This window comes from bacterium, assembly GCA_035691305.1.
Classification (GTDB): Bacteria; Sysuimicrobiota; Sysuimicrobiia; order Sysuimicrobiales; family Segetimicrobiaceae; genus DASSJF01.
Genome location: DASSJF010000014.1, coordinates 1 through 57,357, shown reverse-complemented (window position 1 = coordinate 57,357; position 57,357 = coordinate 1). Strand labels below are relative to the sequence as shown.

Annotated in this window: 52 protein-coding genes; 40 read left to right on the top strand and 12 right to left on the bottom strand. The window is 69.0% G+C overall.

The window, feature by feature from the left end; all coding sequences use genetic code 11:
• Both VFL28_02900 and lipA read left to right on the top strand, forming a co-directional pair.
• Nucleotides 1-756, top strand: a 756-nt coding sequence (locus VFL28_02900; protein HET7263591.1) for a dihydrolipoamide acetyltransferase family protein, incomplete at its 5' end; no start/stop codon positions are given.
• Nucleotides 757-760: 4 nt separating this feature from the next.
• Entirely contained in the window at nt 761-1,696 is a 936-nt protein-coding gene (gene lipA, locus VFL28_02895; GenBank protein HET7263590.1) for a lipoyl synthase, read from the top strand.
• A 25-nt stretch (nt 1,697-1,721) separates the two neighbouring features.
• Here lipA and VFL28_02890 read toward each other — a convergent pair whose 3' ends face one another.
• Nucleotides 1,722-2,741, bottom strand: a complete 1,020-nt coding sequence (locus VFL28_02890) for an NAD(P)/FAD-dependent oxidoreductase (protein HET7263589.1) — start codon at nt 2,739-2,741, stop codon at nt 1,722-1,724.
• Between the two features lie 304 nt (nt 2,742-3,045).
• Here VFL28_02890 and moeB point away from each other — a divergent pair, with 304 nt between their 5' ends.
• Nucleotides 3,046-4,203, top strand: coding sequence for a molybdopterin-synthase adenylyltransferase MoeB (moeB, locus tag VFL28_02885; protein ID HET7263588.1), 1,158 nt, complete (start codon nt 3,046-3,048; stop codon nt 4,201-4,203).
• A 194-nt stretch (nt 4,204-4,397) separates the two neighbouring features.
• On the opposite strand, the gene dxs is transcribed toward moeB, so the two are convergent.
• Together dxs and VFL28_02875 are read right to left on the bottom strand one after the other, a co-directional pair.
• Nucleotides 4,398-6,305 (bottom strand): 1-deoxy-D-xylulose-5-phosphate synthase, encoded by a 1,908-nt coding sequence (dxs, locus tag VFL28_02880; GenBank protein ID HET7263587.1) that lies wholly within the window; start codon nt 6,303-6,305, stop codon nt 4,398-4,400.
• A gap of 4 nt (nt 6,306-6,309) precedes the next feature.
• On the bottom strand, nt 6,310-6,582 hold the full coding sequence (locus VFL28_02875; GenBank protein ID HET7263586.1) for a DUF3303 family protein: 273 nt from the start codon (nt 6,580-6,582) through the stop codon (nt 6,310-6,312).
• Nucleotides 6,583-6,872: 290 nt separating this feature from the next.
• Here VFL28_02875 and VFL28_02870 point away from each other — a divergent pair, with 290 nt between their 5' ends.
• The 14 genes from VFL28_02870 (at nt 6,873) to VFL28_02805 (ending at nt 19,541) form a co-directional block, all read left to right on the top strand.
• On the top strand, nt 6,873-7,682 hold the full coding sequence (locus VFL28_02870) for an FkbM family methyltransferase (GenBank protein ID HET7263585.1): 810 nt from the start codon (nt 6,873-6,875) through the stop codon (nt 7,680-7,682).
• 146 nt (nt 7,683-7,828) lie between these two features.
• Nucleotides 7,829-8,206 carry an iron-sulfur cluster insertion protein ErpA gene (gene erpA, locus VFL28_02865; protein ID HET7263584.1) on the top strand — a complete coding sequence of 126 codons (378 nt, stop codon included), beginning with the start codon at nt 7,829-7,831 and terminating at the stop codon, nt 8,204-8,206.
• Nucleotides 8,206-8,466, top strand: coding sequence for a NifU family protein (locus tag VFL28_02860; protein HET7263583.1), 261 nt, complete (start codon nt 8,206-8,208; stop codon nt 8,464-8,466). Before erpA ends, VFL28_02860 begins: the two co-directional genes overlap by 1 nt.
• Nucleotides 8,467-8,622: 156 nt before the next feature.
• Complete coding sequence (locus tag VFL28_02855; GenBank protein ID HET7263582.1) at nt 8,623-9,801, top strand: acyl-CoA dehydrogenase family protein; 1,179 nt, start codon at nt 8,623-8,625, stop codon at nt 9,799-9,801.
• Nucleotides 9,802-9,831: 30 nt separating this feature from the next.
• Nucleotides 9,832-10,821, top strand: a complete 990-nt coding sequence (locus VFL28_02850; GenBank protein ID HET7263581.1) for a methylcobamide--CoM methyltransferase — start codon at nt 9,832-9,834, stop codon at nt 10,819-10,821.
• Nucleotides 10,818-11,819: a methionine synthase gene (locus tag VFL28_02845; GenBank protein ID HET7263580.1), complete on the top strand. Its 1,002-nt coding sequence runs from the start codon at nt 10,818-10,820 to the stop codon at nt 11,817-11,819. Before VFL28_02850 ends, VFL28_02845 begins: the two co-directional genes overlap by 4 nt.
• A 68-nt stretch (nt 11,820-11,887) precedes the next feature.
• Nucleotides 11,888-12,781: a hypothetical protein gene (locus VFL28_02840; protein HET7263579.1), complete on the top strand. Its 894-nt coding sequence runs from the start codon at nt 11,888-11,890 to the stop codon at nt 12,779-12,781.
• Nucleotides 12,782-13,015: 234 nt separating this feature from the next.
• Complete coding sequence (locus VFL28_02835) at nt 13,016-14,095, top strand: Mrp/NBP35 family ATP-binding protein (GenBank protein ID HET7263578.1); 1,080 nt, start codon at nt 13,016-13,018, stop codon at nt 14,093-14,095.
• Nucleotides 14,092-14,910 (top strand): DUF169 domain-containing protein, encoded by an 819-nt coding sequence (locus VFL28_02830; protein HET7263577.1) that lies wholly within the window; start codon nt 14,092-14,094, stop codon nt 14,908-14,910. Before VFL28_02835 ends, VFL28_02830 begins: the two co-directional genes overlap by 4 nt.
• An 81-nt stretch (nt 14,911-14,991) precedes the next feature.
• Nucleotides 14,992-16,758, top strand: coding sequence for a 2-oxoacid:acceptor oxidoreductase subunit alpha (locus VFL28_02825; protein ID HET7263576.1), 1,767 nt, complete (start codon nt 14,992-14,994; stop codon nt 16,756-16,758).
• Nucleotides 16,751-17,620 (top strand): 2-oxoacid:ferredoxin oxidoreductase subunit beta, encoded by an 870-nt coding sequence (locus VFL28_02820; GenBank protein HET7263575.1) that lies wholly within the window; start codon nt 16,751-16,753, stop codon nt 17,618-17,620. Before VFL28_02825 ends, VFL28_02820 begins: the two co-directional genes overlap by 8 nt.
• Before the next feature lie 13 nt (nt 17,621-17,633).
• On the top strand, nt 17,634-18,227 hold the full coding sequence (locus tag VFL28_02815) for a Fur family transcriptional regulator (GenBank protein ID HET7263574.1): 594 nt from the start codon (nt 17,634-17,636) through the stop codon (nt 18,225-18,227).
• On the top strand, nt 18,224-19,108 hold the full coding sequence (locus tag VFL28_02810; GenBank protein ID HET7263573.1) for an LptA/OstA family protein: 885 nt from the start codon (nt 18,224-18,226) through the stop codon (nt 19,106-19,108). Before VFL28_02815 ends, VFL28_02810 begins: the two co-directional genes overlap by 4 nt.
• Nucleotides 19,109-19,160: 52 nt before the next feature.
• Entirely contained in the window at nt 19,161-19,541 is a 381-nt protein-coding gene (locus VFL28_02805) for a hypothetical protein (GenBank protein HET7263572.1), read from the top strand.
• 218 nt (nt 19,542-19,759) lie between these two features.
• Here the strand turns inward: VFL28_02805 and VFL28_02800 are convergent, their stop codons facing one another.
• Nucleotides 19,760-20,446 carry a hypothetical protein gene (locus VFL28_02800; GenBank protein ID HET7263571.1) on the bottom strand — a complete coding sequence of 229 codons (687 nt, stop codon included), beginning with the start codon at nt 20,444-20,446 and terminating at the stop codon, nt 19,760-19,762.
• Nucleotides 20,447-20,547: 101 nt separating this feature from the next.
• On the opposite strand from VFL28_02800, the gene VFL28_02795 reads away from it, so the two are divergent.
• On the top strand, nt 20,548-21,576 hold the full coding sequence (locus VFL28_02795) for a zinc-binding dehydrogenase (protein ID HET7263570.1): 1,029 nt from the start codon (nt 20,548-20,550) through the stop codon (nt 21,574-21,576).
• Between the two features lie 4 nt (nt 21,577-21,580).
• Here VFL28_02795 and VFL28_02790 read toward each other — a convergent pair whose 3' ends face one another.
• Nucleotides 21,581-22,246 carry a molybdenum cofactor biosynthesis protein MoaE gene (locus VFL28_02790; protein HET7263569.1) on the bottom strand — a complete coding sequence of 222 codons (666 nt, stop codon included), beginning with the start codon at nt 22,244-22,246 and terminating at the stop codon, nt 21,581-21,583.
• Nucleotides 22,247-22,390: 144 nt separating this feature from the next.
• Here VFL28_02790 and VFL28_02785 point away from each other — a divergent pair, with 144 nt between their 5' ends.
• On the top strand, nt 22,391-23,266 hold the full coding sequence (locus VFL28_02785) for a M48 family metalloprotease (protein HET7263568.1): 876 nt from the start codon (nt 22,391-22,393) through the stop codon (nt 23,264-23,266).
• A 21-nt stretch (nt 23,267-23,287) separates the two neighbouring features.
• Nucleotides 23,288-24,175 carry a hypothetical protein gene (locus tag VFL28_02780; GenBank protein HET7263567.1) on the top strand — a complete coding sequence of 296 codons (888 nt, stop codon included), beginning with the start codon at nt 23,288-23,290 and terminating at the stop codon, nt 24,173-24,175.
• A gap of 3 nt (nt 24,176-24,178) precedes the next feature.
• Here VFL28_02780 and VFL28_02775 read toward each other — a convergent pair whose 3' ends face one another.
• Nucleotides 24,179-24,913, bottom strand: coding sequence for an SIS domain-containing protein (locus VFL28_02775; GenBank protein HET7263566.1), 735 nt, complete (start codon nt 24,911-24,913; stop codon nt 24,179-24,181).
• Complete coding sequence (locus VFL28_02770; GenBank protein HET7263565.1) at nt 24,900-25,880, bottom strand: GHMP kinase; 981 nt, start codon at nt 25,878-25,880, stop codon at nt 24,900-24,902. The genes VFL28_02775 and VFL28_02770 overlap by 14 nt, the downstream gene beginning before the upstream one ends.
• Nucleotides 25,881-25,972: 92 nt before the next feature.
• Between VFL28_02770 and VFL28_02765 the strand changes: the two genes are divergently transcribed.
• The 3 genes from VFL28_02765 to VFL28_02755 are packed head-to-tail and all read left to right on the top strand — an operon-like array spanning nt 25,973 to nt 29,956.
• A complete protein-coding gene (locus VFL28_02765; protein ID HET7263564.1) occupies nt 25,973-27,184 on the top strand; it encodes a hypothetical protein in 1,212 nt (403 codons plus the stop codon).
• Nucleotides 27,185-27,212: 28 nt separating this feature from the next.
• Complete coding sequence (locus VFL28_02760; protein HET7263563.1) at nt 27,213-28,349, top strand: lipid-A-disaccharide synthase-related protein; 1,137 nt, start codon at nt 27,213-27,215, stop codon at nt 28,347-28,349.
• Nucleotides 28,350-28,378: 29 nt separating this feature from the next.
• Nucleotides 28,379-29,956, top strand: a complete 1,578-nt coding sequence (locus tag VFL28_02755) for a glycosyltransferase family 39 protein (GenBank protein ID HET7263562.1) — start codon at nt 28,379-28,381, stop codon at nt 29,954-29,956.
• Between the two features lie 6 nt (nt 29,957-29,962).
• Here VFL28_02755 and VFL28_02750 read toward each other — a convergent pair whose 3' ends face one another.
• Genes VFL28_02750 through VFL28_02740 form a run of 3 tightly spaced genes read right to left on the bottom strand, consistent with a single transcriptional unit; the run spans nt 29,963 to nt 33,703 of the window.
• A complete protein-coding gene (locus VFL28_02750; GenBank protein HET7263561.1) occupies nt 29,963-30,997 on the bottom strand; it encodes a glycosyltransferase in 1,035 nt (344 codons plus the stop codon).
• On the bottom strand, nt 30,987-31,922 hold the full coding sequence (locus VFL28_02745) for a glycosyltransferase family A protein (GenBank protein HET7263560.1): 936 nt from the start codon (nt 31,920-31,922) through the stop codon (nt 30,987-30,989). Before VFL28_02745 ends, VFL28_02750 begins: the two co-directional genes overlap by 11 nt.
• Nucleotides 31,919-33,703 carry an ABC transporter ATP-binding protein gene (locus VFL28_02740; GenBank protein HET7263559.1) on the bottom strand — a complete coding sequence of 595 codons (1,785 nt, stop codon included), beginning with the start codon at nt 33,701-33,703 and terminating at the stop codon, nt 31,919-31,921. Before VFL28_02740 ends, VFL28_02745 begins: the two co-directional genes overlap by 4 nt.
• Nucleotides 33,704-33,918: 215 nt before the next feature.
• Between VFL28_02740 and VFL28_02735 the strand changes: the two genes are divergently transcribed.
• The 3 genes from VFL28_02735 (at nt 33,919) to VFL28_02725 (ending at nt 38,694) form a co-directional block, all read left to right on the top strand.
• Entirely contained in the window at nt 33,919-34,662 is a 744-nt protein-coding gene (locus VFL28_02735) for a hypothetical protein (protein HET7263558.1), read from the top strand.
• On the top strand, nt 34,659-36,536 hold the full coding sequence (locus tag VFL28_02730) for a bifunctional homocysteine S-methyltransferase/methylenetetrahydrofolate reductase (GenBank protein ID HET7263557.1): 1,878 nt from the start codon (nt 34,659-34,661) through the stop codon (nt 36,534-36,536). Before VFL28_02735 ends, VFL28_02730 begins: the two co-directional genes overlap by 4 nt.
• 445 nt (nt 36,537-36,981) lie before the next feature.
• Nucleotides 36,982-38,694 carry a copper amine oxidase N-terminal domain-containing protein gene (locus VFL28_02725; GenBank protein ID HET7263556.1) on the top strand — a complete coding sequence of 571 codons (1,713 nt, stop codon included), beginning with the start codon at nt 36,982-36,984 and terminating at the stop codon, nt 38,692-38,694.
• Between the two features lie 7 nt (nt 38,695-38,701).
• Here the strand turns inward: VFL28_02725 and VFL28_02720 are convergent, their stop codons facing one another.
• Together VFL28_02720 and VFL28_02715 are read right to left on the bottom strand one after the other, a co-directional pair.
• Nucleotides 38,702-39,856, bottom strand: coding sequence for a glycosyltransferase (locus tag VFL28_02720; protein HET7263555.1), 1,155 nt, complete (start codon nt 39,854-39,856; stop codon nt 38,702-38,704).
• Nucleotides 39,853-41,427 (bottom strand): glycosyltransferase family 39 protein, encoded by a 1,575-nt coding sequence (locus VFL28_02715; protein ID HET7263554.1) that lies wholly within the window; start codon nt 41,425-41,427, stop codon nt 39,853-39,855. Before VFL28_02715 ends, VFL28_02720 begins: the two co-directional genes overlap by 4 nt.
• 150 nt (nt 41,428-41,577) lie before the next feature.
• On the opposite strand from VFL28_02715, the gene VFL28_02710 reads away from it, so the two are divergent.
• The 14 genes from VFL28_02710 to VFL28_02645 all read left to right on the top strand — a co-directional run.
• Complete coding sequence (locus VFL28_02710) at nt 41,578-42,951, top strand: phosphomannomutase/phosphoglucomutase (protein HET7263553.1); 1,374 nt, start codon at nt 41,578-41,580, stop codon at nt 42,949-42,951.
• Nucleotides 42,945-44,480 (top strand): LptA/OstA family protein, encoded by a 1,536-nt coding sequence (locus tag VFL28_02705; protein HET7263552.1) that lies wholly within the window; start codon nt 42,945-42,947, stop codon nt 44,478-44,480. The genes VFL28_02710 and VFL28_02705 overlap by 7 nt, the downstream gene beginning before the upstream one ends.
• A gap of 15 nt (nt 44,481-44,495) precedes the next feature.
• Nucleotides 44,496-45,782, top strand: coding sequence for an O-antigen ligase family protein (locus VFL28_02700; GenBank protein HET7263551.1), 1,287 nt, complete (start codon nt 44,496-44,498; stop codon nt 45,780-45,782).
• A gap of 65 nt (nt 45,783-45,847) precedes the next feature.
• Nucleotides 45,848-47,047 (top strand): NAD-dependent epimerase/dehydratase family protein, encoded by a 1,200-nt coding sequence (locus VFL28_02695; GenBank protein HET7263550.1) that lies wholly within the window; start codon nt 45,848-45,850, stop codon nt 47,045-47,047.
• A 25-nt stretch (nt 47,048-47,072) separates the two neighbouring features.
• Nucleotides 47,073-48,452 (top strand): nucleotide sugar dehydrogenase, encoded by a 1,380-nt coding sequence (locus VFL28_02690; protein HET7263549.1) that lies wholly within the window; start codon nt 47,073-47,075, stop codon nt 48,450-48,452.
• The gene (locus VFL28_02685) at nt 48,436-49,308 is read left to right on the top strand and encodes an SDR family oxidoreductase (protein ID HET7263548.1); all 873 of its coding nucleotides are present in this window, start codon (nt 48,436-48,438) and stop codon (nt 49,306-49,308) included. The genes VFL28_02690 and VFL28_02685 overlap by 17 nt, the downstream gene beginning before the upstream one ends.
• A gap of 28 nt (nt 49,309-49,336) precedes the next feature.
• Nucleotides 49,337-50,440 (top strand): Gfo/Idh/MocA family oxidoreductase, encoded by a 1,104-nt coding sequence (locus tag VFL28_02680; protein ID HET7263547.1) that lies wholly within the window; start codon nt 49,337-49,339, stop codon nt 50,438-50,440.
• 25 nt (nt 50,441-50,465) lie between these two features.
• Complete coding sequence (locus VFL28_02675) at nt 50,466-51,755, top strand: UDP-glucose/GDP-mannose dehydrogenase family protein (protein ID HET7263546.1); 1,290 nt, start codon at nt 50,466-50,468, stop codon at nt 51,753-51,755.
• Between the two features lie 27 nt (nt 51,756-51,782).
• The gene (locus VFL28_02670; protein HET7263545.1) at nt 51,783-52,610 is read left to right on the top strand and encodes a methyltransferase domain-containing protein; all 828 of its coding nucleotides are present in this window, start codon (nt 51,783-51,785) and stop codon (nt 52,608-52,610) included.
• Nucleotides 52,611-52,692: 82 nt separating this feature from the next.
• Nucleotides 52,693-53,949 (top strand): hypothetical protein, encoded by a 1,257-nt coding sequence (locus tag VFL28_02665; GenBank protein HET7263544.1) that lies wholly within the window; start codon nt 52,693-52,695, stop codon nt 53,947-53,949.
• Between the two features lie 339 nt (nt 53,950-54,288).
• Complete coding sequence (gmd, locus tag VFL28_02660) at nt 54,289-55,347, top strand: GDP-mannose 4,6-dehydratase (protein HET7263543.1); 1,059 nt, start codon at nt 54,289-54,291, stop codon at nt 55,345-55,347.
• A 70-nt stretch (nt 55,348-55,417) separates the two neighbouring features.
• On the top strand, nt 55,418-56,554 hold the full coding sequence (locus VFL28_02655) for a DegT/DnrJ/EryC1/StrS aminotransferase family protein (GenBank protein HET7263542.1): 1,137 nt from the start codon (nt 55,418-55,420) through the stop codon (nt 56,552-56,554).
• A complete protein-coding gene (locus VFL28_02650) occupies nt 56,555-57,100 on the top strand; it encodes a GNAT family protein (protein ID HET7263541.1) in 546 nt (181 codons plus the stop codon).
• A 7-nt stretch (nt 57,101-57,107) separates the two neighbouring features.
• Nucleotides 57,108-57,357: NAD-dependent epimerase/dehydratase family protein (locus tag VFL28_02645; GenBank protein HET7263540.1), on the top strand; the 250-nt coding region annotated here is incomplete at its 3' end.

Below are 57,357 nucleotides of genomic sequence, written 5' to 3'. Positions count from 1 at the left end.
GGCGGCGTGTCCGCGGCACCGGCTCCCGCCGGGGCGGCCGCGACGCGTTCAGCGGGGGATCAGCTTCAGCCGCTGACCGCGCTGCGCCGGACGATCGCCGAGCGGATGGCCCGCAGCAAGCGCGAGATTCCTCACGCCTACGGCGTGGTCGAAGTCGATATGACCGTCCTGGTGCGCCACCGCGAAACGCACAAGGCGGTCTGGCGCACGCGCGAAGGCGTCAACATCACGCTCACCGCGTTCATCGTGCGGGCGGTCAGCCGGGCGCTGCGCGACGTGCCGGTCGTGAACTCCACGTTTACGCCCGACGGCGTGCTGTGCAGGCACGCGATCAACATCGGCGTCGGCGTCGCGATTCCCGAGGGGCTCATCGTCCCGGTGATCAAGGACGCCGATCAGAAGAGCGTCGCCGGCCTCGGACGCGACCTCGAAACGCTGTCGATGCGGGCGCGGGCGGGCAAATTGACGCTGGAGGACGTCTCGGGCGGGACGTTCACGATCACGAATCCGGGCGTCTTCGGGTCTATCTTCTCGATGCCGGTGATCAACTACCCGCAGGCGGCGATTCTCTCCACCGACGCGGTCGTCCGGCGTCCGATGGTCCTCGGCGAGGGTATCGCCATCCGCGAGATGATGCACCTCGGCCTGGGGTTCGATCACCGGGCGTTCGACGGGGCGGCGGCGATGCAGTTCCTCAACCACATCAAGCGGCAGCTCGAGTCGTTCTCGCCCACCGGCGACTCTACGGAGTTCTGAGACGGTGGTGGAACCGATGGATGCCGACAGCACAGCCCCGCAGGCGCCCACCGGCGGTCGGGGCGGGGCCCGCCTCGCGAACGCGCGGCGTCCCGAGTGGCTCAAAGTCCGGCTGCCGGCCGGTCCGAACTTCCGCGACCTGGTCGGTGTCATGCGTACGCAGGCGCTGCACACCGTCTGCGAGGAGGCGCGCTGTCCGAACATCGGCGACTGTTGGGAGCGGCGGACGGCGACGTTTCTCATTCTCGGCAACGTGTGCACGCGCCACTGCGCCTACTGCGCGATCGCGCACGGCCTCCCGACCGAGCTGGACGCGGGGGAGCCGGAGCGCGTCGCGTCGGCGGTCGAGGCAATGGGCCTCCGCCACGTCGTCGTCACCTCGGTGGACCGCGACGACCTGCGCGACGGCGGAGCGGAGATGTTCGCGCGGACGATCCGGCTCGTGCGGGAGCGCGTGCCCCGCTGCTCGGTCGAGGTGCTGATTCCCGACTTCAAAGGCGACCCCGCGGCGCTCGACACGGTCCTCGACGCGGCGCCGGACATCCTGAACCACAATATCGAGACGGTGGCGCGCCTCTTCCCGGCCGTCCGGAGCGGCGGCCGCTACGGGCGGTCGCTCGAACTGCTGCGGCGCGCGAAGGCGCGGGCGGGGCGGTGGCTCACGAAGAGCGGCATGATGGTCGGGCTGGGCGAGTCGCCGGATGAGGTCGTGCGGACGATGCGGGACCTCCGGGGCGTCGGGTGCGACATCCTCACCATCGGCCAGTATCTGAGGCCCGGCACGGATTACGTGCCGATCGAGCGCTACTACTGTCCGGACGAGTTCGCGGCGTTCAAACGGGAAGGCTTGGCGATGGGCTTCCGGCACGTCGAGTCGGGGCCGCTCGTGCGCAGCAGCTACCACGCGGACGAGCAGGCGGTCTCCGCCGCGGCCCCGTAAGGCCGGTGAACGGAGCGCTTCGACCTTACGCGGTCGCGCCGGCCTTCTGCTTGTGGACGTCCTGGCTGCTGCTGTGGCCCGGGAAGACGCTCGCCTTCGGGTTGATGTACTGCGCGCAGTTGTTGACGGCGGTGGCCGCCTCGCCGAAGCCCGTCGCGATCAGCTTGACCTTGCCGGGATAGACGACGATGTCGCCCGCCGCGTAGACGCCCGCAAGGTTCGTCTCCATCTTGCTGTTCACACGGATACTGTCGCGCTCGAGCTCGAGGCCCCAGTCGGCGATCGGTCCGAGCGTGCTGAGGAACCCGAGGGACGCGATGACCGCGTCGACCTCGATCGTCTCCTCCGCGTTCGTCTTGTTCTGGAAGATGACGGCGCGCTCGATCTTGTCCTTGCCCTCGAGCCGGCGCAGCTCGTAGAAGAGCTTGACGTTCACCGGTGAGTGGAGCAGTTTCTGCACGGAATCTTCGTGCGCCCGGAACCCGTCGCGGCGGTGAATCAGGGTCACCGACCGGGCGACGCCGACGAGCCCGTTCGCCCAGTCCACCGCGGAGTCGCCCCCGCCGGTGATGAGGACACGCTTTCCGGCGAACTCCTTGAAGCTCTTCACGAAGTAGTACAGCCCCCGGCCCTCGAACGAGTCGATCAGCGGATTCTTGAACGTCTTCGGGTGGAACGCGCCGATCCCGGCCGTGATCAACAGCACCTTGCTCGCGTGCGTGGCTTTGTTCGTCGTGAGGCGCAGGGTGTTGTCGGCCGCGCGTTCGAGCTTGTCCACGGTCTCGCCGGCGCAGACGGTCGGATTGTACTGGCTTGCCTGCTCGACGAGGTTGTCGACCAGCTCCCGGCCGACGATCTTCGGAAACCCGGCGACGTCGTAGATCGGCTTCTCGGGATACAGCGCGGTGACCTGACCGCCGAGGGCGTCGAGGCTCTCGACGATCTTGGTGCGGAGGGTTCGAAATCCTGCGTAGTAGGCGCCGTACAGGCCGACCGGGCCGCCGCCGATGATCGTGACGTCGAAGAGATCAACCTCGGGACTCATGCGCTGCACACCTCATTTTGTCGGTCTCGGGCCTCCCGAACCACCGCGCCATTATAGCACCGGGACTTAGCACCGCCATCGGTTCGAGGCCGCACGCGGATCGAGTCTCCGCCCGACGTGCGGGCGCCGGAAGGAATCAGCGAGACGCGGCGTTTAGACCCGGTGATCAGGCTCCGCGGCAGGCAACCGACGCGTTCATCCTCTCATTAAGAGAACGCGCCGGGGGGCGGTCGGGTTTTCTTGACAGGCCCCCCGGGACGGCCTATCGTAAACGGATGTACCCGAAGTTTGGAGGGATCGCATCGTGGCGACCAAGGTGAGGGAAGCGCAGGCTCCGCTCCTCAGCGACACCCAAATGGAGCGCTATGGCCGGCAGATCATCCTCGAGGAGATGGGCCTCGAGGGCCAGGCAAAGCTGCTGCGGTCGAAAGTTCTGATCGTCGGCGCGGGTGGTCTCGGGTCCCCGGTGGCGCTCTACCTCGCAGCCGCGGGCGTCGGCACGCTGGGGATCGTCGACGGCGACCGCGTCGACCTGAGCAACCTGCACCGGCAGATTCTCCATCCGACCCAGGCGCTCGGGCAGCCGAAGACCGACTCGGCCCGGCGGACCCTGGGCGGCGTCAATCCGGACGTCACCGTGGTGCCGTACCAGGCGGTGCTGACGAGCGTCAACGCGCTCGACATCATTCGCGAGTACGACGTCGTCGTCAACGGCAGCGACAACTTCCCGACGCGCTACCTTGTCAACGACGCGTGCGTCCTGCTCGGCAAGCCGCTCGTCGACGCGAGCATCTTGAAGTGGGAGGGGCAGGCGACCACTTTCGTGCCCGGTCACGGCTGCTACCGCTGCCTGTTCCCGACACCGCCCCCGCCCGGGATGGTGCCGAGCTGCGCGGAGGGCGGCATCCTGGGCGCCCTGTGTGGCCACGTAGGGTCGCGGCAGGCGCTCGAGGTATTGAAGCTGCTCCTCGGCGTCGGCGAGACCCTCTCCAACCGCCTGCTGATCTTCGACGCCCTCGAGGGCGAAACACGGGTCGTGCGCTGGAGCCGCAATCCCGAGTGCCCCGTCTGCGGCGACCGGCCGACGATCAGGGCGTTGATCGACTACGAGCAGTTCTGCGGCATGCCGTCGCACGACCGCGCCGCGGCGAAGCCGATTCCCGAGATTACGCCGGTCGAGGCGAAGGCGCTGCTCGACCGCGGCGGTGTCCAGCTGATCGACGTCCGGGAGCCGTGGGAATACGCGGACGCGCACATCCACGGCGGCCATTTGATCCCACTCGGCCAGGTGCCGGAGCGGCTGGCGGAGATCGATCCCGCCGCGCCCGCGATCATCTACTGCCGGTCCGGCGGCCGCAGCGGGAAGGCCGTCGGCCTGCTGCGGGACCGCGGCTACGAGAAGGCCGTCAACCTGAAGGGCGGCATTCTGGCCTGGATCAACGCGCAGCTGCCGACGGAGTAAGGCGGGACAGCGTAGACGAAGCAATGGGGCCGGCCCGCTCGGGCCGGCCCTTTTGTCTTGCGGACTCGATCCCCGCCGGCCGATGGGCGGAAGGTCAGCGTCGAGAGCCCGCGCGCCGCAGTGCGAGCGCGACACACGCTTGTGCCGCGAGCCCGGCGGCGGCCGCGATCAGCGTCCGTTACGGCAGCGGTCGATCAGCGCCTGTGACTCGGCAGCGGTTCCCGCTCGCCGGCCGCCGCCGGGCTGAGCGCGCGCGCGGCCGCGTCGGCGATGCCGTCCGCGGTCAGGCCGGCTTCCGCGAGAATATCCTGGCGTTTGCCGTGCGTGAGAAACCGCGCGGGGATTCCGAGATCGCGCAACGGCGTTCCGACGGCGGCATCGCGCAGCGCCTGCGCCACCGCGGAGCCCGCACCGCCCGCGCGGACGTTGTCCTCGATCGTGATCACGAGCCGGTGGTCCGCGGCGAGCTGCGGGATCTCCGCGGGCACCGGCTTCACCCAACGCGGATCGACGACCGTCGCGCCGATGCTCCGCGCCGCGAGCCGCTCCGCCGCCGCGACCGCAGCGCCCGCCATCGCGCCGACCGGCACGAGCAGCACGTCGCGGGCGCCCGCCCGGTAGAGCACCTCGACCCGGCCGGCGCGATCCACCGCCGCGAGATCGGGTGGAACGGCGCCCTTCGGAAAGCGCACGACGGTGGGACCGTCCCGGACGGCGACCGCCTCGCGCAGGAGTTCGCGCAGCCGAGTTCCGTCGCGCGGCGCGGCGAGCCGGAGCCCCGGCACCGCCTGGAGGAACGAGAGATCCCACACCCCGTTGTGGCTCGCGCCGTCGTCGCCGGTCACGCCGGCGCGGTCGAGCACGAACGTGACCCCGCAGCGGTGAAGCGCGACGTCGAGCAGCAGCTGGTCGAGCGCGCGGTTCAGGAACGTGGCGTACACGGCGACGACCGGATGCATCCCGCCGAGCGCGAGGCCCGCCGCCGACGTCACGGCGTGCTGCTCGGCGATGCCCACGTCGAAGGCGCGCCCCGGAAACGCTTCCGCAAACGCGTCCAGGCCCGTCGAGTGCAGCATCGCGGCCGTGACCGCGACCACGTCCCGCCGCTCCCGGCCGATCGCGACCATCTCGTCGCGGAAGATCGATGTCCACGTCGTGGCCGGGGACGCGACCGGGCGGCCGGTCGCCGAGTCGAACGGCCCGGGCCCGTGGAGGTTGTCCACGTGATCGGTCTCCGCGGGCGCGTAGCCGTACCCTTTGCGCGTCAGACAGTGCACGATCACCGGCCGTTCGACTCGCACGGCCTGCCGCAGCGCGCGCTCCACCGCGCCGACGTCGTGCCCGTCGACGGGGCCGATGTACTTCAGGCCCAGATCCTCGAAGAGCATCTGCGGCACGAGCGCTTCCTTGAGGCCCTTCTTCACCGCCATGATCGCGCGGTACATCGCGCGCCCCACGACGGGCGTCTGATCGAGGGCGGTTTTCGCCGCCGCGAGCGCCTGCTCGTAGCGCGGGTTCGTGCGGATGTCGTTGAGGTGCTGGGCCAGGCCCCCGACGGTCGTCGAGTACGAGCGGCCGTTGTCGTTGACGACGATGATGACAGGCCGCTGCCCGCCGGCGAGATTGTTCAGCGCCTCCCAGGCCATGCCGCCGGTGAGCGCGCCGTCGCCAACGACCGCGACGATACGCCGGTCGCGCTCGCCCCGCAGTTCGTACGCCTTCGCGAGGCCGTCGGCGTACGAGAGCGCGGTCGAGGCGTGGGAGTTTTCGATGATGTCGTGGTCCGACTCGTCGCGCGACGGATAACCGGAGAGGCCCCCCCGCTGGCGCAGCCGTTCGAAGCCCGCCCGCCGTCCCGTGAGCAGCTTGTGCACGTACGCCTGGTGTCCGGTATCAAAGAGGATGCGGTCGCGCGGGGAATCGAACACGCGGTGGAGGGCGATGGTGAGTTCCACGACGCCCAGGTTGGGGCCAAGATGGCCCCCGGTTCGGGAGATCGTCTCCACCAGCAGCGCGCGGATCTCGGCGGCGAGCTCTCGCAGCTGCGCGGGCGTGAGCCGGCGCAGGTCCCGGGGGCCGCGGATGCCGTCGAGCACGGTCATAGGATCAGAGCAGAGGCTCCATCATCGCCCGCACGTCGGCCGACGGCGCCACCGGCACGATCTCCATCTCGATGAGGTCGCTCCACCCGGCGACCCACTGCTGGAGCGCCCGGGCGTCGTCGCACTCCATCAGCTGCCAGCACCGGTCGAAATTCGCTTCGATCCAGGACCCCACGTATCTGAGACCGTCCGGCATGCGGCGGCCTTCGTCCCGCAGCCGGCGGTAAATGGGCTTTGGATCGCGGCCCTTGAAGCGCTCGACCACCATGAACAGCATGCGCTCTCCGCCGGCGGACCGGCTCCGCCGGACTCGCCGGCCACGATGAAATCGAAGCGGGCCGCGCGCCTTACGGACGCTCCGCTCCCATGCCGGCACGTGGATACGACGCGTCTGCGGCCGAGTGTAGCACTCGCGGGTTAGCGCGGCAAGGTTTTCACATTTCGCACTCTCGGGCGTCTGGCGGGTCGCCGTTTGGTGCAGATAGATCCCGTCCGCGTCTTGCAGCCGCCGCTCTCGATGTGCACCTGCACGAATGGCCTGGGCGGCCGGGGGTGAATATGGGTCTCGTGTCCCGCGTGGACCACCTTTCGGTTCACGCAACGCCTTCCTCCGCGACGCCGTCCGTTCGGAGCCGCGGTCGACATGGTCTGACCGGTGCCGTGTTGGCCGTTCAGGCCCGGCTGAAGGGTCTTTTGAAACCGCTTGTGTTTCGAGACGAGGTGGTCGCCCGAACGGTGCGCTTCGGTATCGGACGCGGCCTTGTATTCCACCTGAACCGGAGGCACGAGTTGCAGAAGGAACTCGGCCTCTGGGAAGTCGAGGCTCAGGCGGTCTATGCGCGATGCGTGGGCCCCGGGAGCACGGTGTATGACGTAGGCGCCGCCGACGGTGACTCTGCGCTTCTCCTGGCGCGCCTCGCGGCACCAGGGGAGGTCGTCGCGTTCGAACCCGACGCCGGCTTGCGGGCGCGTCTTATGGAGAATGCGAGGCTGAACCCGACGGTCCCAAATCCGCGCGTCGTCCCGGCATTTGTAGGAGCGCGTGCCGGTAACGGCACAACGACGCTTGATGCGGTTGCCGCCGCCGGCTCGGTGCCGCCGCCCAAGTTTATCAAGATCGACGTCGATGGCGGGGAACTGGCCGTACTCGAGGGCGCACGCCGGCTGCTGAGAGACTACCGGCCGGCCGTGTTCGTCGAGGTCCACGGTCTCGATCGAGAGCGCGCCTGCCGGGAGTTTCTTGCCGCGCGCGGCTACGCGGTTCAAGTCATTCCAAACGCGTGGTGGCGCGCTATCTATCCCGAGCATCGGTTGCCGGTCGTGCACAACCGGTGGCTTCTCGCCGTTCCGGGCGTTTCGCGCAACAAGGTAGCGTGAGTGGGACGGCTGCCGCGACGCCTCGGCGTGAGCACGCGGAAGCCCCGAATGGGTCCCGCACTCGTTTGACAAACCAGACCGGCCGCCCGTACAATAATCCAGATCAGGTGGCCAGAGACTCGCCGCCTCGGGAGGGACGTATCTTCATGATCACGCTCACCGACCGCGCCGTCACGAAGGTCAAGGAGTTGCTGGCCGAGCAAAGCGACCCGAAGCTCTGCCTTCGCGTATTCATCACCCAGGGCGGATGCGACGGCTACTCGTACGGCATGACGTTCGACGAGGCGCAGGACGTGGAGGACCAGATTTTCGAGCGCGGCGGGGTCAAAGTGCTCGTAGACAGAGCGAGCTCGCGCCTCCTCGAGGGCTCCGAGATCGACTACGTGACTTCCGTGACGGCCCAGGGATTCGCGATCCGCAACCCCAACGCCGTGTCGACCTGCGGCTGCGGCCACTCGTTCCATACGCGCGAGGAGGCAGGCGCACCCCAAGAATGCGGCGAGGAGACGGAGGCGAAGGCCTGATGGACCAGACCGCGGGCGCGGTGACCGATCTCGCGCTCAACGCGCGCGTGCAGGACGTGCTCGACCAGATCCGGCCGCACGTCCAGGCGGACGGCGGCGATATCGAGCTCGTCGACATCGTGAACGGCGTGGTCCAGATCCGCCTCGCCGGGTCCTGCGTCGGCTGCATGTATTCGATGATGACGCTGCAGGCCGGCGTCGAGCGCATGCTCAAGGAGCGCGTGCCGGAGATCAAGGCGGTCGAAGCCGTACCGCTCTAGGCACCGCGAGTACCGGAGAGGAACCCTGAGCCTCTCGTGGAACGCGACGGGAGGCTCTTTGCTTTGCGACGGCGGCGCATGCCGCCGTCTATAGCGCCCTGCGGGCGCCGGAACGGGCACCGACGACGTACGACGTACGGACGCGCGAGGTCCCGGGTGCGGTTCGACTATACTGAGGAACAGCGGCTGATTCACCGGACGGTTCGCGAGTTCGCGGCGCGCGAGCTGCGCCCGCACGCGCGGCGCTGGGACGCCGAGAACACCTTTCCGCTCGCCATCGTGCCCAAACTCGCGTCGCTCGGACTCTGGGGCATGACGGCGCCGGCCGACCACGGCGGCTCAGGCATCGACGCGGTCGGGATGGCGCTCGCGATCGAGGCGGTCGCCTGGGGCGACGGCGGGATCGCGCTCAGCGTTGCGGCCCACAACTCGCTCTGCGCCGGCCACATCGCGCGGTTCGGGTCGCCGGAGCAGCGGCGCGCGTACCTGCCGCGGCTGGCGTCGGGCGAGATGCTCGGAGCGTGGTGCCTGACCGAGCCGGCGTCGGGGACCGACGCGGCGGCGCTCGCGACCCGTGCCGAACGCCGCGGCGGCCGCTGGGTCCTCAACGGGACGAAGGCCTTCGTGACGCAGGGCAGTATCGGCGGCGTCTACGTCGTGATGGCCCGGACCGGCATCCCCCCGTCGGGGACCAGCCGGGGGGATGCGCCGGCGTCGGCGGCGGAACGGCGCGGCATTGCCGCGTTCATCGTGGAGGGCGGCACGCCCGGGCTGCGCGTCGGCAAGCACGAAGACAAGCTCGGCATGCGGTCGAGCGACACGGCCGAGGTCGTGTTCGAGGACTGCGCCGTCCCGGACGGGCAGCTGATCGGCGAGCCGGGACGGGGCTACGAGCAGGCGCTGCAGGTGCTCGACGGGGGCCGCATCGGTATCGGGGCACTAGCCCTCGGGCTGGGGCGCGCGGCGCTCGACGCCTCGCTGGAGTACGCGCGGAGCCGGCGGGCCTTCGGCCGGCCGATCGGCGATTTCCAGGCTGTTCAATGGATGATCGCCGACATGGCGTCGGAGCTCGACGCCGCGGAGCTGCTGGTGATGGATGCCGCTTCGCGGGCCGGCCGCGGCGAGCCGTACGGGCAGGCCGCGTCGATGGCGAAACTCTACGCGTCGGAGGCGGCGGCCCGCGCCGCCAACCGCGCGGTGCAGATCCACGGCGGCTACGGATTCATCAAGGACTATCCGGTCGAGCGGATCTACCGCGACGTCAAATTGTGCGAGATCGGCGAGGGCACGTCCGAAGTGCAGCGGATGATCATCGCGCGCCACGCGCTCGCCTAAGGCGCGCGCCGCAGGCCGGACGATCACGGGGTGGGGGTGCACCGAGTGAAGACGACGGTGGTCGGCAGTTATCCGAAGATTCCAGATCCGCCGGCGCCCGGCCGCTGGCGGTCCAGCGTGGAGAAGCTACAGCGCGGCGAGATCACCGGGGAGGACCTCCACAAGGTCGAAGACGACGTGACCGCCGAGGTGCTGCGCGAGCAGGCCGACGCCGGGGTCGAACTTCTCACCGACGGGCAGATCCGCTGGGAGGACGGCTTCACGTATTTCGCCCGCGGTCTGCACGGCTTCACGGTCAACGGCCTGCAGCGCTACTTCGACACCAACGTCTACTATCGCCAGCCGGTCGCGACGGCCGAAGTGTCGTGGCGGGCGCCGATCACGGTGGCCGACTATCAGTTCGCCGCGTCGCACAGCACCCGGCCCGTGAAGCCCGTCGTCACCGGGCCGTTCACGCTCGCGGTGTTGAGCAAGGACGAGTTCTACGGAAACCTCGACCAGTTCGTCATGGCGCTGGCGTCGGCGCTCAACCAGGAACTGCGCGCGCTCGCCGCCGCGGGCGCGGCCGTGATCCAGGTCGACGAGCCGGGGCTGCTGACGCGGCGGGACCGGTTCCCGCTGTTCCGTCGGGCGTCGAACGCGCTGTGGGATGGGATTACGGCGACCCGCGCCCTCTACACCTACTTCGGCCATCTCGACGGGCTCTATCCGGCGATCCTGGACCTCCCGGTCGACATCATCGGCGTCGACTTGGTCGCCGGTCCGCGCAACTGGGAGATTTTGCGCCGCGCGCGGTTCACGAAGGCTCTGGGGGCCGGGCTGCTCGACGCCCGCAACACCCGGCTTGAGTCGCCGGAGGAGATCGCCGCGCAGACTCGCAAGGCCGCGGAGATCGCCCCCGCGGAGACACTGCAGGTCGGACCGAGCGCCGGGCTCGAGTTTCTGCCGCGGCGCGTCGCCAGGAAGAAGCTCGAGACCCTGGTATCCGGAGTTCGTCTCGCCAACGGAGGTGCCGCATGACCCCGTCCGCCGCGCCCACGGCCGTCGCGACGCTCCTGCCGACGACGACCGTCGGGAGCTTCCCGAAGCCCCCGTATCTCCTCGAGGCGCGCCGGAAGGTCGCGCGCAAGCAGATGCCGGCGGCGGAGCTCGCCACGCTCGAGCGCCGCGCCACCGAGGAGTGGATCCGCCGCCAGGAGGAGCTCGACATCGACATCCTGGTCGACGGCGAGATGTACCGCGGCGACATGGTCGCGTTCTTCGCCGACCAGATGGACGGCTTCGAGATCGCCGGGCTCGTGCGATCGTACGGCAACCGCTACTACCCGAAGCCGGTCGTCGTCCGGCCGGTGGGCCGGCGCGGGCCGCTTACGGTGGACTGGTACAAGTTCTCGCAGGGGCTCACGGCGCGGCCCGTCAAGGGCATGCTGACCGGGCCGTACACGATCGCGGAGTGGTCGTTCAACGAGTACTACCCGTCGCGGCGGGAGCTCGTGATGGAGCTGGCCCGGGCGATCCACGACGAGGCGGTCGACCTGGAGCGGGCAGGCGCACGCTACATCCAGATCGACGAGCCGGCGATCCACACGCGCCCGGACGAGGACTTCGACCTCGCCGTGGAAGCGATGGAGGTCGTGACGAGCGGCCTCAAAACGTACACGATCACCCACGTCTGCTACGGCGACGTGCCGAAGATCTATCCGGCGATGCTGCGCCTCGCCGTCAACCAGATCGACCTCGCGCTCAAGAACGAGGACTTCGCGCTGCTCGAGACGTTCCGCTCGCCGCGCTTTACCAAGGACATCGGGCTCGGCGTGCTCGACGCGCACAGCCATCGTGCGGAGACGCCGGAGGAGGTCGTCGACGGCATCCGCCGGACGCTCGACGTGATCCCGGCCAAGCAGATCCAGGTGTCGCCCGACTGCGGGCTCAAGACCCGCACGATCGACGAGACGACGGCGAAGCTCGCGTCGATGGTCGAGGGCACCAAGCGCGTCCGGAAGGAGCTCGGCGCATAGCTCCGCCCGTCCCGCCGCTCGTCATCGTCGTCGAGGCGCACCGCCTGCTGCGCGCCTCGCGAGAGCACGTGTTTGCGTTTCTGGCGCACCCGGAACACCTGCCCCGGTACGGCGGGCCGCTGTGGCTGTCCGGCGATCTCGAGGACCGGCGAGGCGCCGATGCCCGCGCATCCCGCGGACCAGTCCCCGCCGGGGGGGAGCCGCTGATCACGCTGCGGGGTTATTTCGCGGGCCTGCCGGTCGAGGCGGTGGTCCGCACGGCGGCCCGCGCGCCGCACAGTCTCGAGATCACGCAGGTGCGCGGGACGCTGCGGGGGTTTTCCCAGTGGTTCAAGATCGAGACCGACGAGGACGGCGCAGTGCTCACCTGCCGGGTTGAAGCCGATCCCGGTATTCCGATGCTCTCGGACGAGGCGGCGAAGCATTTCCTCATCCAGTACGTCGAGCGGATGCTGGACCGGCTGCGCCTCGCCGCCGAGCGGCGCGCGCCGTCGCGGCGCCCGCGGCCCGCGGCGAAAGAGGCCGCCACTCCCGGTGATGCGGACGCCGAGGCCGCGGATGCCGCGGCCGAGGATGCGATCGCGTCGGCAGACGCCGCGAGGGACGATCGCGCGGCCGCCGAGGCGGGGGCCGGCGGCGCGGCAGTCGATGGGCGGGCCGCCGTTGAACCCGCGGCGAACACCGGACCGGCCCCGCGGCGGCCGCGGCGTCCGTTTCCCCAGCGAAGACCGCGTCCGCAGCGATTCTCGGCGTCACAGCGTCCGGCGGGGGCGCCGCAATCGCCGGAGACGGGTGGCCCGCCGCACGATGCCGCGACGGGCGATTCGCATGCGCAGACGCCGGCCGGAGACGCGTCTGGCCAGGGGCCGCGCCGCAGACGTCGGCGGCGGCGTCGCGGGCGGGGCAGCGCCGGAGGCGGCTCTGCCGGTGGGCCCGCGTCGGGTCCGGCCGACGATTCCTGACATCTCATCCCCATCCGGTCAATGGTCTTATTGACAAGGCCGTTGTCCCGACACTATTCTGGTTCTAGGCTGAGAATTGTTCTCACCGGTCCGGTCGGTGCGCCCCGACGCGCAGCAACCCCGGCCGCCGTTCCCGTGCTTGGGAAGAGCGAGAGCGTGCGCCGGGAAGCAGGCGCGCGGTGCGGCATGGGCGCGGGCGCCCGGTGAGACGGTAGAAACACGAGGAGGCACGGAATGGCGACGCGGTCCATCGCGGTGACGCGCGAGCAGGTGCTCGAAGCGCTCCGCGACGTCATGGATCCGGAGCTCCATAAGAGCATCGTCGAGCTCGACATGGTGAAGGACGTCCAGATTCGCGGCGGCGCGGTCAAGGTCGACGCGCTGCTGACGATCAGCGGGTGTCCGCTCCGCGAGACGATCACCGATTCGATCCGCGACAAGGTCCGGGCTCTGCCCGGCGTGGACAGCGTCGACGTCCAGCTGGGCGTGATGACCCAGGAGCAGCGCCAGGCCCTCATCGGCCGGCTGCGGCCGGGACCGCAGAAGCAGTCGCCGCTCTTGTCCCCGACCTCCACGACGCGCATTCTCACGATCGCGAGCGGCAAGGGCGGGGTGGGCAAGTCCACGGTCACGACCAACCTGGCCGTCGCGCTTGCGCGGCGCGGGCGCAAGGTGGGCATCGTCGACGCGGACGTCTACGGGTTCAGCGTCCCGAGGATGCTCGGCATCAACGGCAAGCCGACCATCATCGACCAGATGATCATCCCGCTCGAGCGCTTCGGCGTGCGCGTGATGTCGATCGGCTTCATGGTCGACGAGAACGAAGCCGTGATGTGGCGCGGGCCGATGCTGCACAAGGCGATCACGACGTTCCTCGGCGAGGTGTACTGGGGCGACGTCGAGGATCTGCTGATCGACCTGCCGCCCGGGACGGGCGACGTCTCGCTGACGATCGCGCAGACGTTGCCGCGGGCCGAGATGCTGATCGTCACCACGCCGCAGGAGACCGCGACCGGCGTGGCCTACCGCGCCGGGCGGATGGCGGAAAAGGTCAACACCCCCGTGGTCGGCGTGGTCGAGAACATGTCGTACTTTCTGCCGGCGCCGGGCGCCGAGCCCGTCTACATCTTCGGGCGCGGCGGCGGCGAACGGCTGGCGGGCCTCGTGCACGCGCCGCTGCTCGGCCAGATCCCGCTCGACCCCGCGATCCGCGAGGCCGGGGACCGGGGGCAGCCGGTGACCGCCGCCGCGCCGGACGCCGCGTCGGCGCGTGTCTTCTACGAGATCGCCGACGCGCTGCTCAAGGCCGAATGAACGGCGGCGCGAAGACGGAATCCACCGCGGGGCCGACCCCCGCGCAGGTCAACACCGAGATCGAGCAGCACGTCCGGCCCCAGACGTTTCCGCTGGCGATCCGGATGCTGCGCGCCGGCGAGGCGCTGCCGGACAAGGTCCGCACCCCGTCGGAGATGGGCATCAAGGTCGCGATCTGCCAGACGTTTTCGATCGCCCGCCGCTACGGCTGGGCGCTCGCCGTCGGCCGCGACGATCTCAGTTGTCCGCTTGCGAAGACGGCGTTCGGGTTCGAGCCGGTGCTCCCGTACTATGCCGAGGGGAACCTGGCGTGCGGCATGTACGTGGGAACGCCGGAAGCCGCCGTGAGGACCGAGGCCGAGGTGCCGAAGTTTACGCTCGGCGAGTACGACCGGATCCTGGTGGCGCCGCTCGGCCGCGCCACCTTCGAGCCGGCCGTCGGCCTCATGTACGGCAACTCGGCGCAGGTGATGCGGCTTGTCGCCGCCGCGCTGTACCGGCGGGGCGGCCGGCTGCGCAGCAGCTTCTCCGCGCGGCTCGACTGCGCGGACGCGGTGATCGAGACGATGCAGAGCGGAGAGCCGCAGGTCATCCTGCCCTGCTACGGCGACCGTGTTTTCGGCCAGACGGAGGACCACGAGATGGCGTTCGCGTTTCCGTGGGCCCTCGCGGGCGAACTGGTCGAGGGCCTGCGGGGGACGCAGCGCGGCGGCGTCCGGTATCCGATTCCGGCGTACCTGCGTTATACCGGCGAGTTTCCCGAGAAGTATCGCCGGCTCGAGGCGATGTGGCAGGAGGAAGAAGAGCGAAAGTGAGCGGGCGGACCGTCCCGGGCCGTTCCATGAGGGCGGAGTTTTCGGGGCGGGACGCCCAACCTTCAACGGGGGTGAAGCGGCGTGGCTAAGCTCGTCAACGATCTATCGATCCGACTCGCAGGAGAGGCCGGCCAGGGCGTGGAGTCCGGCGGCGCCGGGTTCGCGCAGGCCCTCAGCCACGGGGGGCTCTGGCTGCATACCTATCCCGAGTACATGTCCCGCATTCGCGGCGGGTTGAACTTCTTCCAGATCCGCGTCTCCGAGCGCCCGCTTTGGAGCCACCACGAGGGCGTCCAGGTGCTGCTGGCCTTCAGCCCGGAGGCGATCACCGACTACGGGGAGCACGTCGTGCAGGGCGGCGCGCTGGTCTTCGACGAGGGCCTCAAGGTCGACACGGCCGCGGCGGTCCGGCGCGGCGCGCAGCTGTTCAGCCTGCCGCTCTCCAAGATCGCCCAAGAGCTCGGCGGCAACAAGATCATGGCCAACACCTGCGGGCTCGGGGCGCTCGCCGGCATCGTGGAGTATCCGTTCGAGTTCATCGCCGACGTCATCACGAGGAATTTCAAGCGCAAGGGCGACGCGGTGGTCGAGGGCAACCTCAAAGTCGCGCGGGAAGGCTACCGGATCGCGACCGAGCGCTACGCCAAGTCGTTTGACTGGAAGGTCAGCCCGCTCACGGACCGGTCCGACCGGATGCTGATCAACGGCAACCAGGCGCTCGCGGTCGGCGCGATCGCCGCGGGGTGCCGGTTCATGTCGGGGTATCCGATGACGCCGGCCAGTTCGGTCCTCGAGTTCATGGCCGCGCACGCCAAGAAATACGACATCGTGATCAAGCAGACCGAAGACGAGATCGCGGCGATCTGCTTCGCGATCGGCGCCGGCAACGTCGGCGCGCGGTCGATGACCGCGACGAGCGGCGGCGGCTTCGCGCTGATGGCGGAGGCGCTCGGCCTCGCCGGCATGGCGGAGGTGCCGGTCGTGATCATCGAGGCGCAGCGGCCGGGGCCGTCGACCGGCATGCCGACCAAGACGGAGCAGGGCGACCTGCTGTTCGCGCTCTTCGCGAGCCAGGGCGAGTTCCCGCGGATCGTTCTGGCGCCCGGGACTCAGGAGGAGTGTTTCGACGCGTCCGTCCGGGCGTTCAACCTGGCCGAGAAGTGGCAGTGTCCCGTGATCGTGATGACGGAGTTCTATCTGACCAACACGATGCGGACGCTTGCCCCGTCGGAGTTTCCGATCGAGAAGGTCGCGATCGACCGTGGCGAGCTGCTGACGCCGGCGCAGCTGGACAAGCTCGCGGGGCCGTACCTGCGCTACATGGACACGCCGAGCGGCGTGTCGCCTCGGGCGTTCGCGGGGCACCCCAAGGCCGTGCAGCAGGCGTGCAGCGACGAGCACGACGAGTACGGCCATTTCGAGGACGAGGACGCCGCGAACCGCCTGAAGATGGCCGGCAAGCGCATGCGCAAGTTCCACAACATCGCGGAAGACCTCAAGGCCCCGGCGCTCTACGGGCCCGAGCGCGCGGAGATCACGCTGATGGGCTGGGGGGCGACCTACGGCGCGACGCGCGAGGCGGTCGACCTGCTCAACGCCAAGGGCCGCCGCGCCAACCTGCTGCACTTCAGCGACATCTGGCCCTTCCCGGAGAAGAAGGCGGCGCCGCTGATCGAGGCGGCGCGGCAGCTGGTCGCGGTGGAGGGCAACCAGACCGGCCAGTTCGCGCAGCTCATCAGGGCGATGACCGGCCGGAAGGCCGACAAGATGATCCTGCGGTGGGACGGCCGCCCGCTGTCCGCCGAGTACATTCTGGCGCAGCTCGAGGAGGCCAAGGTCCATGCTTGATCAGAAGCTCTACAACAACGCCATCAAGGTGACGTGGTGCCCCGGCTGCGGGGACTACGGCATCCTCAACGCGGTCAAGAGTGCGCTCGCGCAGCTGGAGATTCGTCCCAACGAGGTCATGTTCTACTCGGGCATCGGCTGCGGCAGCAAGCTGCCGGATTACCTGAACGCCAACGCGTTCACGACCATCCACGGCCGGTCGCTGCCGATCGCGATGGGCGCCAAGCTCGCCAACCACGACCTGCACGTGATCTGCGTGACCGGCGACGGCGACGGTTACGGTATCGGCGGCAACCACTTCATGAACGTGCTGCGCCGCAACTCCGACATCGTCCACATCGCCGAAAACAACATGGTCTACGGCCTGACGAAGGGCCAGTACGCGCCGACGAGCCCCCGCGGCTTCCAGACGAGCACCACGCCGGAGGGCAGCATCGAGGTCGCGTTCAACCCGCTGTCGACGGCGATCAACGGCGGGGCAACCTTCGTGGCGCGCGGCTTCTCCGGCGATCCGAAGCACCTCGCGAAACTGATCATGGCGGCGATCCACCACAAGGGCTACGCGCTCGTCGACGTGCTGCAGCCCTGCGTCATCTACAACAAGATCAACACCTACGATTTTTACCGCGAGCGTGTGTACAAGCTCGACGAGGCCGGCCACGACCCGACGGACCGCACCGCCGCCTGGCACAAGGCGCACGAATGGGGCGACAAGATCCCGATCGGCATCTTCTACCAGGTCCAGGGCGAGCCGACGTACGAGGACCAGGTCAGCGAGCTGAAGGTTGGTCCGGTCGCGAAGCGCACGCTCGCGCCGCTCACGTCGGCTCAGGCGGACGCGCTGCGGCGGGAATTCTTTTAGCGGACGGCCGGCCGTGGCGGTTCCGTCCAACAAAGTGGGGATGCGGTCGCCGGCGATCACGGCCGGCGGCCGTCCTGCCCGCGGCGTCGGGCGCGCGCCCCGACGCCGCCGGCCCGGCAGCGTCGCGGCTCATCTCCGCGCGCTGGAGCGGCAGGGCTACCGGGCCACACCGCAGCGCCGCGCGATTCTACAGAGCCTGCTCAGCACCGGGCGGATCAACGTGCCGGCGGAGGACGTGTGCCGCCGCGCCCGCGCGCTGTGTCCCACCGTGAACCTCGCGACGACATACCGCACGCTCGAGCTGCTCGGCCGGCTCGGGATCGTGCGCCGGCTGACCTACGGCGACGGGCGCGCCGTCTTCTGCGCCAACCCGCAGCCGCACTACCACGGCACCTGTCTGCGCTGCGGCGCCGTCGTCGATCTGCCGCAGGGACGCGTGGCGGAGGTGCTGGAGCGCGAGCAGTCCGGGCTCACCGACCCCGCGTTCGGCGTCGTCAGCCACCGGATCGAGTTCTACGGCTACTGCGCCGCGTGCCGCGAGGTCGGAGCCGGTGCGCTGCTTCCGGAGGACCGCGCCGCCGACCGGAGCCAGGCCGGACGCGGGTGACGCGGTCCCGCTTCCCGCGGCGCGCCCTCGCGGGCGCCGCGGCGATCGTGCTGAGCCTCGCCGGTCTCGGTGCCGTCCCGTCGCCGCGGGCGCGCGCGGCCCCGGTGCCCGCCGGCGCGCAGCCGTTCCCGGCCCTGCAAGGTCCGCTCAACATCACCGCCGATGAGGTCGTGCTCGCGAACACCGGCACGGGCCTGACGGCCCGCGGCCACGTTCGGCTCACGTACCAGACCGGCGTCGCGACGGCCGACGTTCTGCGCCTCCGGCGCGACGACCGCACGGCCCGGCTGACGGGCCACGTCGTCCTCACGGACACGCAGGGCAAGGCGGGAGGGGACGACATCACGGTCACCTTTACCCAGGCGAACCAGGTGAGCAGGATCGTCATGGCCGGCAGCGCGAGCGCGGAGACGAAAGACTACGCGCTCCAGGCCGACCGCATCGCCGCCGACCGTGGGGCCGGCCGGCTCGTGGCCGACCGGCACATCACGATGTTCATGGCGCCCGACCTCATCGTCAACGGCGACCGCCTGGTCTACAATCAAGGCGCTCGTTACGGCGTCATCAGCGGCCACGTCGTGGCGTCGAACCGGGTGGGGCGGATCCTCGGCGACTGGGTGGAGTTCTACCAGAAGCAGGAGCGGGCCACGGTCCACGGCCCGGTGACCGCCGAGGTCTACGGGGCGACGATCACCTCGAGCGTCGCGAACGTGGATTTCGCCAAGTCGGTCGCGGTGTTCACGGGACACACCTTCGTGACGCGCCGCCAGGGCACGCTGACCGCGGACAAGGTCACGATCTACTACCAAACCCGCCGTTTCATCGCCGAGGGCGGGACGCACGCCCACTTCACCGACCTCGAGAGCGACGATAAGCCATAACCGCACCGCCCGCCCCGGTCCGGGGGGTCCGGCCCGCGCAGCCGGCCGCTGGGTGCTGGCCGTCATCATCGGAGCCGCGGTCTTTGAGTTGATCGACGGGCTCAGCGCCGGGTCGGGGTCGTCGCTGAACGGCCGGCCCGCCGGTCCGTTTGCCGGCGTGCTTCTGTGGCTTCCCGTGATCTCCCCCGGCATTGCCGGGTTGGTCGCGGCGTGGGCGGCGCCACCGATGGCGCGCTACGGATTGCTCGCCGCTGTCGGGGCGGTCTGGACGCGGATCGGCGCGGACCGCTTCATCGGCGTCCTGCAGGGCGCGCAACTGCCGCCGGAGACCGGCGTGGTGTTGATCCTTGCGTTTGGCTTGCCGTGGTCGATTACCGCGCTCACAGGGGGGGTGCTGCTCGCCGCCGGGCGCGCGGTGGTCCGGCGACGGTAGCGCCGCCGTGATCTAAACGGCCAGTCCTCGAACTCGGACCAATTTACGGTTGACAGGGTCCGGAGCTACACCGAAGCCTTCCATTGTGTAGGCTCCACAAACTCGCGCCGAAATTGCGGTCGAACTCCAAGTCGCGATAAGACCCCACCCGGCACCCACGTGTAACTCGCGTGCACTATATGTATACATACAAGCGAACAAACATGCAGAGTTCTCGGTTACGGCTCCTCGCCGCGCGTGATGTAGTTGTAGAGCGTCCGGTCCCGGTAGGCGAGGTTGAACTGTATCGCCGCGTCGCGGTTGCGACCGGTGCGGTAGTAGGCCGAGCCGAGCATGTAGTGCAGTACGCTGTTGCTCGGGTCGAGGTGCACGGCGTCTTCCCACTGTGCCACGGTGTTCTTCGCGTCGTTGTGGGTCGAGTACGCGTACCCGAGGTAGCCGTGGTTCATCGCGTTGCCGGGCTCCTGGCGGGTCACCTCCTGCAGCTCCCGGAAGGCCGTGTCGTGATCGCCCGACACCCAGGACGCAAACGCGAGCGAGTACCGGGCGAGCAGATCCTTCGGGTTCTTCTGCACGTCGGCGGACGCGCGCTGAATGATGCGGCGCTCGAGCGCGGGCCGGCCGGATTCGCCGCCCACCATCCGGTCGATCTGTTTGAAGACGTGCCAGCCGTCGATCAGCATGCCTTCGTGGGCGTACACCATCGCGAGCCGGTAGGACGTTTCGGGATCGGGGTGCTGCGCGGCCTGCGCCTTGAGCCCGGGGATCAGGCTGCGCCAGCTCGAGCCCGCCTGCTGCGCCCGTGCGGTGAGCCCGCCGGCCGCGAGGAGCGCGGCGAACAACGCGAGGACGGTCGCGGCGGAGACGGCGAACGGCGTGCGGCGGCGGTGCGTACGCGAACTCATCAGCGGCATCCTCCTATCGGCGACGTTTTCAGTATAACGGATCAGGCGAGGCCGGCGGCATCGCAGGGCGGCCCCGGCGGCACCGAGAACTAGGATCGGCGATGCGTGCCGTTCGGTTCCACCAGCACGGGGGCCCCGAGGTTCTCACCTACGAGGAGGCGCCGGACCCGGTTCCGGGGCCGCATCAGGTGCTCGTCCGCGTGCGCGCCTGCGCGTTGAACCACCTCGACATCCACGTGCGGCGCGGCATCCCCGGGATGAAGCTGCCGCTGCCGCATACGCTCGGCAGCGACGTGGCGGGGGAGGTGGCCGCGGTCGGGCCGGGCGTCACGTCGTGCAAGGCCGGCGATGCGGTCGTCGTCAACCCGGGGCTGAGCTGCGGCCACTGCGAAGCGTGCCTCAGCGGCGACGACAACCTCTGCCGCGAGTACGCGATCCTCGGCGAGCACCTCCCGGGCGGCTACGCGGACCTCGTGGCCGTGCCCGAGGCCAACGTTCTGCCGAAGCCCGCGCGGCTGTCCTTTCGTGAAGCGGCGGCGGTTCCGCTCGTCTTCCTGACGGCCTGGGACATGCTGGTGGCCGGCGCGCGCGTGCGGCCGTCGGAGACCGTGCTGGTCTGGGGCGCCGGCAGCGGCGTCGGCAGCGCCGCGATCCAGATCGCCAAGGAATTCGACGCGCGCGTCATCGCGATCGCCGGCGCGGACTGGAAGCTCGAACGGGCCCGAGCCCTCGGCGCCGACGAGACCATCAATCACGCCACGCAGCAGGTGGGCGACGAGGTGCGCCGCCTGACCGGACGGCGCGGGGTGGACGTCGTCTTCGAGCACGTCGGGCAGGCGACGTGGGAGACGAGCCTCAAGGCGCTCGCCCGCGGGGGACGCCTCGTCACGTGCGGGTCGACGAGCGGCTTCACCGCGCAGACGGATCTGCGCTACGTCTTCGCGCGGAAGCTCCTCATCCGCGGCACCTTCATGGGCGGCAAGGGGACGATGTACGAGATCCTGCGCCTCGTCGAGGCCGGACGGCTGCGTCCGGTCGTCCACGACGCGCGGCCGCTCGAAGACGCGCGGCGTGCGCACGAAGCGATGGAGCGGAGCGAGCACTTCGGAAAGCTGGTGCTGGAGCCCTAAGGCGTCAGCGCCCGGCGCCGATCCACGCGGCGCCGCCTTCCCACACTTCTTTCTTCCAGATGGGCACGGTCTGCTTGAGCGTGTCGATCGCATAGCGGCCGGCCTCGAAGGCCTCGCCCCGGTGCGGTGCCGAGACCGCGACCGCGACGCTGGTCTCCCCGACGCCCAAGCGGCCCGTGCGGTGCGTGATCGCGACGCGGGTGACCGGCCAGCGTTCGGCGACCGCCGCGGCGATCTTCTCGAGCTCCCGGCGGGCGAGCGCGTCGTACGCCTCGTAGACCAGATGGTCGACGCGCCGGCCGCGCGCGTTGTTGCGCACCACCCCGAGGAACAGCACCACCGCGCCGGCGCGCGGGTCCGCGACCGCCGCGAGCACGCGGTCCGTGGAGATCGGCCCTTCCGTCAGCTCGATGGTCACGGTCTGACCGCCGCCGCTGACCGGCGGAATCAACGCGACCTCCGCGGCCCCGTGGAGCGGGCGGTTGCCGCTCACGTACTCGTCGTCGATCGCGTATCCGGACGGCGGCGGGAGGGTCTCGAGACCGGGGTACCGGGCGACGAGCGCCGCCCACAGCGCGGCGCCGTCGGCGTCGTCGCGCAGCGGGAGTTCGACCTGCGAGGCGCCCACGGCTTCCCGGTATGAGGCGAACAGGCGGACCTTGATCTTCACGGCCACGATTCTAGCATAGGAACCATCGGCCGCTCCGGGAAGACTCCACTTGCGGGCCGCCGGTCGTGGAAACCGGGGGCGGCGCGAGCGCGTTACGAAACAAGACGGCAGTCCGAAGTCAGGGACCGTGAGGGGACGGCGGACGTGTTCAACTTTCGACGGATCGCGATTGCCGCACTCGCAGCCGCGGTTGGGGCCGCGGGCGCGTTTCCGGTGGCGGGCCCGATGCCGGCCGCGAACGCGGCGCTCTTCAGCGTCAGCGAGCAGCAGGAGATCCAGATCGGCCGCGAAGTCGAGCGGCAGCTGCGGGCGAAACCGGGCTTCGTCGACGATCCGGGGCTCACGCGGAACCTCAGCGAACTCGGGCACAAGCTCGCCGCGGTGTCCGAGCGACCCAACCTGCCGTGGACCTACCACATTCTCAAGGACACCAGCGTGAATGCGATCGCCGCGCCCGGGGGCTACGTCTTCGCGACGCGCGGCCTCTTCGGGTTTGTGAAGTCCCAGGACGAGCTCGCGTTCGTGATCGGCCATGAGACGACGCACGTGGCGCACCGCCACGCGGTGGATCTGGCACAGAAGGACATGGAGCTGCAGTTCGGCGCGTTGATCGTGACCCAGGTGCTGTTCGGCGGCGGATACCCGGCATACATCCTGAGCCAGATCGGCCGCAACATGATCGACGCCAAGTTCTCGCGCGACAAGGAGTCCGAGGCCGATCACTACGGCGTGATCTACGCGCGCAAAGCCGGCTACGACCCGACGCAGTCGATCGCGTTCTTCGAGCGGCTGCAGGCTCAAGAAAAGACGCAGCCGGGCCTGGCCCGCGCGTTCGAGGACCACCCGGAGACGCCCGCGCGGATCGGCGCGCTGTGCACGGAGCTCGACGGGATGGGATACCACATCACGTGCCCGGTGAAGCCGGCCCCCGCTGTGCGGCCCGGCACGCCGGGCGCCGGATCCGCGCCCGCGCAGCCCGGCGACGCACCGGCGCTGACGCCCGCGCAGGATCACAACTAGCCGCGGCCCGAAATCCCGGGCGTGATCGCGGATCCGTACGCCGCGCCGGGCACCTATCGCAAGGCCCAGCTGCACTGCCACACGACGCGCTCGGACGGGAGCGACGACCCCCGCGTCGTGCTCGAGCGCTACCGCGCGGCCGGGTACACTTTCGTGGTCTTCACCGACCACAATCGCGTCACGGCGTGCGCGGACTTCAACGACGACGCGTTTCTGGCGCTGCCCGGCGTGGAGACCACGATCGCGCGTCCGTTCCGCCCGCTCGGGCCCCACATGGGCCGTCTCGGCGCGCCGGGATCGCTTGCGCCGCGCGGCGCGCAGGCCTGTGTCGACGCGACCGCGGCCGCGGGCGGCGTCGTGTCGCTGCATCATCCCTCCTGGAGCGGCAACTTGTGGACGGGGCGCTGGTCGGCCGACGAGATGGTGGCGCTTCGCGGCTACCATCTCGTCGAGATCAGCAACCATCACAGCGGCACCTGCGCCGATCTTCGACGCTGGACGGCCGCCCTGCGGCGCCGCGGACCCGCGGGCGCGGTCGGGGCGGTGGCGGCGGACGACCTGCACCGCCGGCGGGATCTCAACACAGGGTGGGTGATGGTGAAGACGCCCGACGTGGCGGCGGGGACGTTCCTCGATGCGCTGCGCTCGCTCGCCTTCTACGCGTCGACGGGACCGGCCGCGGAGTTCGGCGTGCGGGACGGGGCGATCGCCGTCCGGACCGACGCGCCGGTGATCCGGTTTCTCGACGCGTCGGATGCGGTCCGCGCAGAGCTGTCCGGTCCGTCCGCCACCTACGAGCCGGCGGGCGATGAGCAATTCGTCAGGGTGGAGTGCGCCGGACGCACGACGACCCGGATGGGCGTCCCCGCGACCGCGTGGTCGCAGGCATTCTGGATCAACCCGGTGTAACGGTTACCCGCGCGGCCGGCGGCGCCGCGCCTTGGGCGGCGCCGCCGGCGCCGCGACACGCGGCGTGCGGACCCCCAGGGCGAGGCGAATGTACGTGGTCAGCATGTGGTTGATCGCGAGGTGCGCGTCCTCGACGATCTGGTAGTCGTCGCTCGGCACGACGATCGCGTGGTCGGCCAACGCCCGCACCGCGCCGCCGTCTCCGCCGAGCAGCGCGAACACGCTCGCGCCCGCGTCGCGGGCCGCCTGCGCCGCGGCGGTGATGTTCGGCGAGTGCCCGCTGACGGAGAGCAGCAGCACCGCGTCGCCGGCGCCGGCGAGCGTCGTGACCTGCTCGGCGAACGCGCTCTCGTAGGCGTCGTCGTTGGCCCAGGCCGTCAGCGTGCCCACCGCCTCGCTGAGCGCCAGCGCGCGCACCCGCGGCGCGCCGGCTCGGGGCGGCCGGCCGAGCGACGACTTGCCGAGGTCAACCGCCATGTGCGAGGCGTTCGCGGCGCTGCCGCCGTTCCCGGCGATGAGAATAAGCCCGCCGGCGCGCGCGGTCTGCCAGAGCCGTTCCGCGAACGCGACGAGATCCGGGGTGTCCACGGCCGCGAGCGCCGCCCGGAGCCGGAAGACATGATCGTCCATCGCCGCCCGCGCGGCGCCCGCCGCGACCTGAGCGACGCCGGCACCAGGACGCCTGGCCGGACTTTTCGCGCCGCCGCGCGCGGCCGGCCGGCGCTTACTCTTCGACATAGATGATGCGGCTCCCAAACGGTTCCAGCTGGATGGGGATGCGGCGCAGCTCCGGAAGCCGCTCCACGATCCGCGGTTGATCCCGGGGCGGGGCAAAGAGGAGCAAGAACCCGCCGCCGCCGGCGCCGACGAGCTTCCCGCCGATGGCGCCGGCGGCCCGCGCCCGATCGTACCATTCGTCGATTTGCGGGTTCGAGATTCCGCTCGCGAGCCCGCGCTTGATCTTCCACCCGGCGTCGAGGATCTCGCCCACCGCGCCGATCCGGCGGTCGAGGACCGCCGTGCGCAGGTCGAGCGCCAGGTCCCGAAGGCGCATCGCGTCGTCGAGCGTCGCGTCGCCGTCCTCCAAGTTTCGCCGCTGCTCGGCGAGAATCGAATCGGCGCGCCGGGTGAGCCCGGTATAGAGCAAGACGAGGTGCGCCTCGAGGTCGCGCCGGAACGCTTCGCCCGGCAGCAGCGGCTCGATGAGCACGCCGTCCGGCTCGAACCGGACGAACTGCAGGCCGCCGTAGGCGGCGATGTACTGGTCCTGTTTGCCGATCGGCTTGCCGAGACGGTCGAGCTCGATCGCGCACGCTTCCTCCGCGAGCCGCTTCGCGCCGGCGTGGCGCCCGGCGAAGGCGTGGAGCGCGTGCAGGAGGCCGACCGTGTAGGTGCTCGAGGATCCAAGGCCGGTGCCGCGCGACGGGATGTCGGAGATCGACGTGATCTCTATGCCGCCGGCGATTCCGGTCATGCGCAGCGCCTCGCGGATCAGTTCGTGCTTGAGGTCGTCGACGCGGTCCACCATCTCGGTGATCGAGTAGCTCGCCCGGATCTTCTCGTCGAACTTGCGGTTGACCGTGATGTACATGTACTTGTTGATCGCCGTCGCGACGACGGCGCCGAATCCGCGGCGGTAGACGGCGGGAAAGTCGGAGCCGCCGCCGGCGAAGCTGATCCGCAGCGGCGTGCGCGTGATAATCACGGCGCAACACATTCGGCCCGCTGCCGTGAAGTCCTGGGCTTCGTGTACAATGAGACACGGTGGGTGGGGATCTTGCGCGTTATAATCCAGGCGTGGCGCGCCCGTCCGCGGAACTCGTCATCGTCTCGAGCGGCCCCGGCGAAGTCTCGACGTGGGCCGTGCCGATGGCGCGCGCCGCGAGGGCGTGGGCCGCCGCCCGCGGCGAGGCGCTCACGCTGTCGCTCGTGCTGCCGCCGTGCCAGTTTGCGAGCGGCCAGGAAGCGGCCTTCGCCCGGCGTCAGGGGCTCTTCGCCCGCGTGCTGGGCCCGCGGGACACGCTCGCCGTGGTGACCGGGCTCCGGCGGCTTGCGCTCGCCGCTCCCGGCTGCGTACTGCACCTCGGCGGCGACCTGTGGTACTCGTCGACGGTGGCCCGCCGTGCCGGCGTGCCCGCGTACGCCTACGTCGAAACCGCGTTGATCCGGTCGCGGGCGCATCGCTTCGCCGGTGTCTTCGTGCCGTCGCAGATCCTGGCCAACGAACTCGCGGCGGCGGGCGTGCGCGCGGATCGGGTCGCCGTCGCCGGGGACCTCCGCGTCGACGCGCTGGCCCGGGCGCGGTCGACGGTCCGGCCGGCGCACGACGGCGTGCGGGTCGCGCTCTTTCCGGGCAGCCGGCGCTGGATCGTGGGCGGGTTCCTGCCGTTCCTCTTGCGGACCGTCGACGCGATGCACGCACGCCGCGGCGACCTCGCCTTCACGTTGATCGCGTCCCCGTTCCTCCGCCGCGACGCGATCGACAGCGCCCTCGACGGCCGGCGCGCGGACCTCCGACGGCTCGGCATCACCATCGTCGACGGCGACGACCTCGGCGCCGCCGCGAACGCCGACCTCGCGATCACGCTGCCCGGCACCAACACCGTGCAGCTCGCGGTCCTGGGTGTGCCGATGCTCGTCGTGCTGCCGCTCGACCGGCCGGGCCGGATCCGGACCGAAGGCCTGAGCGAGTGGCTCGCCCGGATTCCGGGGCTCGGCGGCGCCATCAAAGGCGTGATGGCGTGGCGGTTTCTGCGCCGGCCGCACGCGCTGGCCTGGCCCAACCGGGAGGCGGGACGCATGATCGTGCCGGAGATGGTCGGACGCCTCGACCCGGCGGACGTGGCGCGGCGCGCGCTCGCGATGCTCGACGACCGCGGCGGCCTCGAGACGACCGCGCGCGATCTTCGCGACGTGTACCACACGCCGCCCGGCGTCGCCGAGCGCATGCTGGACGTCATGGCGCCGGCGCTGACGGCGGCCACCGGGCGCCCCGCGGTGCTCGCGTGACTCGTTCGGACGGAGTTCCGCGTTCGGCGTGACGCCGCGTCTGCTGATCGTCAGCAACGGCTACGGCGAGGACCTCGAGGCGGCGCAGATCGTCCGGGCGCTGCCGCCGGGCCGCGTCCAGGTGGCCGCCTTCCCGCTCGTCGGCCTCGGCCACGCCTATCCCGCGGGCGTGGAGCTCCTCGATCCGCGGCGCGACTTTCCAAGCGGCGGCTTCGGCCTCCGCGCCGGATGGCGCAGCATGTGGGAGGACGTGCGGGCGGGCTGGGTGGCGTTCTGGCGCCGCCAGCGGCAAACGCTGCGCGCGCAGCGGGGACGGGCGGGGCTCGTGCTGGCGGCGGGCGACGTCTACTGCCTCGGCATGGCCGCGGCGGCCGGCGGCCCCACCGTGTATCTCGCGCTCCCGAAGTCCGAGTACGTCGCGCCGCACTCGCCGCTCGAGCGGTCGCTGATCCGGCGGTACGCCGCGCGCGTGTTCGCACGGGACGAGGTCACGGCGGACGCGTTGCGCCGGCAGGGCATCGCGGCGGCATACGTCGGCTTCACGCTGATGGACACGCTCGCGCTTACGGGCGAGCGGTTCGGCCTCGCCGACACCCGGCCCGTCGTCACGGTCCTGCCGGGCAGCAAGCCGCCCGCGTTCGACAACCTCGTCCTGCTGCTCCGCGCGATGGATCTCGCGGCGGCCCGGTTGACGCCCGCGCCGGCCGTGCTGGTCGCCTGGCCGCCCAACCTCGCGCCCGAACGCCTGCGGCGGACGGTCGAAGCGGCGGGCGGCGCGTGGACGGACCCTCGGCATTTCCGGATGGGTCCGCTCGACGTGACGGTCGACTCCGCGCACTTCGCCGACGCGCTCGCGCGGGGCGCTCTGGTCCTCGGCATGGCCGGAGCGGCGCACGAGCAGGCGGCGGGGCTCGGCAAGCCGATCGTGGCGTTTCCGGGGACCGGCCCGCAATTCACGCCGGCGTTTCTCGCGGAACAGCAGCGCCTGCTCGGCGACGCGCTGGTCGCGGTGGCCTCCCCCGAGGAGGCCGCCGCGGCGGTCCTGCGCCTCTTGCGTGATCCGGCGGAGCGCGAGCGGCGGGGACGGGTCGGCCGTGACCGGCAGGGCGGTCCGGGTGGCGCCGCCGCGATCGCCCGGTATCTCCTCGAGCGGCTCGCGGCCTAGCCCGGCGGCCGATGCGGGACCGTGAACGCGTGTGGGCCGCGGCCGTGCTGGCGGCCGCCGTCGTTCTCACGTTCTACCGGCTCGGCGCGGGAACGCTGTGGGACCAGGACGAGACGAAGTACGCGCAGGTCGCGCGCGAGATCCTCCAGACCGGCGACCCGATCACCCTGCACGTGAACGGCGCCCCGTGGTACGTGCACCCGCCGCTCTACATGTGGCTGACCGCGGCGACCGGCCGCATCGCCGGCTTCAGCACCCTCACGGTGCGGTTGTGGTCCGGCGTGTTCAGCGTGACGGCGGTGTACGCGACGATGCTGCTCGGCCGCGCGCTCTTCAACGCGCGGACCGGCATCCTCGCGGGCGCGGTGCTCGCCGTGACGTTTCACTTCCTCGTGCAGTCCCGTCTCGCCGTGTTCGACACCGTGCTGCTCGCGTTCATGCTGCTCGCGGCGTACGCGGCCGTGCGGGGCTACCAGACCGGGCGTCGCCGCGACTATCTCCGATTTTTCATCTTGGCCGGGCTCGCCACGCTGACGAAAGGCCCGATCGGGCTGGTGCTGCCGGGTCTCGCGATGGCGGCGTTCGTCTCGGGGCGCCGCGCCTGGGGGCGGTGGCGCGAAGTCCCGTGGGCGGCCGGGCTCGTCCTGTACGCCGTGATCGGCCTGTCCTGGTACGCCGCCGAGGCGGCGCTGCACGGAGGAACCTTCGTTCGAACGGTGCTCGGCTACTACGGCGTCGGCCGGTTCTTCGGCGTGGTCGAGAACCAGGCGGGGCCGTGGTACTACTACCTCCCCATTCTCGTCATCGGGGGATTCCCGTGGACCGCCTTTTGGCCCGCGGCCGCGGTCTGGCACTGGCGGCGCCGCCGCGAGGACGGCAGCCTCTTCGTGCTGCTCTGGTGCGGCATCGTGATCGTCTTCTATTCGCTCGCGCAGACGAAGCTGCCCAACTACGTGCTGCCGGTCTACCCGCTCGCCGCGGTCGGCGTGGCGGCGATGTGGGACGGGGTGCTCGACCGCGCGCCGCAGACGCGCGCCGGGTGGCTCGTGATCTCCGCGGTGCTGCTCGGCGTTGTCGTCGCCGCGCTCGAGGCGGGCATCGGCCGCTACCTCGGTCACCTGTACCCGCAGCAGTACCGCGAGTTCAGCCGGGTGTTGATTCCGCCCGCCGTCGCGCTTGCCGCCGGCGTCGCGGTCGCGATCGCACTGCTGGTCACCGGGCGCCGGGCCGGCGCGCTCGCGGCGCTGTGCGCCGCGATGGCCCTGACGTGGCTCGGCGTCATCAGGTGGGTCATGCCGCTCGTCGAGACGCAGAAGCCGATGCCCGTCGCGGCCCGGGCGATCGCTGCGGCATGGCGGCCCGGCGACCGCATCCTCGGATACCGGCTGGACATCTACTCGTCGTTGATCTACTACTCGGGGCACCGCGTCGAGTGGCTGGACACGCCGCTGGAACTGGCCAACGACGCGTGCCTGCCGGGCCGGGCGTTCATCGTCATCGCCGCGTCGGAGCGGGCGCGCGTCGCGCTTCCGACGGGTCTCGCGCGGTTAACGGGGCGTGACGGGATCGACGTGCTCGTGAAGCCGGCCGGCCTCAAGTGCCCGTAGCGCCTGCTACCTGGCCGACTCCTCCGTCCGTCCCGTCGCCGGCGTTACATAGGTGACGTCGCCGCGGCCGGTCGCGGGCCGCACGGCCCCGGGCGACACGGCGCCGTCCGGTGTCGGGTCCGGCGTGCGAAGCGCCCGAAACACGCCCTCGTAAAACGCGTCCCAGAGCAAGAAGCTGTAACATTCATTGAGGATCAAGAGCCACCGGCGCTTTTCCGCCCGCGGCACGATCCACCAGATCCACGGCGCGATCAGCGGCGTCCGGTACACCAGCCACTTCACCGGCAGCATGAACGACGCGATTTCGAGAAAGATGCCGATCCGCGCCGCCCGGCGGTATTTCCGCCAGAAGTAGACCGCCCCGACGCCCGCCTGCCGGAGCTTCTCGCGCACGCCCATCAGGTCTTCGACGTGGTGGTGGTGGCCGAGCGCCCGCGGTTCGTACTCGAACCGGGTCCCGCGCTCGTGCATCCGGATCGCGAGCTCGATGTCCTCCCAACCGTACCCGCTGAACGTTTCGTCGAACCCGCCGGCGTCCAGCACGTCCTCCCGCAGCATCGAGCAGTTGCGCGTCGTCACGTGGAAGGGCGAGAGGTCGCGGCGCCGCCGGATCGTGAGGTCCGGCGTCATCTCCTTGACCAGCATGAACGGGGTGACGCGCGACTCGGGATGTGTGACCGTCCGGCCCTGGACGCCGCGCCGGGCGGCGCCGGGCGGGTAGTGGCCGTGATGCTCGGCGAGCAGCGTCGGGGCGGCCCACAAGTCGGAATCGAGAAAGACGACGATCCGGCCCCGGGCCGTCCGGACCCCGAGGTTGCGCGCGGCGGAGCGTCCGCGGTTTGCCTGGCTCACGCGGCGGACGGCCGCGCCCGGCTGCGCGGCCAACTCGTCGAGCATCTGGGCCGTGCCGTCGGTGCTGCCGTCGTCGACGACGACAATTTCGTAAAGATCGGCGGCCAGCGTCTGCCCGCGCAGATGCCGGACCGTTTCCCGCAGGACGTCGCGGTTGTTGTAGGTGGGGATGACGACGCTAATTTCCATGCGCGCGCGACCCGGGGCGCATCTGACCGTTCTCGAGCAGGTGCGCCAGGTAGTGGGCGTTCAGCACGCCCGACAGGAGCAGCCGCCCGAGGCCCGGCATGCCGGCGCGGTCCGCCCGGCGCACCCATCCCTCCACGTTCTCGGGCCCGACGAGGCCGAAGAGCCGCTGCACCGAGTTCAGCGCCAAGTGAAAGGGCGTGAACTGCAGCGCGAAGCGCGCCTCGAGCGTGGGGTGCTTCTCGTAGAACAGCCACGCGGTCCGCGCACGGTCGGCCTCTTTCCGGAGCAGACCGTCGAGGCTGCCGGGTGAGACCTCCTCGTGATAGTGGTAGAGGGCGGCGTCGCGGCGGTAGAACCGCCGCAGGCCGAGCTTGCGCAGGCGGAATCCCAGATCGAGGCCTTCCCAGCCGTACGGATAGAACACCTCGTCGAACAGGCCCGCCCGGTCGAGGTGCGTGCGCCGCACCGACGCGTTGTCCGTATCGAAGTAGGCCGTCGACAGGTCGAGGATCCCGGCGCGGACCGCAAAGGGCCGGTCGATCGACCGGGTGAGGATGACGGGGCCGCGGCCGACCGCCTTCGGGTGCGCCTCGTGGATCGCGAGATGCGCCGCGAGGTACGTCGGCGCCGCGAAATTGTCGCTGTCGACGAAGACGATGACGTCCCCGCGCGCCTGCCGGATGGCGTGGTTGCGCGCTCCCGGCACGCCTTTGCGCTCGGTGAGGAAGAACGGCCGCACCGCGCAGCGGGATGTCCGGACCGCGGCCTCGATCACGCCGCGCGTCTCGTCGGTCGACGCGTCGTCGACGACGAGGATCTCGTAGCGATCGGGCGCGAGCGTCTGCTCGGAGAGATAGCGCAGGCAACCGGCCACCATCGCGGCCCGGTTGCGCGTCGGGGTGATGACGCTCGCGGTGAGGCTCAAGGGGCGGCCGCCGGCGTCTCGCCCGCGCGGCGCGCGGTTCCGGCCGGCACGGGCGCCGCCTCTTCGAGCAGCTGGCTGCGGACGAGCCGGCTGTAGGGTCCTTCGTGCGACGCCAGCTCGTCGTGGCGCCCGGTCTCGACGATCCGGCCGTCCAGCATGACGATGATGCGGTCGGCGCTGCGCACGGTGGAGAGGCGGTGGGCGACGATGAAGGTCGTGCGCCGTTCGGTGAGCCGGGCCATCGCCTCCTGGATCGCCTCCTCGGACTCCGCGTCGAGGGCGGACGTCGCCTCGTCGAGGATGTAGACGGCCGGATCGAGCAGCACGGCGCGCGCGAGCGCGAGCCTTTGGCGCTGCCCGCCCGAGAGCTGCATTCCGTCCTCGCCGAGGGAGGTGTCGTAGCCGCGCGGCAGGGCGGCGATGAAGCCGTGCGCGTTGGCCACCCGCGCCGCGTCTTCGATTTCCGCGCGCGACGCCGACGGCCGGCCGTAGGCGATGTTCTCTGCGATGGTGCCGGCGAACAGGATCGTCTCCTGCGGCACGAGTCCGATCTGCGCGCGCAGCGAGGCGATCCGGACGCGCCGGAGGTCGTGGCCGTCGATCGCCACCGTCCCGCCGGTCGGATCGTAGAAGCGCGGGATGAGGTTCACGAGGCTGGTCTTGCCGGCGCCGCTCGGCCCGACGATGGCGACGTGCTCGCCCGGTTCCACCTCGAACGTGATGGTGCGCAGGGCGAGCCGGTCCGGCTCGTACGCGAGCGAGACGTTCGTGAAGCGCACCCGCCCGGCGATGCGCGGCATGGGGATCGCGTCCGCCGAGTCCCGCACCGTCTCAGGGACGTCGAGCAGCTCGTAGACGCGCTCGAGCCCGGCCATGGCCTGCCGCGCTTCGGAGTACAGGCGCGTGAGGCTCATCGCCGGGTCCATCGCCAGCGCGAGGTATCCCAGGAACGCCAGCAGCGACCCCGGGGTCATCTCGTGGCGCGCCACGTACTGCGCACCGGCCCACAGCACGAGCACCAGCGCGAGGGCGGTGAGGAGGCTGACCAACGACACCTCCACCGCGATCAGCCGCCGGATCCCGTAGTTGGCCAGGAACGTGCGCTCGTTCTCTCGATCGAACCGCTGCTCCTCGCGTCCTTCCTGGACGAACGCACGGATCACGCGCGCCCCGATCACCGACTCCTTGATCAGCGCGGTGAGCGACGCCACCTGCCGCTGCGCCCGGGCGGAGATCTTGTGCACCTCGCGGCCGAAGAGGCGCGCCGCGAGCACGAACGCCGGCAGCGCGACGAAGGTGAGCACGGCGAGCCGCCAGTTGATCAGAAACACCATCACGATGATGCCGGCCAGCGTGAGGGCGGTGGTGATCACGTCCACGATCCCGCCGAGCAGGCGCTGCTCGACGAGCTGCGTGTCCTGAATCGTGCGCGAGATCACTTCGCCGCTGTGCCACGCGGCAAACCGCGCGAGCGACCAGCGCTGCACGCGCTGGAAAATGCGCGCCCGCAGATCGGCGACGAGGCGGTGCCCGACGAACGCGAGCAGCGACAACTGTACGTAGAGACAGATGCTGCGGAACGCGTAGATGCCGAGCACGATGAGCGCGGCGTGGTTGAGGATGCCGAGGCTGCCGGTCTGGATGACGCGGTCCGCCTGCTCGCCGAGATACCGGGGCACGTACAGCCAGGCGACGGCGACCAGCACTGCCGCGCTGACGCCCCCGACCAGTTGGACCATATACGGGCGCAGAAACACCGCGAGCCGCCGCAGGTCGGCCATGCCGCCATTATACACGCCGCGCGGGTCCGGAATCGGGCAGGATAAGGGCATGAATGAAGCAGCGACGGCGCGACTTTGAGGGCGTGCGCCGGCGATCGTTGGGAATTTCGGCCTCGGTTTGACCGCGGTCCCGGGGCGTTTCATGGTATAGTTAGTCGGTTGGGCACGGCCGGGCGCGTACGCTCGGCCGGACCGCGTGTACCGAGGGGGGTCGGATGGCTCGCGTTTCCCGGTGTCTCGCATTCCTGACCGTGGTCGCCTTCGTCGCCGGGCTGCTGGTGCCCGCCGGGGCCGAGCCGCAGAGCACGTCGACGCCGGAGCTGCGAACGCTGTTCAGCCACCTGCTCGGTGATCCGCCGCTGATCCACATGGAAGCGATCCCGGACATCTACGACGGCGGCTACGCGCGCGTGAGCGTCTACGGGCGCCACGTCATCATCAAGGGCATGCTGATCGACGAACTGTGGATCAAGCTCGTCGGCGTATCGTTTGATCCGGCGGAACTCAAGCGCGGCAATCTGAAGGTCACGGATATCCGCGACAACGCGATCTACGGCAGGCTATCGCTCGCCGCGGTCCAGGACTACCTAAACAAGCAGGCGGCGGTCAAGGACGTGCAGTTGGGCGTGAACGCCGAGGCGATCACCGGCGCGGCCACGGTCGTCTACAACGGGGTGCCGGCGCGCGTCCGGATGCAGGGCGTCTTCCAGGTCTACGGTGATCCGGAGGTGTTCTTCCACATCCAGGCGCTGTCGGTGAACTCGATCCCGGTGCCGTACGTCCTGGCCGCGAACCTCGAGCGCCAGATCAACCCGGTCGTCGACTTTCGGACGTGGCCCGTGCAGTTCAAGATCCGCACGTTCAAGCAGACGCCGGAGGGCTTCGTGCTCAGCAGCCAGCGCGACTTCGCCCAGCCCTGCAACGCCTGCGGGGGACCGCCGCTCCAGCTCGTCCCGTGACCGCCGCCGTTTCACACCCGTTCCGCGCCCGGCTCGCGCGCGGACCGCTACTGTGCGACGGTGCGATGGGCACGCTGCTCTACGCGAGGGGCGTGCCGTTTGACCACTGCTTCGACGCGCTGAACCTGACCGACCGCGAGCGTGTCCTCAACATCCACCTCGACTACCTGCGCGCCGGCGCCGAGATCATCGAGACCAATACGTTCGGGGCCAACGCCTTCAAGCTCACTCAGCACGGCCTCGCCGACCGCGTCCGGGACATCAACCGGCAGGGCGCCAAGATCGCGAAGGAGACGCGCGACATCTTCGGCCGCGCGTTCTTTATCGCCGGGTCCGTGGGGCCGCTCGGACGCCCGATGGCGCCGTTTGGACGGATCACGCCGGCGGAGGCCCGGAGCGCGTTTCGCGCCCAGATCGACGCGCTCGTCGAGGGCGGGGTGGATATTCTGATCCTCGAGACGTTCGCCAACCTGAGCGAGCTGCTCGAGGCGGTCGCGGCGGCGCGCGAGGCCTGCGACCTGCCGCTCGTCGCGCAGATGACGTTCACGGAGGACGGCCGTACCCAATACGGCCACGGCGCCGCGGAGGTCGTCGCCGCCCTCGAGGGCGCCGGCGCCGACCTCGTGGGCGCCAACTGCAGCGTCGGCCCCGTACCGATGCTCGAGGTCATTCAGCAGATGTCGTCCGTCGCGCACGTACCGCTCTCGGCACAGCCGAACGCCGGGTTCCCGACGTTCGTCGAGGGCCGGTACATCTACCTGTCGTCGCCCGAACACATGGCGACCTACGCGAAGAAGATGGTCGACGTGGGTGTCCGGCTGATCGGCGGCTGCTGCGGCACGACGCCGGAGCACATCGCGGCGATCCGACGGGCGATCGCGCAGGTCGCCGCGGCGCGTGAGCGGGCCGTTCCGGAGGCGGCGCCGGCGGCTCCGCGCGACGAGGCGCCGCCGGCGGTCGGCCAGCCGAGCGAGCTCGCGCAGAAGCTGCACCGGTCGTTCGTCATCAGCGTGGAGGTGGATCCGCCGAAGGGCCTCGACGCTACCAAGGACCTCGAGGGCGCGCGGCTGCTCAAAGAGGCGGGCGCGGACGTCATCGACGTCGGCGACAGCCCGATCGGCCGCGTGCGGATGAGCGCGCTCGCGATGTGCTACCTGATCCAGCGGCACGTCGGGATTGAAACGATCATTCACTTCACGACCCGCGACCGCAACGTCGTGGGCCTGCAGGCCGACCTGATCGGCGCGCACGCGATGGGCGTGCGCAACGTGCTTGCGCTGACCGGGGAACCGCCGCGCGGCGACTACCCAAACGTCACCGCGGTCTACGACGTCGACAGCGCCGGCCTGATGCGAATCATCAAGCGCTTCAACGAGGGCCTCGACCTCGCCGGGAAATCGATCGGACACCCGGCGCGATTCCTCATCGGCGGGGCGCTCGACATGACGACCGCTACGCTCGACCGCGAACTGCCGAAGATGGAAAAGAAGCTCGAGGCGGGCGTGGACTTCTTCATGACGCAGCCGATCTACGAGCCGGAGACGCTGGACCTGTTTGAGCGACGGGTGGGGCGGCTGCCGGTGCCGGTGCTGGTCGGCGTGCTGCCTCTTCAGAGCTTCCGCCATGCCGAATTCTTACACAATGAGGTGCCCGGCATCACGATCCCCGACTGGGTGCGGGATCGCATGCGGGTCGCCGGTAACGCCGGTCGCGACGAGGGCTTCCGATTGGCCCGGGAACTGTTGGACGGTCTCGTCGCGCGGATCGACGGTGCCTACCTCATGCCGTCGTTCGGACGGTACGAGGTGTGCGCGGCGCTGGTGCGCGAGATTCGCGCGCGCGTCGGGACGGAAGGAAAGATCGCCCGAATCTGATCGCGCCAAAGCCGGTGGACACATGCCCGGATCCCAACGTCGCTGGCACGTCTTGAAAAGAGCGGCTGCGGTGGCCGCGGTGGTCGGGTACGTCGTGAACGCGGCGCACTTGGAGGCAACGGCGCCGCCTCGGGGGGCGGCGACAGCGGCGCCGCTACCTCCGACGCCCCCCGCCGCGGGAAAGGCATGGGCGCTCTACAGACGCCCGAGCATGTCTCTCACGTGGGTGAAGACGCAGCGCGTGTTCCCCGATGCGGAATCGTGCTTCCGGGCGGAGGATACACTTCACAATCGTGATCAGACCTATGTGTACGACTGCGATCCGACCTGAAGGGCCGGCATTGCGCCGATACCCGCATCACGGGGCATAACAAATCTGGAACCCTGCCGGGACGGCCCCACGTACGTACAGTCGAGGCGTCACCGGAAGAGGGCGCAGAACCCGATGCGAAATCTCATTCTTGGTCTCGTTGCGATACTGGCGCTGTCGCTGGCCCCGCACGCCGGCCTTGCGCAGGCGGGCGTCCAAGTCTACGTGGACGGCCAACCCGTCAACTTTGACGTGCCGGCCACCGTGATTGACGGACGGGTGCTCGTGCCCCTTCGGGGCGTCTTTGAGCGCCTGGGCGCGACGGTCGACTACGATGCCCCGACCCAGCACATCGTCGCGCTGCGGGGAAGCCAGGCGGTCGAGTTGACGGTCGGCTCGCGCCAGGCGGTGGTCAACGGTCAACCCGCGTTGCTCGACGTGCCGGCGTTCACGATCGCCGGACGGACCATGGTGCCGCTACGGTTCGTCAGTGAAGCCCTCGGCGCAGACGTGCGGTGGGTGGACGCGAGCCGCACTGTTCTGATCAGCTCGGCCGCGGCGGTGGCCCCCGCGCCGCAGCCCAGTCCGCCGCCCCCGCCGCCGGTTTACGTGCCCCCCGCGCCGCCGCCGGTGTCTGCGCCGCCCGCCCCCCAGCCGTTGCCCCCGATCAACGGCCAGCTCGTAGCGGTCGTCACGGGCACAAGCCCCTACATCGTCGTCGCCGCGGGAGGCCAGCAATACAAGCTGGCCGTGACGCCGTCGACGATTGTCGCGCGCTACAACGCCGATACCCGCGCGGGCGGGCCTGTCGGCGTTCAGGCGCTGCAGCCGGGAGACGCGGTGAACGTCACGACGGATGCGCAGTACGCGGCCACGCGGGTCACGGCCTTCTACCGCCTCCCCGCGCCGGCGCCTCCGCCGCCGCCTCCGGCGCCTGCGCCGGCACGACCTTTCGCCGTGCAGACTGTGGCGGGCCGGATCGTTGACGCCAATTTGCAGGCACGCACGGCCCGGCTGGACAACGGCCGAACCGTCACGGTTCTGAACGACGCCTACATCCTGCACAACGGCGGCCGGGCCGGCTTCGGCGCGGTCGCGGCCGGCCGCCTCGGCCGCTTCTGGGTGCTGGACGGCGACCAAGCCGTGGCGGTCGAGATCACGCAGCGCATGGAGATCCGGACCGTGCAGGGCGCGATCGTGGACGCGAACTTCACGGCACGGACGGTCAAACTGGCCGACGGCGAGATCTTCACCGCGCCGGCGAACCTGCACGTGACGCGCAACGGCGGCGCCACTGATTTCGGCGCGGTCGCGTCCGGTCGGATCGGCCGGCTGTGGGTCGTCGACGGGACGCGTCAGGTCGTGGCCATCGATCTTCTGGACGCCGCGGCCGGTCCCGGCGCCTTTCCCGCCGTCGGGTTCACCGAAGGCGAGATCGTCGACGCGAACTTCCGGGCCCGCACCGTGCGCCTGGCGAACGGACAGACGCTCGCGGTGGCGGGGGACGCCTTCATCGCCCGCGACGGCGGGCCCACGGACTTTGGCGCGGTGGCCGCCGGCCGCTACGGGCGGTTTTGGGTGACGACGGGGACCACGCAGGCCTTTCTCGTGGACCTGAGCGAGCCGATCACGGTGCGGACGGTCAGCGGCCGGATCGTGGACGCAAACTTCCGTGCCCGCACGGTACGGCTGGCGAACGGACAGATCTTCACCGTCGCGCAGAACGCCTACATCGCGCGCAACGGCCTCCGCACCGACTTCGGCGCCGTCGCGGCGGGCCGTTCCGGCACGTTCTGGATTATCCAGGGCACCAACGAGGCGTTCCTCGCGGACCTTCGAGACCAGTAGCGGGTCCCTAGACGCCCGCGACTTCACGCACCACCGATATGACGGCGTCCACGTGATCGTCCCAGGAGAACTGCCGCGCGCGGCGGCGGCCCGCGAGCGCGAGCCGGGCGGCCAGGGCTTTGTCGTGCGCGAGACGCGCGATCTCGCGCGCGAGCGCCGCGGGGTCGCGGGCCGGATAGTAGACCGCGGCGTCGCCGCACATCTCATGGTTGAGCGGTAGGTCCGCCGCGACGATCGGCAGTCCGGTGGCCATGGCCTCGACGAGCGGAAAGCCAAACGACTCGCACAGGCTCGGGTACACGAACAACTCGGCCGCCTCGTACACCCGATGCACGGCTCCGTGCGGCACGCGTCCGAGCAGCCGTACATTGGTCTCGAGCCGGTGCGCACGGATAAACGCGAGGTAGCGCGGAAAGCCCTCCGGCCAGTCCTCCCGGGCCACCGTCAGCCACGTCGTCGCGGGGAACGCGAGTTCGTCGCGGAGCACGCGGCCGGCCTCCAGGAGGATCTCGATCCCCTTGTACGAGGCGGCGTGTGACACGTACAAGAGGCGCGCGCCCTCGGACCGGGCGATTTCGGCCGCCGCCGCGTCCGGCAGCGCGGCCTCGCCGCGGAAGGCCGCCTCCGCGAACCCGTGCGGGATCACCCTGAACTTCGCCGGCGGCAGGCCCGGATAACACGCGCGAATCATGTCCCGCATCGCCGCCGACGGTGTGACGATCCGGTGGGCTCCCCGCATCACGGCGTGCGCGAGCGCCCGCGTCGCGGCCACGTTGAGCGCCCGCGCGCCACGAACCGTCTCGAGGTGAAACGGACAAAAGTACACGGGGTTGCGCTCCAGCACGACCTGCGGCACCGGCGATCGAATCGGACCAAAATTGAGGAGTGACAGTAGCGCGTCCGCGGACTCCCGGACCGCGACCCGGGCGACGCCCCACTGGTCCCACGCGGCGTGAGCGGCGCGGTTGCGCAGCGTCCCGGCGTCGACGAGCCGGACGTTCGGGGGCAGTCCGGGCAGCCGCCATTCCGAGTTGACGCAGGCGATGAACGCGTCGTCGGGGTACCGCCGTCCGGCGGTCTCGAGGAAATTGGGCAGATGCGTGGCCGCGCCGCCCATCCGCGCGGCCACCGCGTTCACCACGACGCGCAGCGGGCGGCTCACCGCCAGACCGTCATGCCGGGACGCAGCCACGCCCGGGCCGGGGCCCACGGGGGCGCGGCCGGGTCGCCGTAGCCGCCGAGGTCCGCGATGCGCGTCCGGACCTGCGCCCATGCCCCGGGCGCAATTTGCACATAGTGGTGGCGCGCGAACTGCCGGCGGAGCGCGTCGTCGATCGCGTAGTACGGCTCCTGGCCGTGGCCGTAATCGTTGAGGACGACGTAGTCGTACGTCTCCGGATCGATCTTCCAGCGGACGTCGCCGCCGGTGATGTCGATCCACGCGGGGTCGCCGCCGGCGTAGAACATCGTCTGCGGCGTATCTACGATCGTGGACCCAGGCGGAAGCGCCGCGACGATCTTCGCCGAGTAGAACGGCGACGGATCGATCGGCGGCACGTGCGCCATCGAGGCCCGCGCGATGCGGTCCGTCATCGGATCCCAGACGTCGTAGGCGACGGTCAGACCCGCGACCACCACGAGCGCCGCCGCGAGCGCCCGCGGCGACGGCGTTGGAGCCCGTCTCGCGGTCCACGTCCAAAGACCGGTCGCCGCGACGACCGTCAACAGATACGTGGCGGGCAGATCGTAGTAGCGGTTCACGAGGCTGTCCCACGGCGCCAAGAGATACAGGAGCACCCACGGCAGGCACCACACCCAAATGGTGCGAAATCCGCCGCGCCACCGCCCCGCGGTCCCGAAGCCCGCGAGCATGAGAAGAAACACGGCGATGAACAGATGCGCTTCCACGGCGAGCGGGATCTCCGACGTGGCCTTGGCGATTCCGCGCAAATCCCAGTCCCGGAAGAAGAAGCGCTTCGTGAACCCGGAAGACGCCTGGAACGACAGCCAGCCGACCGCGATCCAGAGCAGGCTCGGCAGCGCCGTGATCAAGGCGAAGCCGGCGGCCCGCGCCCCCGCGGGGGCACGGGCCGCCGGGCGGGCGGGCCACCACATCACGAGAAACGCCGGGTACAGCAGCAGCGTCGTGAATTTGACCCAGACCGCGGCGGCGAGCCACACCCCGGCCCACAGCGCGTCGCGCCCACGGCGAGCGTCGCGGTATCGCAGCATCAGTACCGCGGCGGCGAGCGCGAAGCAGATGCTGAGCGTGTCGAGCTGCACGTTCTGCGAGAAGTAGATCAGGCCGGGCGCGACGGCGACGAACGCGGCGGCCACGAGCGCGATCTGCTCGCTTCGCGCGAGGCGCCGCGCGAGCGCGGCGATCAAGGGAACGGCCGCGATCCCGGCGAGGACGATAGGCAGCCGCGCCGCCGCCTCCGACGGGCCGAACACCTTCATCGAGGCCCAGATGAGCCACGGCCCGCCCGGTGAAAACGTCCGGTCCACGCCGAGCTCGTTGTGCTGGGACCAGAGTCCGTAGCGATCGAAGTTGAGCGCCGTCATGGCGTAGTGTCCCTCGTTCCACGCCATCAGGCGGTTGAAGGGCCGCGCGATGTGCGCCACCCGCAGCGCCGCGCCGAGCAGTGTGACCGCGACGAGGCCGATCCGGTAGACGCCGGCGGAAAAGTGCGCGCCGTCCCAGGGCGCGGGGCGATCCCGTGCGCCGGTCATCCGGAGACGGTCGCCCTCGAGGCGCCGCGGTCACGCATGGCGGCATTATACGATGCGCCCGCCGGGCCCGCCTCTCGACCGGCGGGCGCGGCCCGATTTTTCGCGCGGAGGCGGTAGGGGCGGATGCAGGCGAGGACAAACCTTCTCCCTATGAGCCTACCCGCGCAGATCTTTCGCGAGTACGACATCCGCGGCGTGGTCGGCCGCGACCTCGACGCGGAGGTGGCGGAGAGAGTCGCGCGCGCGTTCGGCGTGTTTCTCGAGCGAGAGGGCGTCCGGCAGGCCGCGGCCGGCCACGACAACCGCGCGAGTTCCCCGGAGCTATACGCGGCCGCGATCCGCGGCCTCGCCGCGTCCGGATGCGACGTGGTGGGCGTCGGGCTGGCGTTGACGCCGATGCTGTACTTTGCGATCCACCACTTCGAGTTGCGGGGCGGGATGATGGTCACGGCCAGCCACAACCCGCCGGAGTTCAACGGGTTCAAGCTCGGCCTCGGGCCCGGTACGCTGTACGGCGACCAGATCCAGGAAGTGCGGGGGCTGGCCGAGTCGGCGGGTGGGGCGGCCGGCCGCGTCGGCGCGGTGGAGATGCGGGACGTCTATCCCGCGTACCGGCACACGTTGATGGAGCGGATCCGGCTCGACCGGCGCCTGCGGGTTGTCCTCGACTGCGGGAACGGCACCGCGGGGGCCTTCGCGCCGGACGTCTTGCGGGCGTGGGGCTGCGACCTGATCCCGCTGTACTGCGACCCCGACCCGACGTTTCCGCACCACCACCCCGATCCCGTCGCGCCCGAGAATCTCACCGATCTCATCCGCGTCGTCCGGGAACAGCGCGCCGACGTGGGGATCGGTCTGGACGGCGACGGCGACCGGATCGGCGTCGTCGACGATCGCGGATCGATTCTGTGGGGCGATCTCTTGATGGCCCTCTACTGGCGCGAGGTGCTGGCCGCCCATCCCGGCGCCCTCGCCCTGGTCGAGGTGAAATGCTCCCAGGCGCTGATCGACGAGGTCCGCCGTCTCGGCGGCCGGCCCGAGTTTACGCGGACCGGCCACTCGCTGATCAAGGCCCGCATGCGGGAGGCCGGGGCCGTTTTCGCGGGGGAGCTGTCCGGACATATGTTCTTCGCGGACGAGTACTTTGGGTTCGACGACGCGGTGTACGCGGCCGGGCGCCTCCTGCGGATCCTCTCGCGCACGGACCGGCCGCTGTCGGCGCTCGCGGCCGAGATCCCGCACTATTACGCGACGCCGGAGATCCGCGTGGCGTGCCCGGATGAGCGCAAGTTCGACGTGGTCGCATCGCTCACCGCGGAATTCCGGTCGAGGTACCAGGTCGTCGATGTCGATGGCGCGCGCATCGTATTTCCGGACGGCTGGGCGCTCGTCCGTGCGAGCAACACACAGCCGGTCCTGGTCGTCCGCGCCGAGGGGACGACGCCCGCGGCGCTCGACCGCGCGAAGGGCGTGATCACCGAAGCCCTTCGCAGGTATCCCGAGGCGGCGCCCGTCTCGTGGTGAGGTCTCGGGGGACGCGCGCGGTCGCGGCCATCGCGGCGGCGATCGTGGTCATCATGTCTCTCGCGTGGCCCGCGTCGGCGCAAACCGTGACGACGCCGGACAAGGGCCCCGTCGCGCTCACGGCGGACCACATCGAGTACGATACGCAGACCGGCAACGTCGTCGCGGACGGCCACGTTGTGGCCACCCGGGGCGACACCAGGATTACCGCCGACCACCTCACCGGGAACTTGAAGTCGGGCGACGTCCAGGCGACGGGGCACGTCGTGCTGACACAGCCCAACCGCACGGCGTCGGGAGAATATCTCAAGTACAACTACCGGACCCGCGCGGGCGAGATGAGCAAAGCGGTCGCGAAGTACGCGCCGTGGACCGTGACGGGCCAGACGATCACGACGGCGAGCGGCCGGGCCGCGGCCCTCGCCGCGTCCGCGACCCCCTGCGACCCCGCGCACCCGGCGTTTCAGGTGAGGGCCAAGCGGGTGGTCATCGTGCCCGACGACTACCTCACGGCGTACGACGCGGTGCTGTACGTGTACGGCGTCCCCGTGTTCTACGTGCCGTCCTACACCGCGTCGCTCAAGAAAGGTCGAAACGTCTCGAGCGGCCCGACCCTCGGGTACGACAACTTCAACGGGCTGTGGGCGGAGTACAGTCAGTACATCCCGCTCGGAAGCTGGGAGAGCCAGATTCGGGTCCTGTACGGAACGCGCTCGGGGATTTCCGGGGAGGCGATCTTCGACCGCCGGTTTTCCGACTACCTGCTCCTCTTTCACTTCGGGCGTACCATCACGTTCGATCAAAGCGGCAGCGAGTTCAATATCGATCAGGACACCGTCGAGGCCGACATCTGGACGCACCATTTGACCGGGTTCCCGCTCGCGTATAGCTTCGGTGTGCAGGCCGGGAACTTCGGCGAGAGTCAGACGTCGGTGAGCGCTTTTCGGACCGACGGCCTCCTCACGCTGACGACCGATTCCATCTCCCTCAACAAGTCGCTCACCGTGTCGGCCGGCGGCTACTACCGGTACGACTCCTACAGTACCGGCAACGTCCGCAACATCACCGCGGCGTCCGCGGCCCTGACGCAGATCATCAACTCGACGAGTTCGACGTCGCTGTCGTATAACTATGCCACGGTCACCGGCACGACGCCGTTCGCGTTCGACGCCGTCGGTTCCGACAGCGTCATCTCGTTGAGCTACAGCTACTATCCGGCGAACTTTCTGCAAAGCGGCACGATCAGCGCGAGCTACGATTTTCTCGGCCAGCAGACGACGATGGGCCTAAGCGTCGTGTTCGCGGTCAGCCCGACGCTCCTGTTCGGTTCGAACGTATCGTACAACGTCACGATGCAGCAATTCAGTGAAATCGATTATGTCGTGAACGCGACGTGCGACTGCGTGGCGCTCGGCGTCGTCTACCAGACGTTCCCCAACTCCCCGTCGTCGAACCGCTGGCTGGTCACGTTGGGCCTCAACTCGTTGCCGGGTATCGCGACCACCTTCCGGTTCGGCGGACCGCAGTAGTCCGATGAGGCCCGGATGATGGAGACGTCCGCCTCCCTCAGGGTGGTCACCACGGAGGGACGGTCATCGGAGGCGCGTCGAGGATGGGTTCGGTACACGCGCTTCGCCGCCGTCGTCACCCTTTTCGGCTATTCGCTCGGATATTCGACCGTCGGCTTTGGGTTGCTGTTCGTGGGCGCCCTGTGGCGCATGGCGATGCGGCGCGGGTTCCCGTGGGCCCGGACGTCCCTCGATCTCCCGCTGGCGGTGTTCGGCGCCGTGCTCCTCGCCTCCGCCGCGGCGTCACCGTATCACCGGCTGGCGCTCGGAGTGACGCTGATGTTGATCATTTCGGGCGCAGTCTACTATGGGATGTTTGCTTGGCTTCTCCAAGCTGACCCCGCATCCAGGCGGATCCTTCTGCGGAGCTGGGCTGCTGGGGCGGTGGTGGCCGCGGCCGTCGGGCTCGCGTACAGTGCCGCGAACTACGTACACGTTGCCTCTTCTGACCAGTTGGCGCATGCCCGAGCAGCGATTCCGCGTGGCGTGGGACCGAACGGGCTGGGGACGACGCTGCTCCTCGGCAGTATCCTGGCGCTCGGCGTCGCGCTTCGTACCCGCGGCTGGGAGCGCGGCGGATGGACGGCCGGGGGTCTGCTCGTCCTCGTGGGCCTCGTCGCCACCGGCTCGCGCGCGTCACTGGGCGGATGGATCATCGGCATCGGATACTTGCTCTACCGCGAGTTGCGCACACGTCCGCGAGCGCTGGCCGCCATAGCAGTGCTGGGTGTGCTGCTGGTGGCGGTGGTCGTGGCCGCGACGCCGCAGCTGGCCAACCGGCTGCAAACCACCGTGACCGACGTGAACGGCAACCGCGTGCAGATCTGGCGTACATCGGTAAGGATGATCGAAGAACGTCCGCTGCTCGGCACGGGATTCGGGACATTTCAGACGGCGTACGACCGGTACCGGAGCGTCGCGATGAGTCCGGAGCCCTTCGCCTTCAACTTATGGCTCAACCTGGCGGTTGAGACGGGCATCCTCGGACTCGCCGGCACCCTCTGGGTGGCGGTTGCCGCCGTCTTGACGTGGCGGCGGCGCCGACCGGCGGATGACGCGACGGATTTTGGCCGGTCGGTCCTCGCCGCGTTGTGGCTGGGTTTGCTCGTCGATCAGTTCGCCGACAACACGCTGTTTTCGATAAGCACGAGCGCGGCGCTGTGGCTCCTGCTCGCGCTCGTCGCCGTGCCGGGACGGCCGCCTGCGGCCGCCGGCTCAGGCACGGGCAGGACCGATGTGCGCGGTCCTGAAACCGTCTCGTGATCGGGGCGCGACGATGCGGGAGGTTCCCGTACACGGACATTGGATGCGGGGTCGGCCGGTAATCCATGGCTGACCCGCGGTTGGTCCTCGTCACCGGCGGGGCCGGGTTCATCGGCTCGCATACCGTGGATCTGCTGTTGCGGCGTGGATACCGGGTGCGCATACTGGACAGCCTTCAGCCACGCGTCCACCCGTCCGGCAAACCGCGTTGGGTGCCTGCCGGAGCAGAGTTCATTCAAGGCGACGTTAGCAACCCGGCCGACATGGCGCGGTCGTTGGAAGGTGTGGACAGCGTCTTCCACCTCGCGGCCTATCAGGACTACATGACCGACTTCAGCACCTTCCTACACGTGAACGCGGAGAGCACGGCGCTGCTCTTCGAGCTGATTGTCTCCGAACCGCGCCGGTTTCCGGTCCGGAAAATGGTGCTGGCGTCTTCTCAGGCCGTGTGCGGGGAGGGACGCTACCTCTGCGGCGGGTGGCGCACGGGCGACCCGCCGCTCGCCGTGCCCGGCGTCCCCCAGGACGGTGGGGCAAGCGCGGACCATCATAGCGTGGAGAGTCCGGCTCCCCGCGCGGTGGAACAGCTGCGGCGCGGGGACTGGGAAATCAAGTGTCCTGTCTGCGGACGCGAGATGCGGCCGGTGCTCATCGACGAGGCGACCGTGGCTCCGCATACGGCGTACGGTATTTCGAAGTACACGATCGAGCTCTTGGCGGACCGCCTGGGGCGCCGCTACGGCATACCCACGGCGTGTATGCGCTATACCTACGTTCAGGGGCCGCGCAATTCGCTTCACAACGCGTATTCGGGCATCGCCCGGCGTTTCGCGCTGCGGATCCTGCACGGCATGCCGCCCACGGTGTACGAGGACGGCCGGCAGTTGCGGGATTACGTGAACGTCAGGGATGTGGCCCGCGCCAACGTGATCGCCTTGGAGCGCGACGAGGCAGATTTCGAGGTCTTCAATGTCGGCGGCGGCCGGCCGGTCACCGTGCTCCAGTTCGCGCGGATGATGCTGAAAGCGTTCGGGAGTGATCTCGAGCCCGTCGTTCCCGGGGAGTTTCGCCTCGGCGACACACGTCACACCGTGTCGGACATTTCCAAGCTGCGCGCCCTTGGATGGGAGCCCGAGATTCCGGTCGAACAGAACGTCGCCGAATACGTGGCGTGGTTGCGTGATGAAGCGGTGGGAGGGGAGCAGCTGATTGAGGCCGAGCGTGTCATGCGGGAGCGCGGCGTGGTGCAACGGATCCGGGATTGAACGGGGCGGGCGCCGCTGACGCCGCATGGCTAACATCGCCGTACTCGGGCTGTGGCATCAGGCCTCGGTGCTCTCTGCGTGCTTCGCCGACATGGGGCACCACGTCCGCGGGGCCGGCGGCGACGCCCGTTCGGTTGACGAGCTAAACGCGGGCCGGCCCCCGGTTCGGGAACCGAGGCTCCCCGCGATGATGCGGCGAAACCTGCGCGCGGGCCGCCTGATCTACACGACGAATTACGCGGACGCGCTGGCCGGCGCGGAATTTGCATTTCTCGCCGTCGATACTCCCGTCGATGCGGACGATCGTCCTGACCTGAGCTCGGTGTTTGAGGAGGCGCGCCGCGCGGCCCGCTCGATGTCCGGCGACCTGATTCTCTGTGTGACGGCTCAAGTCGCCGTAGGCACGTGCGCCGTGATTCAGGGCCTTGTCGAATCGCAGCGGCCGGGCGGTGTTTGCGAGGTGGCGTACGTTCCGGAGTTCCTGCGGCTGGGCACCGCGGTGGACACCTTCCGGCGGGCCGACCGGTTTGTGATCGGGGCCCGCAACTCCGCGACCGCGGAGCGAATCGCCGCGCTGTTCGCGCCGTTGCGACGGCCGATCGTCGTGATGGGCGTACGGTCGGCGGAGATGACGAAGCATGCCAGCAACGCGTACCTGGCCGCGTCAATCAGTTTCGTCAACGAGATCGCCGATCTCTGCGACGAGGTCGGCGCCGACATTCGCGATGTCGTGCGGGGCATGAGGCTTGACCGACGGATCGGACCCAACGCGTTCTTGACCCCCGGGCTGGGTTTTGCCGGCGGGACGCTCGGCCGCGAGATTCGCGCGCTGCAGCAGCTGGCCGAGCGTCGCGGTCGCCGGACGCTCCTGATGGACGCGGTCATGGCGGTGAATCGAGGACGGGCCCGGATGGTGCGCGACCGGCTGACCCGCGCCTACGGTTCGCTGGAGGGCCTGCGCGTCGCGCTGCTCGGGTTGACCTACAAGTCGGGCACCAGCACGCTGCGCCGGTCCGTCGCACTGGAAATCGCGGCGGGTCTGGTGGAGGAGGGGGCGGACGTCAGGGTCTTCGACCCTGACGCGAACCTGGCGGAGGTCCGGATCCCCGCGGGCCTTTCCGTTGCCGAGGATGTGTACGCTGCGGCCGAAGCCGCCGATGCGCTCGTCCTGCTGACGGACTGGACCGGATGGCGCCGTCTCGATTTCACGCGCATCAAGCAGCGAATGCGCCGGCCGCTCATTCTCGACGTCCCCAACCTCTTGAGTCCGGAAGACATGCGCGCCCTCGGATTTGCGTACGCCGGGGTCGGCCGGGGCGCGCGCTTCGCGCGGGACGGTGTCGACCAAGACGAGAATGTCGAGATCGATGCGATGGGGGAGGCCGGTCGTGACACTGAAAGGTAAGGTCGCGATTGTAACGGGAGCGGGCAGGGGCATCGGCGAGGCGGTGGCCGGTGCGTTCGCCCGCGAGGGCGCCCGCTCGATTCTCGTCGCCCGTACGGCTTCCGAGGTTGTGGCGGCGGCGGATGCCGTCAGGGCGAGCGGCGCGGCCGCATCGGCCGTCCCCGCCGACGTTTCGGACCCCGCGGCCGCGGATCGAATCGTCCAAGCCGCAATCGAGACCTATGGCCGTGTGGACATTCTCGTCAACGCGGCGGGCGTCTACGGTCCAATCGGTCCCGTCTGGGAAGCGGACCCCCGGGAGTGGGTGCGGGCGATCGAAGTGAACCTATTCGGAACGATGTACCTCAGCCGGGCCGCGGCGCCCCACATGATTCGACAGCGCGAGGGCAAGATCGTCAATTTCTCGGGCGGCGGCGCCACGGCCCCGCTGCCGTATTTCTCGGCGTACGCGGTGTCCAAGTCCGCCGTGGTCCGGTTCACCGAGACGCTGGCCGAGGAAGTGCGGTCGTTCAACATTCAGGTCAACGCCATCGCGCCCGGCGCCGTCGACACCCGCCTGCAGGACGCCGTTCTCGCCGCCGGAGATCGCGCGGGCCCGCTCTTCGAACGCATCCGCCGCCTGCGGGAGCGTCAGGAGGGCGGTGTGCCGCGCGATCTGCCCGCGTCCCTTGCGGTGTTTCTGGCGTCACCCGCGTCGAACGGACTAACGGGGAAGCTGATCGCGGCGCCGTACGACGGATGGCAAACTTGGGATGCCGCGAAGATCGCGGACGTGATGACGCTGCCGTGGTTCACACTGCGGCGGCTCGACCCGGCGACCATTCGGCCGTTCCTGCACGCGGCGAAAACGGAATAGGGGCCGGCGCGGTGGGCATGGGACGGATGTGACTCCGATCGACCCCCTCCGAATCGGTATAATCGGGGCGGGCCGCATGGGGCGGATCCGGGCCCGGACGGCGCGGGCGGATCCGCGGTGCCGAGTTGTATACATCGTTGATGCGGATGCAGGGCGCGCCGCCGATCTGGCCGCGGAGGTCGGCGCCGAGGCCGGGACCGATGCGGACCGGCTCCTGGCCCGGCGGGACGTGGACGCCGTCGTCGTCGCGACGCCGCCCAAGTATCTGGCGCCGTTGTCGCGCGCGGCGATGCAGTCCGGCAAGCACGTGTTCTGCGAGAAGCCCATGGCGCGAACGGTCGCCGAAGCGGAGACCGTACGGGCCGCCGCGTCCGGGGGCCGCGGGCCGCGGGTGGTCGTCGGGTTTACGCTGCGCTATCATCGGGCGGTGCGGCGCGCGTGGAGTCTCGTGAGGGCGGGCGCGATCGGCGAGCCGTGCTATGTGCGGGGACGCTACGGCCACGGGGGGCGCCCCGGATATGGCGGCGAGTGGCGGATGAACACCGACCTGTCCGGAGGCGGCGAATTGCTCGACCAAGGGGTGCACCTCATCGACCTGGGTCGCTGTTTTCTCGGCGAGTTCGAGGATATCGCGGGTTTTCTCGAGAGGTACTTTTGGCAGCCGCCGTCCGGGCCCGGCTCCCTGCTCTCGAAACCGGTGGAGGACAACGCATTTCTGCTACTCCGAACCCGAGAGGGACGCGTCGCGTCCCTGCATGCGAGCTGGACGCAGTGGAAGAACCTGTTCTCGTTCGAGGTGTTCGGACGGGACGGCTTCGTGTCCGCTGACGGGTTGGGGGGAAGTTACGGGCCGGAGCGTCTGACTGTGGGCCGGCGGCGGCCGGAGGGCGGTCCGCCGGCCACCGAGGAGATCGAGATGCCGGCCCACGACGTCGGCCCCGCGCCCGACTTCCCCGCGGGCGATGTCTGGTCCGCGGAATGGTCCGGGTTTGTCTCGACCGTGTTCGGAACCGGCGGCGACGCGATCCCGCCGCACGACGCGGGTCCCGCGGCGGCGACGGCGCTCGATGCCTGCCGGGCGCTCGGGGTGATCGAGAAGATCTACGGGAGCGGAGGTAGCGCGCAGGAATGACGGCGTCTCTTTCAGAGCGAGCGTTATGAGGCTTAGCGTCATCGGTACGGGCTACGTCGGCTTGGTGACCGCGGTCTGCTTTGCCGATCACGGTCACACGGTCATCGGTGTGGATCGCGATGCCGAACGAATCCGTATGCTCCGCGAGGGCCGCCCGCCGATCTACGAGCCCGGGTTGGAAGAGTTGCTGAGCCGCGGGCAGGCCGCGGGGCGCCTGCGCTTTACGACCGACATCGCGGAGGCCGTCCGCGGTTCCGACATCATCTTCATCACGGTGGGGACACCCGCTCTTGACACGGGAGATGCCGATCTCGCGGCCGTGGCCGCGGTTGCCGAGGGAATCGCCGGCGCCCTCAGCGAGTACCGGCTGATCGTCGAGAAGAGCACGGTTCCGGTCCGCACCGGTCAGCGGGTTCGCGATCAGATCCACCTGCTGACGCGCGGCGCGGTGCCGTTCGACGTCGCGTGCAACCCCGAGTTCACCCGGGAGGGGTCGGCGATCAAGGATTTTCTTTATCCCGACCGGATCGTGTTGGGCGTGACGAGCGAGCGGAGCGAGCGTCTGCTGCGCGAACTGTACGCGCCGTTCGACTGCCCGATCATCGTGACCGATGTCGCCACCGCGGAGCTCATCAAGCACGCCAGCAACGCGTTCCTGGCCTTGAAGATCTCCTACATCAACGCCGTCGCCGGTGTCTGCGAGCGGGTGGGCGCGGACGTCCGCGTCGTCGCCGACGGAATGGGCCACGATCAGCGCATCGGCCGGGCCTTCCTGGACGCCGGGGTCGGATACGGCGGTTCGTGCCTTCCGAAGGACGTATCCGCGTTCGTGCAGATCTCCCGCGAGATCGGTTACGAATTTCGCCTGCTGGAGGAGGTGGCGCGCGTCAACGAGGGCCAGCGGGACGCCCTCTTGCGTCACCTGAAGAGCGCCCTGTGGGTCCTGTCCAACCGCACCATCGCGGTGTTGGGCCTGGCCTACAAGGCCAACACCGATGACATGCGGGACGCCCCGGCGGTGCCGATCATCGCGCGTCTCCGTCAGGAAGGCGCGACGGTTCGTGCGTGCGACCCGGTCGCCGAGGCCAACGCGCGGCGCCTCATGCCCGACCTCGAATACTGCCCAACTCCATACGACGCTGCCAGGGGAAGCGACGCCCTCGTTCTGTTGACGGACTGGGAGGATTTTCGTACGTTGGATCTTGCGCGGATCAAGGATCTGATGCGGCGGCCCGTTCTGATCGACGGGCGCAATCTCCTCGATCCGCAGCGCGCCCGCGCGCTGGGGTTTCATTACGCCGGCATGGGCCGATAGCCGGGTTCGGCCGATCGGAGATCCTGGATGTTCGAGCATGTGCCGATTAGAACGGTGGCCGACTACTGGAACGCGCGCCCCTGCAACATCCGCCATTCCGCCCGGCCGGTGGGTACCCGCGAGTATTTCGACGAGGTCGAGGCGCGGAAATACTTCGTTGAACCGCATATTCTGCGGCTCGCGGAATTTCCGCGCTGGCGCGGCAGGCGTGTTCTCGACGTCGGCTGTGGCATCGGGACCGCCACGATCACTTTCGCCCGGCACGGTGCCCGCGTGACGGCGGTGGACCTGTCGGAAAAGTCGGTAGCCCTCGCCCGGCGGCGGGCGGAGGTGTGTGGTCTCGATCGGCAGATCGATTTTTACGTGGCGAATGCGGAGGAGCTGAGCCGGTCGATTCCGATTGCGAACTATGATCTCATCTACTCGTTCGGCGTGGTCCACCATACTCCGCATCCCGAACGCGCGATCGCGGAGATGCGCCGGTACGCGGGGCCGGGCAGCACTCTCAAGTTGATGGTCTATCATCGCCGGTCGTGGAAGAGTCTCAGCGTCTTACTCGGATACGGGCGGGGACGTTTCTGGAGGTTTCCCGAACTGATCGCGCGGTACTCCGAGGCCCAAACCGGTTGCCCCGTGACATACACCTACCTGCCCGGTGAGATACGAGATTTGCTCGGGCGGTTCGGGTTCCGGGTTACCGATTCGTGGGTGGACCACATCTTTCCATACCGGGTGTCCGACTACGTTCAATACCGCTACATCAAGACGTGGTATTTTCGCGCGATGCCGCCCGCCGTGTTCCGCTGGATGGAGCGCCGGTGGGGCTGGCATCTCTGCGTGACCGCGGAGACGTAACGTGTCCGAAAGCGCTGCCGCCGCGGCGACCGGCGTCGCCTCACCTGCAAAAAGCGGAATCGCTCGGCTCCGGCGGGGGATCTTGCTGCTCACGGTGCTCCTTAGCGCGATGGTCCCTTGGTACACTCTGCATCTCTTCCCGGTGGTGAGGGTGGGTTCGTCCAAGGTCAATCTGCTCGACGTCCTGGTGGCGGCCGCGGTGTGTCTCGCCCTGCCCGGCATCGTGCGGAGCCTTCGCCGGCGCGACCTCGCGTCGTGGTCGGTGGTCGCATTCCTCGGCGGCATGGTCATCCCGCTGCTCCTCGGCCTCTACGCGTCTGACGCCAGGTTCTTCGCCGTTCGGGAAGCACGTGGACTTGCGTTTTACGCGCTGGCTCTCGCGTTCATGGCGGAGAACTTTGCGACCGACGAATATCGCGCGATTGTGGGCGCGTACGTTGTCGGCACGGTTATCGCAGCGGTCTTCGTGTTCGCCCACCTGCGTTGGGGTGTTCCGCTGCCCGGTTATCACGACCTGACGCTTGTGGTGCCCGGCTGGAAAGTGGTTCCGCAGTCGGTCAACTATCTACAATGGACTACTCCCGTCATCGCGCTCATGCTTGCCACAGTGGGGATCTTAGCAGCGCGGTCTGCGGTCGCCCGGGCGGGATGGCTGATCGCCTTTGTCGTTGTCGCGTGGTACATTCTCGCGGCGGGCGAGCGGTTTGTTCAAGTCCTGGCCGTGCTGAGCGTTGTTTTCGCGATCGTCGTGCCTTCCGGCAAGTCTTGGAAGGTCCGAGTGAAGGTGGCCGCGGCTGCTCTGTTGGCAGTCGTCCTGGTGCTGGGCATCGTCGCCGCGGTCGACGCGCCGGTACGTGCATGGGTGAGGTACACGGGCTTGCGATGGTCCGTGGCGTTCTCCGATGGATCGTTCGTTTATCGAGTCCGCGAATCTCAGGCGGGCCTGGCCCTGGTCACCCGCGATCCGATGGCCGGTGGAGGGCTCGGTGCCACCCTTCCCATTCCACCGCCCGCCGGCGAAACAGGGCCGTGGCACTACGTGTCAACCGGCTACGGTTTCCTGCTCATCAGGACCGGCTTCCTAGGCCTGCTGCTGTACTTGGCGATGATCGTGACCGGCCTACGGTCGGGCTGGCGACAACTGCGCACCGAGTGGACCGCGAACAGGTGGCCGCGCCACGCGATCGGCGCGGCAGGCGTGGCAATTCTTGCCGTTACCAACATTCTGCACACCGCAGTCGACATACCAGAAAGCGTCATCGCGTTTAGCCTGTTTCTTGCCATGTTGTCCGCGACTGGGACTGAGGACGACCTCACCGCCGTGGACGGCCGTGCCTAGCCGCGAGCGTCGGCGTGTGTACTGTCTTGGGCGCAGGAACCGCATAGAATACATAGATTTTGGCTCACATCGATTGCGAACCCGACTTACTCTGGACGATCGGATCGGATGCAAAGAGTCAGCAGCGGGTAGTACTGATAGTACCCAGGGACGAGCGCTCGACGCAAACAACACGCCTGCACGCGTTCCGTCTGAAGTTGCGGAGGAGACCGGAGTTCGCATCTCGTAATAGGCGTAACTCCGTCAGCCGAGCAGTAGTCGCTACGTGAGCACGTTGGCAGTGAGTGGAGGATGGCCCTTCATGGATGCGGCATACCGTCGCGCGGGCCCGACGCTCGAGTGAAGCGCGCCATCGTGACGGGACTCACGGGACAAGACGGATCCTATTTGGCCGAGTTGCTGCTGTCGAAGGGCTACGAAGTTCACGGCCTCATACGGAGGGCCTCGACGTTCAACACCCGGCGAATCGAGCACATCTATCAGGACCCGCACGACGCCCACCGGCGGTTGTCCGGATACTACGGCGACCTCTCCAATTCGGAGCAACTCGTTAGCCTGATCTACGATGTGCGCCCGGATGAGGTGTATCATCTTGGTGCGCAGAGTCACGTCAAAGTCAGTTTTGACATGCCGGAATATACGGGCGATATTACCGGACTCGGGACGACGCGGGTTCTTGAAGCCTTGCGCCGAAGCGGCGTCAAGACCCGATTTTATCAGGCATCCAGCAGTGAGATGTTTGGTGACGCTCCGGCTCCGCAAGGCGAGCACACACCGTTTAGACCGCGAAGCCCCTACGCGGTGGCGAAAGTCTACGCGTACTGGATGGTCAACACCTACCGTCTCGGGTACGGGATGTTCGCGTGCAACGGCATCCTGTTTAATCACGAAAGTCCGCGGCGTGGCGAGACCTTCGTCAGCCGGAAGATCACGAGAGCGGTCGCCGCTATCAAGGCCGGGCGCCTGCAGACATTGTATCTAGGCAACCTTGATTCGCGCCGCGATTGGGGTTACGCCCCCGAGTACGTCGAGGCAATGTGGATGATGCTGCAGCAGGACCGGCCCGACGACTACGTCATAGGAACGGGTGAGGCTTACTCGGTTCGGGAGTTTGTCGAGGAGGCGTTCGCCTATGCGGGGCTTGACTGGCGTGAGCGGGTCGCGAGCGACCCCCGTTACCAGCGACCCCTGGATGTGGACTGCTTGGTCGCGGATGCCACGGCCGCCCGGCGCCGCCTGGGTTGGCAGCCGAAGGTCACGTTCAAGGAATTGGTGCGGATCATGGTTGATGCGGACATGGAGGCAATCGGTCTGACTCCGGTGGGAGAAGGCGTACGCATCCTCGAAAATAGGTTTGCGGGTCATCAGTACTGGGCCGCGCATGCGGTCGTACCCTAATATGCCGATACCTGGTGCCTTGGCGCTCGAAGGTGGAACTCCGGTCCGGAGGACGGCACTGCCGTTGACCGTGCCGCTCTTTGACCGCGACGATTTGGCCGCGGTCACAGACGCGCTCACGTCGACGTTTGTCAGCGGGGACGGGCCCGCCTGCCGCGCGTTCGAGCGGGACTTGTCGGGCTACCTCGGGGTGAAGCATGTGTTCTTCACGACGTCTTGCACCGCGGCTCTGGACCTGGCATTTATGATCAAAGGCTTTCCCGCAGACTCCGAGGTGCTGGTCCCGGACTTTACATTTACGTCGTCGGCGCTGGGCCCGATTCTCAACGGGCTGAGGGTGGTGCTTGTCGACGTCCGCGCCGACAACGGAAATGTCAACGTCGGCAAGATCGAGGCCAAGATCACGCCCCGCACCGTTGCGATCGTCCCGGTCGACTATGCCGGAAACCCGGTTGAGATGGATGAGGTCAATCATCTCGCGCGGAGACATGGACTCTACGTCGTCCACGACGCCGCGCAGTCGATCGGCGCGGAGTACCGTGGCCGCCGCATCGGCTCTGTGGCAGACGTCAGCTGTTTCAGCTTTCATGGAACCAAGAACCTAGCCGTCGGCGAAGGCGGAGCGATCGCAACGGATCACGATGACCTTGCCGCCAGGATCCTGATCGCCCGCGAGAAGGGGACCGACAAACACCGGTTTCTGTCGAACCCGCAGATGAAGGGATATTATGCGTACGTCGCTCGCGGCAATAGCTATGTGCAGTCGAACATACTCGGGGCCCTCGGTCGCTCCCAGCTCAAGAAACTCGATTCCATGAATTCGCGCCGGTGGGCGATCGCCGAATACTATCGGGAACACCTTCGGGACATCGAGGGCATTAGGTTCCCCACCTTGACTCAGGACGCGAAGACGAACTGGCACCTCTTTTGCATACTGGTGAATCCGCGCGTGAAAGATTGGGTGATCGATGCGCTTCGGGCCGAGGGAGTCACCGCGAACATCCACTATCACCCTCTCCATTTGAACCCGTACTATCGAGAGGTCTGCCATTTTCGCGATGACGAGTTTCAAGACTCAGTCAAGTTCTTCGAGTCACTGGTCCGCCTGCCGATGTATGCCGGGATGTCGGATCAGGATGCGGCGGATGTCGTCGCCGCCGTTCGGAAGGTGATTCCGCACTCTGAGCGCGTGGCGCTGAGGCTTTAGGTGTACGTACGTCACCCCGTGGGCTTTCGCCCCATCGACGAAGGCGACTTGGAGGTCTTGCGCCTTCTTCACAACGACATGACCACGTTGCTTCAATTGGGGACCATAGAGTTCGTCTCCCGGGAAGAGCAAGTCGAGTGGTGGAAGGGGCTTGGCAAAAGCCGTGCCGCCAGATTCTTCACGCTCGTAACGGTGCCTTCCGGCGAGGTCATTGGAATGCTCCGCGTGCAGCACATCGACACCGTCAACGCCCACTGCGAAGTCGGCTTGGACATTCTGCCGGTTCATCGGGGAAAGGGTCTCGGCGCCGCGAGCTACGAAATGGTACTGGAATTTCTTTTCCAACATTACAACATGCACATGGTCTATCTTCGGGTGGCAGAGTTCAACGAACGGGCCCGCCGGCTCTACGGCCGGCTCGGCTTCGAGGAGACCGGGCGGTACGAAGAATACCTCTATCGCCACGACCGCTACTGGGACTACATTATCATGTCGATGACACGCGACCGTTACCGGCAGCGCGGCGAGGGGCAGCCAAACTCCTAGAATCGCGATGATCCTGCTTCTCGGCGCCACGGGGTTCCTAGGAAAACGGCTGGCACGCCGGTTGACCGCGGAGGGGAGGCCGTTCGTCGCCGTCTCGAAATCGCTCGGGACGGATCTCCGCGACTACGCGCAGTTCCGGCGACTTTTTGAACGCCATCGCGATGTCGACGAGATTCTACACGCCGCCGCGTACGTTGGCGGAATCAAGTTTGGCCTCGCGCACCCGGCGGAAATCTTTTACAATAACGCGCTGATCA

Coding starts and splice junctions, on each gene's coding strand:
- VFL28_02890 (HET7263589.1), bottom strand. CDS start 2,741: ATGAGTCCCGAGGTTGATCTCTTCGACGTCACGATCATCGGCGGCGGC.
- dxs (HET7263587.1), bottom strand. CDS start 6,305: ATGACCGTGCTCGACGGCATCCGCGGCCCCCGGGACCTGCGCCGGCTC.
- VFL28_02875 (HET7263586.1), bottom strand. CDS start 6,582: ATGCTGTTCATGGTGGTCGAGCGCTTCAAGGGCCGCGATCCAAAGCCC.
- erpA (HET7263584.1), top strand. CDS start 7,829: ATGATCACGCTCACCGACCGCGCCGTCACGAAGGTCAAGGAGTTGCTG.
- VFL28_02860 (HET7263583.1), top strand. CDS start 8,206: ATGGACCAGACCGCGGGCGCGGTGACCGATCTCGCGCTCAACGCGCGC.
- VFL28_02845 (HET7263580.1), top strand. CDS start 10,818: ATGACCCCGTCCGCCGCGCCCACGGCCGTCGCGACGCTCCTGCCGACG.
- VFL28_02835 (HET7263578.1), top strand. CDS start 13,016: ATGGCGACGCGGTCCATCGCGGTGACGCGCGAGCAGGTGCTCGAAGCG.
- VFL28_02830 (HET7263577.1), top strand. CDS start 14,092: ATGAACGGCGGCGCGAAGACGGAATCCACCGCGGGGCCGACCCCCGCG.
- VFL28_02820 (HET7263575.1), top strand. CDS start 16,751: ATGCTTGATCAGAAGCTCTACAACAACGCCATCAAGGTGACGTGGTGC.
- VFL28_02800 (HET7263571.1), bottom strand. CDS start 20,446: ATGAGTTCGCGTACGCACCGCCGCCGCACGCCGTTCGCCGTCTCCGCC.
- VFL28_02795 (HET7263570.1), top strand. CDS start 20,548: ATGCGTGCCGTTCGGTTCCACCAGCACGGGGGCCCCGAGGTTCTCACC.
- VFL28_02775 (HET7263566.1), bottom strand. CDS start 24,913: ATGTCGAAGAGTAAGCGCCGGCCGGCCGCGCGCGGCGGCGCGAAAAGT.
- VFL28_02750 (HET7263561.1), bottom strand. CDS start 30,997: ATGGAAATTAGCGTCGTCATCCCCACCTACAACAACCGCGACGTCCTG.
- VFL28_02740 (HET7263559.1), bottom strand. CDS start 33,703: ATGGCCGACCTGCGGCGGCTCGCGGTGTTTCTGCGCCCGTATATGGTC.
- VFL28_02735 (HET7263558.1), top strand. CDS start 33,919: ATGGCTCGCGTTTCCCGGTGTCTCGCATTCCTGACCGTGGTCGCCTTC.
- VFL28_02725 (HET7263556.1), top strand. CDS start 36,982: ATGCGAAATCTCATTCTTGGTCTCGTTGCGATACTGGCGCTGTCGCTG.
- VFL28_02715 (HET7263554.1), bottom strand. CDS start 41,427: ATGACCGGCGCACGGGATCGCCCCGCGCCCTGGGACGGCGCGCACTTT.
- VFL28_02710 (HET7263553.1), top strand. CDS start 41,578: ATGAGCCTACCCGCGCAGATCTTTCGCGAGTACGACATCCGCGGCGTG.
- VFL28_02700 (HET7263551.1), top strand. CDS start 44,496: ATGATGGAGACGTCCGCCTCCCTCAGGGTGGTCACCACGGAGGGACGG.
- VFL28_02695 (HET7263550.1), top strand. CDS start 45,848: ATGGCTGACCCGCGGTTGGTCCTCGTCACCGGCGGGGCCGGGTTCATC.
- VFL28_02690 (HET7263549.1), top strand. CDS start 47,073: ATGGCTAACATCGCCGTACTCGGGCTGTGGCATCAGGCCTCGGTGCTC.
- VFL28_02675 (HET7263546.1), top strand. CDS start 50,466: ATGAGGCTTAGCGTCATCGGTACGGGCTACGTCGGCTTGGTGACCGCG.
- VFL28_02670 (HET7263545.1), top strand. CDS start 51,783: ATGTTCGAGCATGTGCCGATTAGAACGGTGGCCGACTACTGGAACGCG.